The sequence below is a fragment of the Paenibacillus sp. cl130 genome (assembly GCF_900116035.1).
Lineage (GTDB): Bacteria > Bacillota > Bacilli > Paenibacillales > Paenibacillaceae > Paenibacillus > Paenibacillus polymyxa_B.
Genome location: NZ_FOYG01000002.1, coordinates 230686 through 288356 on the forward strand (window position 1 = coordinate 230686; position 57671 = coordinate 288356).

Annotated in this window: 62 protein-coding genes (2 of these 62 only partly in view); 9 read left to right on the forward strand and 53 right to left on the reverse strand. The window is 46.1% G+C overall.

Annotated elements, in window-relative coordinates; genetic code table 11:
• Positions 1 to 1402, reverse strand: partial view of a glycosyl hydrolase family 28-related protein gene (locus BM358_RS07450; RefSeq protein WP_028540614.1) — the 5' portion only. The gene continues 242 nt to the left of window position 1, outside the view; only the first 1402 of its 1644 coding nucleotides appear in the window; the start codon lies at positions 1400 to 1402; its stop codon lies beyond the left edge, outside the window.
• 205 nt (positions 1403 to 1607) lie between these two features.
• On the opposite strand from BM358_RS07450, the gene BM358_RS07455 reads away from it, so the two are divergent.
• Positions 1608 to 2819: an O-antigen ligase family protein gene (locus BM358_RS07455; protein ID WP_028540613.1), complete on the forward strand. Its 1212-nt coding sequence runs from the start codon at positions 1608 to 1610 to the stop codon at positions 2817 to 2819.
• 123 nt (positions 2820 to 2942) lie between these two features.
• Here the strand turns inward: BM358_RS07455 and BM358_RS07460 are convergent, their stop codons facing one another.
• The 7 genes from BM358_RS07460 to BM358_RS07490 form a co-directional block, all read right to left on the reverse strand.
• Positions 2943 to 3767, reverse strand: a complete 825-nt coding sequence (locus BM358_RS07460; protein ID WP_028540612.1) for a purine-nucleoside phosphorylase — start codon at positions 3765 to 3767, stop codon at positions 2943 to 2945.
• A 72-nt stretch (positions 3768 to 3839) separates the two neighbouring features.
• Positions 3840 to 4784: a site-specific tyrosine recombinase XerD gene (gene xerD / locus BM358_RS07465; RefSeq protein ID WP_023989219.1), complete on the reverse strand. Its 945-nt coding sequence runs from the start codon at positions 4782 to 4784 to the stop codon at positions 3840 to 3842.
• 105 nt (positions 4785 to 4889) lie between these two features.
• Positions 4890 to 5132: a YqzK family protein gene (locus tag BM358_RS07470; protein WP_023989220.1), complete on the reverse strand. Its 243-nt coding sequence runs from the start codon at positions 5130 to 5132 to the stop codon at positions 4890 to 4892.
• A gap of 166 nt (positions 5133 to 5298) precedes the next feature.
• On the reverse strand, positions 5299 to 5796 hold the full coding sequence (locus tag BM358_RS07475; protein ID WP_023989221.1) for a ferric iron uptake transcriptional regulator: 498 nt from the start codon (positions 5794 to 5796) through the stop codon (positions 5299 to 5301).
• Positions 5797 to 5895: 99 nt separating this feature from the next.
• On the reverse strand, positions 5896 to 6549 hold the full coding sequence (spoIIM, locus tag BM358_RS07480; protein WP_023989222.1) for a stage II sporulation protein M: 654 nt from the start codon (positions 6547 to 6549) through the stop codon (positions 5896 to 5898).
• A 188-nt stretch (positions 6550 to 6737) separates the two neighbouring features.
• Positions 6738 to 7934: an endonuclease Q family protein gene (locus BM358_RS07485; protein WP_028540611.1), complete on the reverse strand. Its 1197-nt coding sequence runs from the start codon at positions 7932 to 7934 to the stop codon at positions 6738 to 6740.
• A 4-nt stretch (positions 7935 to 7938) separates the two neighbouring features.
• Positions 7939 to 8550, reverse strand: a complete 612-nt coding sequence (locus tag BM358_RS07490) for an NUDIX domain-containing protein (RefSeq protein WP_028540610.1) — start codon at positions 8548 to 8550, stop codon at positions 7939 to 7941.
• A gap of 125 nt (positions 8551 to 8675) precedes the next feature.
• On the opposite strand from BM358_RS07490, the gene mciZ reads away from it, so the two are divergent.
• The gene (mciZ, locus tag BM358_RS07495) at positions 8676 to 8819 is read left to right on the forward strand and encodes a Z-ring formation inhibitor MciZ (RefSeq protein ID WP_076159536.1); all 144 of its coding nucleotides are present in this window, start codon (positions 8676 to 8678) and stop codon (positions 8817 to 8819) included.
• Between the two features lie 71 nt (positions 8820 to 8890).
• Here the strand turns inward: mciZ and BM358_RS07500 are convergent, their stop codons facing one another.
• Positions 8891 to 10024 (reverse strand): tripeptidase T, encoded by a 1134-nt coding sequence (locus BM358_RS07500; RefSeq protein WP_023989225.1) that lies wholly within the window; start codon positions 10022 to 10024, stop codon positions 8891 to 8893.
• 85 nt (positions 10025 to 10109) lie between these two features.
• On the opposite strand from BM358_RS07500, the gene prli42 reads away from it, so the two are divergent.
• A complete protein-coding gene (gene prli42, locus BM358_RS07505) occupies positions 10110 to 10214 on the forward strand; it encodes a stressosome-associated protein Prli42 (protein ID WP_023989226.1) in 105 nt (34 codons plus the stop codon).
• A gap of 121 nt (positions 10215 to 10335) precedes the next feature.
• On the opposite strand, the gene lipB is transcribed toward prli42, so the two are convergent.
• The 6 genes from lipB to BM358_RS07535 all read right to left on the reverse strand — a co-directional run bounded on the left by lipB (position 10336) and on the right by BM358_RS07535 (position 16499).
• A complete protein-coding gene (gene lipB / locus BM358_RS07510) occupies positions 10336 to 11034 on the reverse strand; it encodes a lipoyl(octanoyl) transferase LipB (RefSeq protein WP_028540609.1) in 699 nt (232 codons plus the stop codon).
• A gap of 45 nt (positions 11035 to 11079) precedes the next feature.
• Entirely contained in the window at positions 11080 to 12471 is a 1392-nt protein-coding gene (locus tag BM358_RS07515) for a dihydrolipoamide acetyltransferase family protein (protein WP_028540608.1), read from the reverse strand.
• Between the two features lie 88 nt (positions 12472 to 12559).
• Positions 12560 to 13546 (reverse strand): alpha-ketoacid dehydrogenase subunit beta, encoded by a 987-nt coding sequence (locus tag BM358_RS07520; protein WP_028540607.1) that lies wholly within the window; start codon positions 13544 to 13546, stop codon positions 12560 to 12562.
• Positions 13547 to 13548: 2 nt separating this feature from the next.
• Positions 13549 to 14577, reverse strand: coding sequence for a thiamine pyrophosphate-dependent dehydrogenase E1 component subunit alpha (locus BM358_RS07525; protein WP_028540606.1), 1029 nt, complete (start codon positions 14575 to 14577; stop codon positions 13549 to 13551).
• Between the two features lie 140 nt (positions 14578 to 14717).
• Positions 14718 to 16139, reverse strand: coding sequence for a dihydrolipoyl dehydrogenase (gene lpdA / locus BM358_RS07530; protein WP_028540605.1), 1422 nt, complete (start codon positions 16137 to 16139; stop codon positions 14718 to 14720).
• A 126-nt stretch (positions 16140 to 16265) separates the two neighbouring features.
• Entirely contained in the window at positions 16266 to 16499 is a 234-nt protein-coding gene (locus BM358_RS07535) for a hypothetical protein (RefSeq protein ID WP_013310799.1), read from the reverse strand.
• Between the two features lie 208 nt (positions 16500 to 16707).
• Between BM358_RS07535 and BM358_RS07540 the strand changes: the two genes are divergently transcribed.
• On the forward strand, positions 16708 to 17304 hold the full coding sequence (locus tag BM358_RS07540) for a thymidine kinase (RefSeq protein WP_023989232.1): 597 nt from the start codon (positions 16708 to 16710) through the stop codon (positions 17302 to 17304).
• 171 nt (positions 17305 to 17475) lie between these two features.
• Entirely contained in the window at positions 17476 to 18252 is a 777-nt protein-coding gene (locus BM358_RS07545) for a sporulation protein (protein ID WP_028540604.1), read from the forward strand.
• A gap of 108 nt (positions 18253 to 18360) precedes the next feature.
• Here the strand turns inward: BM358_RS07545 and BM358_RS07550 are convergent, their stop codons facing one another.
• The 33 genes from BM358_RS07550 to BM358_RS07710 form a co-directional block, all read right to left on the reverse strand.
• Positions 18361 to 18765 (reverse strand): hypothetical protein, encoded by a 405-nt coding sequence (locus BM358_RS07550; RefSeq protein WP_028540603.1) that lies wholly within the window; start codon positions 18763 to 18765, stop codon positions 18361 to 18363.
• A gap of 363 nt (positions 18766 to 19128) precedes the next feature.
• Positions 19129 to 19683 carry a hypothetical protein gene (locus BM358_RS07555; RefSeq protein WP_231517121.1) on the reverse strand — a complete coding sequence of 185 codons (555 nt, stop codon included), beginning with the start codon at positions 19681 to 19683 and terminating at the stop codon, positions 19129 to 19131.
• A 113-nt stretch (positions 19684 to 19796) separates the two neighbouring features.
• A complete protein-coding gene (locus BM358_RS07560; protein ID WP_028540601.1) occupies positions 19797 to 21497 on the reverse strand; it encodes a methyl-accepting chemotaxis protein in 1701 nt (566 codons plus the stop codon).
• A 299-nt stretch (positions 21498 to 21796) separates the two neighbouring features.
• Positions 21797 to 22546, reverse strand: a complete 750-nt coding sequence (locus BM358_RS07565; protein WP_028540600.1) for a class I SAM-dependent methyltransferase — start codon at positions 22544 to 22546, stop codon at positions 21797 to 21799.
• 526 nt (positions 22547 to 23072) lie between these two features.
• The gene (spo0A, locus tag BM358_RS07570) at positions 23073 to 23876 is read right to left on the reverse strand and encodes a sporulation transcription factor Spo0A (RefSeq protein ID WP_091002009.1); all 804 of its coding nucleotides are present in this window, start codon (positions 23874 to 23876) and stop codon (positions 23073 to 23075) included.
• Between the two features lie 216 nt (positions 23877 to 24092).
• Entirely contained in the window at positions 24093 to 25253 is a 1161-nt protein-coding gene (gene spoIVB / locus BM358_RS07575; protein WP_023989240.1) for a SpoIVB peptidase, read from the reverse strand.
• Between the two features lie 123 nt (positions 25254 to 25376).
• Positions 25377 to 27095: a DNA repair protein RecN gene (gene recN / locus BM358_RS07580; RefSeq protein WP_028540598.1), complete on the reverse strand. Its 1719-nt coding sequence runs from the start codon at positions 27093 to 27095 to the stop codon at positions 25377 to 25379.
• Positions 27096 to 27153: 58 nt separating this feature from the next.
• A complete protein-coding gene (gene ahrC / locus BM358_RS07585; RefSeq protein WP_013310809.1) occupies positions 27154 to 27603 on the reverse strand; it encodes a transcriptional regulator AhrC/ArgR in 450 nt (149 codons plus the stop codon).
• A 16-nt stretch (positions 27604 to 27619) separates the two neighbouring features.
• Positions 27620 to 28096 carry a hypothetical protein gene (locus tag BM358_RS07590; RefSeq protein WP_028540597.1) on the reverse strand — a complete coding sequence of 159 codons (477 nt, stop codon included), beginning with the start codon at positions 28094 to 28096 and terminating at the stop codon, positions 27620 to 27622.
• Between the two features lie 155 nt (positions 28097 to 28251).
• The gene (locus BM358_RS07595; RefSeq protein WP_028540596.1) at positions 28252 to 29103 is read right to left on the reverse strand and encodes a TlyA family RNA methyltransferase; all 852 of its coding nucleotides are present in this window, start codon (positions 29101 to 29103) and stop codon (positions 28252 to 28254) included.
• Positions 29104 to 29179: 76 nt separating this feature from the next.
• Positions 29180 to 31078, reverse strand: coding sequence for a 1-deoxy-D-xylulose-5-phosphate synthase (dxs, locus tag BM358_RS07600; protein ID WP_023989244.1), 1899 nt, complete (start codon positions 31076 to 31078; stop codon positions 29180 to 29182).
• 107 nt (positions 31079 to 31185) lie between these two features.
• Positions 31186 to 32109, reverse strand: coding sequence for a polyprenyl synthetase family protein (locus BM358_RS07605; protein ID WP_023989245.1), 924 nt, complete (start codon positions 32107 to 32109; stop codon positions 31186 to 31188).
• Entirely contained in the window at positions 32081 to 32341 is a 261-nt protein-coding gene (gene xseB, locus BM358_RS07610) for an exodeoxyribonuclease VII small subunit (protein ID WP_013310814.1), read from the reverse strand. Before xseB ends, BM358_RS07605 begins: the two co-directional genes overlap by 29 nt.
• Entirely contained in the window at positions 32331 to 33695 is a 1365-nt protein-coding gene (gene xseA, locus BM358_RS07615; RefSeq protein ID WP_023989246.1) for an exodeoxyribonuclease VII large subunit, read from the reverse strand. The genes xseB and xseA overlap by 11 nt, the downstream gene beginning before the upstream one ends.
• A gap of 12 nt (positions 33696 to 33707) precedes the next feature.
• A complete protein-coding gene (folD, locus tag BM358_RS07620; protein WP_023989247.1) occupies positions 33708 to 34565 on the reverse strand; it encodes a bifunctional methylenetetrahydrofolate dehydrogenase/methenyltetrahydrofolate cyclohydrolase FolD in 858 nt (285 codons plus the stop codon).
• Positions 34566 to 34602: 37 nt separating this feature from the next.
• Positions 34603 to 35052 carry a transcription antitermination factor NusB gene (gene nusB, locus BM358_RS07625; RefSeq protein WP_013310817.1) on the reverse strand — a complete coding sequence of 150 codons (450 nt, stop codon included), beginning with the start codon at positions 35050 to 35052 and terminating at the stop codon, positions 34603 to 34605.
• Between the two features lie 135 nt (positions 35053 to 35187).
• Positions 35188 to 35421, reverse strand: a complete 234-nt coding sequence (locus BM358_RS07630; RefSeq protein WP_023989248.1) for a DUF2273 domain-containing protein — start codon at positions 35419 to 35421, stop codon at positions 35188 to 35190.
• A gap of 15 nt (positions 35422 to 35436) precedes the next feature.
• Positions 35437 to 35976: an alkaline shock response membrane anchor protein AmaP gene (amaP, locus tag BM358_RS07635; protein WP_013310819.1), complete on the reverse strand. Its 540-nt coding sequence runs from the start codon at positions 35974 to 35976 to the stop codon at positions 35437 to 35439.
• 73 nt (positions 35977 to 36049) lie between these two features.
• Entirely contained in the window at positions 36050 to 36463 is a 414-nt protein-coding gene (locus BM358_RS07640; RefSeq protein ID WP_028540595.1) for an Asp23/Gls24 family envelope stress response protein, read from the reverse strand.
• Positions 36464 to 36588: 125 nt separating this feature from the next.
• Positions 36589 to 37932, reverse strand: coding sequence for an acetyl-CoA carboxylase biotin carboxylase subunit (gene accC / locus BM358_RS07645; RefSeq protein WP_023989250.1), 1344 nt, complete (start codon positions 37930 to 37932; stop codon positions 36589 to 36591).
• A 61-nt stretch (positions 37933 to 37993) separates the two neighbouring features.
• Positions 37994 to 38485 carry an acetyl-CoA carboxylase biotin carboxyl carrier protein gene (accB, locus tag BM358_RS07650; protein WP_023989251.1) on the reverse strand — a complete coding sequence of 164 codons (492 nt, stop codon included), beginning with the start codon at positions 38483 to 38485 and terminating at the stop codon, positions 37994 to 37996.
• A gap of 138 nt (positions 38486 to 38623) precedes the next feature.
• A complete protein-coding gene (locus BM358_RS07655; RefSeq protein ID WP_028540594.1) occupies positions 38624 to 39448 on the reverse strand; it encodes a SpoIIIAH-like family protein in 825 nt (274 codons plus the stop codon).
• Between the two features lie 62 nt (positions 39449 to 39510).
• The gene (gene spoIIIAG, locus BM358_RS07660) at positions 39511 to 40152 is read right to left on the reverse strand and encodes a stage III sporulation protein AG (protein ID WP_023989253.1); all 642 of its coding nucleotides are present in this window, start codon (positions 40150 to 40152) and stop codon (positions 39511 to 39513) included.
• 16 nt (positions 40153 to 40168) lie between these two features.
• A complete protein-coding gene (spoIIIAF, locus tag BM358_RS07665; RefSeq protein WP_023989254.1) occupies positions 40169 to 40939 on the reverse strand; it encodes a stage III sporulation protein AF in 771 nt (256 codons plus the stop codon).
• Positions 40940 to 40978: 39 nt separating this feature from the next.
• Positions 40979 to 42169, reverse strand: coding sequence for a stage III sporulation protein AE (spoIIIAE, locus tag BM358_RS07670; RefSeq protein ID WP_023989255.1), 1191 nt, complete (start codon positions 42167 to 42169; stop codon positions 40979 to 40981).
• A gap of 12 nt (positions 42170 to 42181) precedes the next feature.
• Complete coding sequence (gene spoIIIAD / locus BM358_RS07675) at positions 42182 to 42571, reverse strand: stage III sporulation protein AD (RefSeq protein ID WP_013310826.1); 390 nt, start codon at positions 42569 to 42571, stop codon at positions 42182 to 42184.
• Positions 42572 to 42579: 8 nt separating this feature from the next.
• Positions 42580 to 42783 (reverse strand): stage III sporulation protein AC, encoded by a 204-nt coding sequence (gene spoIIIAC, locus BM358_RS07680; protein ID WP_010345636.1) that lies wholly within the window; start codon positions 42781 to 42783, stop codon positions 42580 to 42582.
• A 12-nt stretch (positions 42784 to 42795) separates the two neighbouring features.
• Positions 42796 to 43314 (reverse strand): stage III sporulation protein SpoIIIAB, encoded by a 519-nt coding sequence (spoIIIAB, locus tag BM358_RS07685; RefSeq protein WP_023989256.1) that lies wholly within the window; start codon positions 43312 to 43314, stop codon positions 42796 to 42798.
• On the reverse strand, positions 43307 to 44302 hold the full coding sequence (gene spoIIIAA / locus BM358_RS07690; RefSeq protein ID WP_023989257.1) for a stage III sporulation protein AA: 996 nt from the start codon (positions 44300 to 44302) through the stop codon (positions 43307 to 43309). Before spoIIIAA ends, spoIIIAB begins: the two co-directional genes overlap by 8 nt.
• 411 nt (positions 44303 to 44713) lie before the next feature.
• Positions 44714 to 45967: an aspartate kinase gene (locus BM358_RS07695; protein ID WP_028540593.1), complete on the reverse strand. Its 1254-nt coding sequence runs from the start codon at positions 45965 to 45967 to the stop codon at positions 44714 to 44716.
• Between the two features lie 196 nt (positions 45968 to 46163).
• Positions 46164 to 46721 carry an elongation factor P gene (gene efp, locus BM358_RS07700; RefSeq protein WP_023989259.1) on the reverse strand — a complete coding sequence of 186 codons (558 nt, stop codon included), beginning with the start codon at positions 46719 to 46721 and terminating at the stop codon, positions 46164 to 46166.
• Between the two features lie 33 nt (positions 46722 to 46754).
• A complete protein-coding gene (locus BM358_RS07705; protein ID WP_028540592.1) occupies positions 46755 to 47828 on the reverse strand; it encodes a M24 family metallopeptidase in 1074 nt (357 codons plus the stop codon).
• Positions 47829 to 47909: 81 nt separating this feature from the next.
• Entirely contained in the window at positions 47910 to 48491 is a 582-nt protein-coding gene (locus tag BM358_RS07710) for a YqhR family membrane protein (protein ID WP_023989261.1), read from the reverse strand.
• A gap of 285 nt (positions 48492 to 48776) precedes the next feature.
• On the opposite strand from BM358_RS07710, the gene BM358_RS07715 reads away from it, so the two are divergent.
• From BM358_RS07715 to BM358_RS07725, 3 genes are all read left to right on the forward strand, one after another.
• Positions 48777 to 49778 carry an ABC transporter substrate-binding protein gene (locus tag BM358_RS07715; RefSeq protein ID WP_023989262.1) on the forward strand — a complete coding sequence of 334 codons (1002 nt, stop codon included), beginning with the start codon at positions 48777 to 48779 and terminating at the stop codon, positions 49776 to 49778.
• Between the two features lie 250 nt (positions 49779 to 50028).
• Positions 50029 to 51021 carry a DUF1385 domain-containing protein gene (locus BM358_RS07720; RefSeq protein ID WP_028540591.1) on the forward strand — a complete coding sequence of 331 codons (993 nt, stop codon included), beginning with the start codon at positions 50029 to 50031 and terminating at the stop codon, positions 51019 to 51021.
• Between the two features lie 7 nt (positions 51022 to 51028).
• Positions 51029 to 51349: a hypothetical protein gene (locus BM358_RS07725; protein ID WP_023989265.1), complete on the forward strand. Its 321-nt coding sequence runs from the start codon at positions 51029 to 51031 to the stop codon at positions 51347 to 51349.
• Between the two features lie 117 nt (positions 51350 to 51466).
• Here the strand turns inward: BM358_RS07725 and BM358_RS07730 are convergent, their stop codons facing one another.
• The 3 genes from BM358_RS07730 to mntR all read right to left on the reverse strand — a co-directional run bounded on the left by BM358_RS07730 (position 51467) and on the right by mntR (position 54856).
• A complete protein-coding gene (locus BM358_RS07730; RefSeq protein ID WP_023989266.1) occupies positions 51467 to 52456 on the reverse strand; it encodes a patatin-like phospholipase family protein in 990 nt (329 codons plus the stop codon).
• A gap of 95 nt (positions 52457 to 52551) precedes the next feature.
• Entirely contained in the window at positions 52552 to 54294 is a 1743-nt protein-coding gene (locus BM358_RS07735; RefSeq protein ID WP_028540590.1) for a family 10 glycosylhydrolase, read from the reverse strand.
• A 136-nt stretch (positions 54295 to 54430) separates the two neighbouring features.
• Positions 54431 to 54856: a transcriptional regulator MntR gene (gene mntR, locus BM358_RS07740; RefSeq protein ID WP_007430946.1), complete on the reverse strand. Its 426-nt coding sequence runs from the start codon at positions 54854 to 54856 to the stop codon at positions 54431 to 54433.
• 252 nt (positions 54857 to 55108) lie between these two features.
• On the opposite strand from mntR, the gene splB reads away from it, so the two are divergent.
• The gene (gene splB, locus BM358_RS07745; RefSeq protein WP_028540589.1) at positions 55109 to 56173 is read left to right on the forward strand and encodes a spore photoproduct lyase; all 1065 of its coding nucleotides are present in this window, start codon (positions 55109 to 55111) and stop codon (positions 56171 to 56173) included.
• Here splB and BM358_RS07750 read toward each other — a convergent pair.
• Entirely contained in the window at positions 56166 to 56882 is a 717-nt protein-coding gene (locus BM358_RS07750) for a cytochrome c biogenesis CcdA family protein (RefSeq protein ID WP_028540588.1), read from the reverse strand. The two genes, splB and BM358_RS07750, sit on opposite strands and share 8 nt — an antisense overlap.
• 166 nt (positions 56883 to 57048) lie before the next feature.
• Positions 57049 to 57671, reverse strand: the 3' end of a protein-coding gene (gene metG, locus BM358_RS07755; RefSeq protein WP_023989270.1) for a methionine--tRNA ligase. 1396 nt of this gene lie beyond the right edge of the window; 623 of the gene's 2019 nt are visible here — the last part of the coding sequence; its start codon lies beyond the right edge, outside the window — the gene reads right to left on this strand; it ends in the stop codon at positions 57049 to 57051.

The window sequence follows — 57671 nt, forward strand, 5'->3', positions numbered from 1 at the left end:
GAGGATCGGTCGAAATGTAGACTTGTATTCTGTATTTCCCAGCTCGCTTGGCTCGCCATCGGCTATTCACCGCATCGAATTCGATCAGCTCATCATGGTTGATTTGATTAAACTTCACCTTCTGCCAGCTACCTGCGGGAAGATTTTGCCTTGCTCCCAGGTAGGCTTTAACAAAGGTTTCGTCCAAATGCTCAATCCCGTTGTTTGAGTATTTCTCGACAAGCAGCAAAGCCTGCCCTGTCCCATTATTCTCGTCATAACGATTATTGCTATAGCTAAAATCCAAATGTGAGCGAAGTGTCACCTGCTGTGTGGAAGAGCTACCAGAGAAAGAAATAAGCTGCTTTAGATTACGGGGATACCCTCCCACCTCGTCCACCAAAACTTTTTTGCCAATGACCACATCCACAAAATAGTTACATACGGATTGGGTGTCATCGAATTTGTCCGCTATCGCTAAAATGGAGTCACGCAAGGCCACATTTTTTGTTTCTTTGGTAGCACCAATTTGAATAAAAGAAGGCACTGTCATCTTATGCTCTCTGCTTAGTCCCTCAAACCAGCAACCTATAAATTCAGCGTTCATAAAATCATTAATTAGAATGGGAATATCATTGGAGCTTCCATCCTTAATGTGCTGGCTAGCCAAAAATCTGGCCCCATTGGAGCTATTCAGATCCAATGCCGTATCGTTCCCCAATGTAAAAAGCGCTATGCTAGTAAACTGTGAACTTCTGTTCTGCAAGTGAATCCCTGTTTTATTGTAATTAATCTCCGTGCATTTAAATAAATTCACATCACTTTCATAGCCCCAAAAAGCCGTTTCAAAATGCTCAATTAGGACGTTATCCAGGACAACTCCGCCACCCTTCCAATCCTGAATACCCAAAGTACCTTTGCCATAATATCCACGCTTCACTGACTGCGAAAACGGATTATTTAATGTGCCTATGTCAGCCCCCTCGTACCGGATCGATAAGTCATGAAACTGCACATTTTGATATCCGCTAAACGATGGTAGACTTTCATCTCCAATTTGAAAACAAGGACCCGTACCATAATATTCAATCGACGTAACACCTTTGCCTTGTCGGTATCTGCCCTTATGAATGCCAAAAATGCGCACACCCTGCTTGCGAATCTGTAAGGTAGAGGTTATTTTGTATCGTCCACTGGGGATGTGAAGAATGGAATAATCGGGGGTCTTATTAATCAATTCCTGTAAAGCTGCCGTGTCATCCTGAATACCATCACCAGCAGCTCCAAACCAGCTTACGTTTACACTTCGTTCAATGAATTCTTTTTCAATGGTTTTAAAATTTTCATTTAATTGCTGCGGCGTTAACTCTTTGCCCGTACCACTCAAATTCAACTTCAAACGGTCTGTAAAATGATCCGCCACCCGAACACCCCCATGTTTAAAAACGTAAAAAGTTCCTTTTTTGACCAAGCCGAAGAATTCTTCATTTTCTTAGCATGGACTGAGTATATGCACAAGAGGGCTTGCTCTAGGCTTGAGAAAAATGAAAATAAATATTTTATTATTATTGTACAAGAAGATACGTTTTGTATATTATAGATACATAATGTATCCAGGTGGTGAAATCGTGAAACATGTACTTACAGTAGCTGGTTTACTGGCTTTTTCGATTCCTTATGCTTGTCAGGGTTTGTCCCCCAGAGTTATCACGATTTCCGTGCTTATCCTGTTGTTCAGCTATACCATGCTACTACCTTCACTCAAGTCATTGATCGCAACCTTAGCCGACAATCCGTTACTGACTCTACTCACGCTGTACATCGCTGCCTCCTGCTTATGGGCTGAACAAGAACAGACCTCTTCCTTGCTGATGGTTCTCAAATTCCTTGCCTTCTCTACCTTTGGGCTCTATTTGGTCACCCATTATACAACTCAGGGCTGCATTCGCCTCTTAGTCGTTACGTTAAGTATTTTGAGCATACTCAATCTACTCGCCGTTTTGCTCGTTCCCTCCTTTGCCATTCATGGTGGAGTAGAACATACTGGGCTATGGAAGGGCATCTCTGGTCATAAAAATACACTTGGAACTCTCTCTCTGTTAAGTTTTGTTTCACATGTCATTTATTTTTTCAGGGGTAAACGTAAAGTTTTGCATATTGGCTTTATCTTACTCAATGCCCTATTGCTCATCGAGTGTCAATCTACCACCTCTTTGGTACTGACATCTTCGCTCTTCGTATTTATATTGTTTATACTGCTATTCAAGAGAATCCGAAGCATTGCGTTGCGCGGTTTCTTCATTAGCTGTTCCTGCTTGCTCGTTCTTTTGGGTTTGGTACTCACCTTTACTTATGGAGATGCGATTGCGTCGGAATTCGGAAAAACAACGACCTTAACTGGAAGAACGGAAATCTGGCAGGGGATTGGTGGTGCTATTCAGAGCCATTACTGGTTCGGACATGGTTACGGCTCCTACTGGGCAGCCCGACCCAGTATCTATGCGAACGGCATCCGATTTGATCTGACAAGCAGCCATAGCGGTTTCCGTGATCTGTGGATCGATGTGGGCCTTACAGGACTACTGGCAACAATTACACTCGCCATAACAACTTTATTTAAATTCAGAATTGGCAAAGCAGATATGTATACATGGCTGACGGCAGTGGTTTTTTTCCTATTTATCGTATTGAACAATATAACGGACAGCCGTTTCCTGAACTCGCTAGCCATTTACTGGATCATTTTTATGGTTATTGTGATCAAGGTGCAAGAACGACATAAACTGGCTGTAGCAGAAAAAGCGAATTCAACTGCATTGAGCACACCCCCTCTTCATTAGGAGATCATACTCAGCTCAACCGTTGATGTAAAAAAGAACCCCATATCCACGCCATCAAAAGGCGATCGGTTATGGGGTTCTTGGGATATATGTCCACCGCTTCGGTTGAACATGATCCCCAATCTACATTTGTGGAATAATCGCTAGCACAAGTTTTAAAAATTGCTCACGTACTTTCTCTGCCGTCTCCATCACTTCACCATGGGACAAAGGCTGATCCAGAATGCCTGCGGCCATATTCGTGATACAGGAGAAGCCCAGTACCTCAATACTTGCATGACGGGCTACAATAACCTCAGATACGGTCGACATACCCACCGCATCTGCACCCAGTGTACGCAGCATAACGATTTCAGCAGGCGTTTCATAGTTAGGCCCCAGCAATCCAGCATATACACCTTCTTGCAGACTGAAGCCCTGTTGGTTAGCCGTTTGCTTGGCAATTTCACGCAAGCGGCGGCTGTACGCCTCCGACATGTCTGGAAAACGAACGCCTAGACCAGCATCGTTCGGTCCGATCAATGGATTTTGTCCTGTCAGATTAAGATGATCCGAGATGACCATCAGATCGCCTGCTTCGTAGGAAGTGTTTACACCACCTGCTGCATTCGTCACCAGCAGACTTTGAATCCCCAATTGCTTCATCACCCGAACTGGGAAAGCCGTCAGCTGCGGGCCATATCCCTCATACATATGAAAGCGCCCTTTCATCATGACGACAGCGCGACCTTCAATCGTGCCTAACAGTAATTCTCCCTCGTGACCTTCTACCGTCGATACAGGAAAATGGGGAATATCCTGATAAGGAATACTAATTCCATCCTGAATTAAATCGGCCAGAATACCGAGACCTGATCCCAGAATAAGACCAATCTCTGGACGTATTCCGCTCTTGGCACGGATATAATCTGCTGCTTCCTGAATTGTAGATTGGTTGGCTGTTGACATTAATATCTCTCCTGACTTGTACAATCGTAAAGTTATAGTCATTATCACATTTTCTATGAAAGCAAAGTATCGTTACGTTCGATCTTTGCTTTCATGAGAAGTGCGGTTGCCGCCGTGCGGGTGATGCTTTTCATATACTTCCTTCATATTCCGTCTGGCCGTCTGCGCATATACCTGCGTCGTTGACAGATCAGCATGACCCAGCATTTCCTGTACAGAGCGTAAGTCCGCTCCGCCCTCCAGCATATGTACCGCAAAGGAATGCCGCAACGTGTGGGGCGTGATATCCTCGCTTATGCCTGCTTCCTGGCCGTACTTCTTAATCATTTTCCAGAAGCCCTGTCTACTGAGACGCTGACCAGATACGTTCAGGAACATGGCTTCCTGCTCTACCTGAGCTTCTTCACCCTGCCCGGATCTCAGCAATAGTAGACGCTGCTCGTCCATGTAGACTTGTGCCCACTGTGATGCCTCACGGCTGATCGGTACAACACGCTCCTTGCCTGCCTCGCCGCCACAGTGCACAAAGCGCAGATCGGTGCGGACATCACCCACGTTTAGGGCAATCAGCTCCGATACACGAATGCCCGTCGCATATAGCAACTCCAGCATCGCCTTGTCTCGCACCCCTTGCGGGGCAGTCACATCCGGCGCGTCCAGCAAACGCTCTATCTCATCCTGCGTTAGCACCGAGGGCTTCTTTTTAGTCGCTTTGGGCAGCTCCAGCAGAACGGACGGATCATGGATCGTAATTCCCTCCCGAATAAGAAAATGAAAAAAGGAGCGAATGGAGGCGACGCTACGTGATATCGTCGCCGCAGCTTTTCCCTGTTCCTTCAAACGGCCCAAATACAGTACCAGATGTGACCGTTGAACGTTATCCGGCTGCTCAATACCACAGCTTTCTGCAAACTCGGCAAACTGCTGTACGTCCCGTTGATACGCTTCCAATGTGCTGCGCGACAAGCCCTTTTCCTCTTCCATATATTGAACGAAAGGTTGAATGTACATTTTCATGAGTTCCAAAAGTCTCCTTGTTCTGCATACAGCGGTTCAGTCTCAGCCTCTGCTTCTTCGTGTGCTGCGTTCATATCATAAGCTCATCAAGACCGATTACTTAGACTATTCACCATACCAGTAAAAGAAACGTAAACGTTCCAACACTGCTATTCGATGCTCGGACCCTTCATTTACTTTTTGCCCGCCAAATACCTTAACTGCATGTCCTTCCGGTATTCGGTAATGATCTACAGGTGTTATCCAATCTGTAAACAGCCTGAGGCTATAAAAGAACATACATGCCAGCACCCCGAACAATATTACCAAACGCAGCCATTTTAGTCCTCTCCGCAACGATAGTACCATGTGAATCAGCCGCCTTTTCCCCAGAATATAGTCCCTATTAGGACTCTCTATGGAAGGGTATGACAAGCTATTCCTTTTTATACCACTTAATCTCGAACAACAGATTCCTAACCAAAAAAGCTCTCCCGAACGCATCTTCGTCGGTGAGAGCTTGGGTAGTCAGCTTTTAGTCCTGAGATTTGTGTTTTCTGGATTTGCCCAAAGATTTCTGAGCCGTCGTATCGTTCTTCGCCTTACAACGATAACAGATACCGTGGAAGTCCAAACGATGATCCACTACGGTAAAATTATATTCCCGTTCCAGACGCTCCTCCAATGGTCCAAGCCAATCTTCCAGTATTTCATCTACACTGCCACACTGCACACATATCAAATGGTGATGGTGATGTTTGGTTGTATCGCCGCGCAAATCATAACGCGCAACGCCATCACCAAAATTAATTTTCTCCACGACATGCAGTTCACTTAGCAGTTCTAGGGTACGGTATACGGTTGCCAGACCGATTTCGGGAGCTTTCTCTTTGACGAGCATAAATACATCTTCCGCACTCAGATGATCATCTTCGTTCTCAAGTAAAACTCTGACGGTGGCTTCCCGCTGAGGCGTTAGTTTGTAGCCCTGGGATTGCAGCTGCTGCTTAATTTTTTCGATCCGTGCTTCCATGTGTCTCCCTCCCCCTGCAAAGCTACTGCCTACTGCACTTTTTTCACTCCTATTATTATAGGGGGTCTATACAAATAAAGTCAAACATTTTGAAACGGATCAAGATGATACGGAAGCTGTCAGCATAGGAGTGACCCATTGCATCATAACCGGGGTGATCCAAGTTTCAAAGGACGCGCTACCGATAAGAAGCACCATCATCACAGCAGTCAATCCTGCATAAGACAGCAACGGACGCAGCATCCCGTCTGACGGCCGGGTAGCGAGTATTTTGGTTTTGATCATATGGATGGAAAAAGTCATCGCAGCCACGCTGCAGACGAGCAGTACCGGAATGACGAGCAGGTTATGGGGAGCAACTGAAACCAAAGAAAATAGCAGTCCTTTCCACGAATATTGCCCCACCATATAACCTACTGAAAATCCGATTAGCACACCCTTGAGGAAATTCAATACAAGAATGCCCGGTAGACCAATAACCGAAAGGCCACACACCCAAATTAGGCCGACCCATTTCAGATGTAAAGATACGCTATCCCAAAAGGTCGAAGCCGCCTGCGAATCAGCGAAGCCCTGTTCGTTTTGATTGACTGTTACAAAAAAATCCTTCAGGTAACGGGACAAATCCTGTAACTGCTCCAGCGAGAGTGCGTTTACCATAAGTGCGCCAAAGACGACTCCCACCAGAAACAGCACAGCCAAGAAAACATAATACGGCGTCTGATCTTTTAACGTATGACGAAACCATTGCATCGGCGTCCTGCCCCTTTCATCTGCTTGTTTGTCCAAAAAACAACCGTAATCCGACGGCTGATGGCTAGAAATGGGGCAGCTTTCACTGCAGATCAAGCATCACGAATGATGTGCCAAGCCAGCGGCATAGATAATTTATGGTTATGAACAAGCAGACGCTGATATGCCTTTAGAGGGACAAGACTTTACTAGGACTTAGCTATTTTGCCGTATGTTCCACCACCACCGGATACAAGCGACAGTCTCCCCTCACGTGAAAGCACAATTTGCTCTGCCAGCACTTTTCCGACGACTGCTGCTAACTCCTCCTGTGTAACCTCATGTAAAATATTCATTTCTGTTCCAAATGCAGCCAATAGCTGGTTCAGCTTGGCTTTACCCAGACCTGGAATAAACTCCAGGGGAATCTGGTAAATGTACGGCGGACGATGGGAAGGAATCATGGGCTGTTCACGGTCAGCAATGCTCCATATTCGATCCAGCACACCTCTCACCAGCTTGGTATGACCACAGTCAGGACAACGTTCATCCGCCATCTGTTGCTCGTCAATAATCGTACCGCAGCTTTGACAGTAAGAACGATGGTATTTGCCCAGTTTCGGATTTAATCCGTAGTTGGCACGCACCCGTCGTCCTTCCCGCCGCTCCAAAGCCATTCTGAATTCATCAAAACACGGCTTTGCCAGTGATAATTTGTTGTATTCTCGTCCGATTTTCCCAAGTGAATGGGCATCTGAATTCGTGAGAAAGCTGAAGCGATCCAGTTCCGAAATCAAACCGGCCATAGATGAATCTGCGCTCAGCCCCAGCTCCACCCCGCTAACGAGCTCCATATCCAGCAGTTCCTCCATACGGGCCGCTGAGCTGCCGTATATGCCCTTATGAGGAGTAAACACGTGCGCAGGCACCATAATGCCTCCACGTCCGTAAATTTGCTGCTGCAACTCGCGTGGCGGCGCATAGATTCGTTGTGAGCTAAGATTAACATTTTTCATATGCCGGGCCAGCCATTGGGTAAAATCCTCCATCGCCGCCAGATCTGGAAAATAGGCCAGTACGTGCGCCTCAGGACGACCTTCAGCACGTATTTCCAGCTCCGTGCCAAGGAGAATAACCGTATCCCGGTATGCGATACCGCCGCCGCTGATTTCCTTCATTTCACCCGTATGTAAATAGGTACGAATATCCTCCTGTACATTAGGTGCATGGCAGTCAATGATACCGATCAGCCCAATTCCTTTACGACCGGAGGCTTCCTTAGCTATGTTGGCAAAGGTCAGATCGCGGCTGCCACTAATTTTGACCGGATTTCCCTTCTCTGTTCTGCCAATATGAATATGCAAGTCTGCAAAGTAGTCGTTAAGTTCTACTCTATTTTCATCCATCCGCTTAGAAGCTCCCTGTATGTTGGCGGAGTTGCCATGCATAGACGGCCAGAATCGTTTTAGCATCACTAATCCGTCCTTCACGAATGAGCGTCTGTGCTTCTTCCAGCGTCACCTCAAACAACTCCAGAAATTCATCCTCATCCGGTTCCATCTCACCTAACTCCAGTTCTTCGGCCACATACAGATGAATGATTTCATCCGCAAAGCCAGGAGAGGTATAAAAGGAGTGCAGCAGCTTCAACGACTTGGCAGTATAACCTGTCTCTTCTCTCAGCTCACGCCCCGCTGCTTCCATCGGATCTTCACCCCGCTCTAGCTTACCTGCAGGAATTTCTACCTCACAGCGCCCCATCGCCTGTCTGTACTGGTCCACGACCAGCATTTTCCCTTCATGTAGAGCCAAAACAGCCACCGCCCCTGGATGCTTTACGATCTCACGCTTTCCAGTGGAGCCGTCGGGAAGTTCTACCGTGTCTACCTGTAATGTAATGACCTTTCCCTCAAAGATAGGCTGTGTGGACACGGTCTTTTCCTCCAGCGCAGGATTGGAATAAGGCTTGCGATGTGCATCGTTTGTTGGATTGTTCAATTGTCCGTTCGTTTGCTCGTTCATCGGTAAGTTTCCTCCTTCATATCTATCTTTCTTTATTAATTATCACCAAAGTTAGTCTAACTTGTCCACTTTGTACATATGCTGGTGGTAGAATAACAAACTTCCTGTCATGAGGAGATGCAGAAATGAAAAGCTACCGTACTGAAAGCACCCTCCATATCGTTGGTAAAGCCTGGCAGATTCAAGCACTCTTGCGTCAGTGGCAAAAGGAACACGGACCTACCGCCACCATCGCTTCGCTAGCTGTTCCAAAAAAGGTTCAGGTCTAAAGACGAAGGAACGCTGTTCCTGTCTTTAACCTGAACCTTTTTTCAGTATGTTGCAAGTGTATGATACAAGTTTATTTTGTGGTTTCTTGAATCAGAGCTATGACAACTTCAGCAACCTTCACCAGGTCATCGGCCTTGATTTTTTCCTCTGTTGTATGGATGTTCTGGTAGCCCACAGCCAAATTCACCGTTGGAATTCCAAGCCCGTTGAATACATTAGCATCTGAGCCACCACCGGAATGGAAGGTCGGCGTTGCCAGTCCCAGTCCTTGAATTGCACGCTGTGCAACCTGTACAACTTCGTCATGCTCCGTAAAGCTGAATGCCGGATAGATGACTTCACTGCGGAACTCTCCCTGTGCACCAAATTCGCGTGTGGTGGTTTCCAGCGCTTCACGCATATGCTGGATTTGATGATTAACCTTTTCCTGCACAATACTACGTGCCTCTGCACGGATCAATACAAAATCGCATACCACATTCGTCGCGCCGCCGCCCTCGAAACTGCCGATGTTAGCGGTCGTTTCCTTATCAATCCGTCCTAGTTTCATTTTAGAAATGGCTTTAGAAGCGACCTGAATGGCACTAATGCCATCTTCTGGATTTACCCCCGCATGAGCGGACTTCCCAGTTATCTTCATTTCAATACGTGCCTGCGTTGGGGCAGCTATACAAATAGAGCCAACTTCACCATTCGAATCCAAAGCATATCCGAAATCAGAATCTAGCACTTCTGGCTTCATCGCCCGTGCACCCATCAAACCAGATTCCTCGCCAGCCGTAATCACGAACTGGATTTGACCATGGGGAATATTCTGCTCGCGCACGACACGAATCGCCTCGAACAAAGCAGCAATTCCCGCCTTGTCGTCAGAACCCAGAATCGTTGAACCGTCACTACGAATCCAGCCATCCTCACCCAACTGTGGCTTAATGCCTTTACCCGGAGTAACGGTATCCATATGGCAGGTAAAAAATAATTTGGGTGCTTGCTCCACACCTTCCGCTTTCCAGGTGACGATCAGATTGCCTGAACCATGTCCAGTTCTTTCACGAGAATCGTCTTCCATTACTTCCAGCCCGAGTGCATTAAACTTTTCTTTTAGAACACGTGATATTTCCTGCTCATTTTTCGTTTCACTATCCACCTGTACGAGTTCCATAAATTCCTGTACAATTCGGTCTTTTACTACTTTTACTGTCATTAAACTTTCCTCTCTTTCCCGATTACGCTACAATACGGATAGATGTTCTTATCTATGACTTAAACCTATCCTAAAGGAGTTACACATGTCGAACAAAAAATGGGTTCGTTTTTTCGTCTACATTATGCTCGCAGCTATGATTGGTTCTACGCTGTTCATGGTAATTGAGCCGTTTATTATGCCACTATAATAACTATACCGCTCAAGGTATCCGGCTGCTCTAAGGCACTATTGAAGCCTTGAGTGGACGAGCTGTTACGTAAAGCAAACAGGCGGGCTTTCGTGTACATACACAATAGCCCGCCTTACCTTTATTGGAAAGAATGCGTTTGCCATTGCGCAGCAAATGAAAATTGCTGTTCAAAGAACGGTACAATTTCCTTCGCAATCTGCTCCACCGACATAGGCTTCTGTATGCAGTCCTCCAATGATGTCACACCGTATTCCTGAATTCCGCACGGGACAATGCCCTCAAAGCCCTCATGCTGTATCCCTGATTTGATGTTAAAGGCAAAGCCATGGCTGGTTACGAAGCCCCGACGGTGCTTACACTTGTTGAATTTGACGCCAATGGCCGCAATTTTTAGATTCCCGATCCATACCCCCGTATATTCAGGCTTACGGCTTCCCTCAACCCCATAAGATGCCAACAACTGGATGATCACTTCTTCCAGACTTCGAAGGTATCCGTGCAGATTCAGCGCCTCCCGGTTGCCGAGCATAAGTAGAGGATATCCGACAAGCTGCCCCGGCCCATGATATGTAATGTCTCCCCCACGGTCAATCTGAAAGACGCTGATTCCCTGCTCCTTCAGTTGCTCTGGTGTGAGGAGCAAATGTTCAGGATGCCGCTGAGATCCAATCGTATAGGTCGGCGGATGCTGGAGAAGCATAAGCGTTTCTCTTGCCTCTCCCTCATCCAGCTTTCCCACAATCTCCTTCTGGACATCCCATGCATGGGCATATTCCATCCTATTCGTATAGGTTACATCAAGCGGTCGTCTGTTCACGGCCTGTCACTTCCTCTCCGTACATTTCCCCCACTGTTCGGATGATTAGTACAGCTTCGTATCCAAAGTGTAGCCTTCTAGATTTTCTTTAACCCGTTGCAGGAATCGTCCGCAAATCACTCCGTCCAAAATGCGATGATCCAGCGACAAGCACAGATTAGCCATCGAGCGAACCGCAATCATATCATCAATAACCACTGGTCTTTTGACAATGGATTCAAAGGTAAGAATTGCAGCCTGCGGATAGTTAATCACCGGATAAGATAAAATCGAACCAAAGGAGCCTGTGTTGTTTACAGTGAACGTTCCGCCTTGCATGTCGTCCAGTTTGAGCGTGCCTTCCCGGGTTTTACGTGCCAAATCGTCAATTTCACGAGCTAATCCAGCAATATTTTTCTGGTCCGCTTTTTTAATAACAGGAGTAAGAACGGAGTCCTCTGTACCCACGGCTAGCGAAATATTGATATCTCTTTTGACGATAATTTTGTCCACAGCCCACACCGAATTCATGATCGGATATTCCTTGATTGCATTCACGACTGCTTTCATGAGGAAAGCCAGATACGTAATATTGATGCCTTCTTTTTGCTTGAACTCGTTTTTGATCTTGTTGCGGAGCATTACCAGGTTGGTCACATCCACCTCAATCGTCGTCCATGCATGTGGAATTTCGGAAACGCTTTGTCGCATATTGCGAGCAATTGCACTGCGAATGGGTGTAACATCAATAAAATACTCGGATCTGTTATTGTTGCCACCCTCAACTTCGATCACAGGAGCCTTTGGAGCCTCCGTCAAATGAATCCCACTGTTACGAACCGGAATAGCAGGGTCCATATTTTGAATCGGTGTGCTGTGCTGAGTGGCAGACTGCTGTCTTCCTGCAAAAGGAGAGCCTTGTCCTGATGTTGTCGCAGTCGGCTGTCCAGATACTCCAGTGTGAGCAGAGCCGCCCTGCTGCACATAATTCAGCACGTCTTTGCGGGTAATTCTTCCCCCCATGCCCGTGCCTGGTACTTGGCTTAAGTCGACATTATGCTCAGCAGCCAGGGTTTGCACCGCTGGGGAAAAACGTCCTCTCATGGACTGGTCCGATCCAGCACTCTGCTGAGATTGTGTTTGTACGGTACTTTGAGATGCTGGTGCAACAGGTGTCGCTCCTGATGCCGCCGCAGGTGCAGCCGACTTCGTCTGGATACGGCAAATTAACTCGCCTACCGCTACTGTCTGACCTTCCTCTGCCAACAGATCACCCATAATGCCGTCCAATGTGGATGGGATTTCTGCATTCACTTTATCTGTAATAACCTCGCAAATCGGCTCGAATTGCTCTACCGTTTCACCAGGTTGTTTGAGCCATTTGGCAATTGTCGCCGATACGAGCGATTCTGCCAATTGTGGCATGGTCACGTCGTTCCATTGTGTTTGGTCTGACATTTTTTCAACTCCTTAACATCATAGGAGGGCGCGTTTTACCGCTGCCCCCGCTATACTTTTGGAATGCTTTCGTCCAATCTGCCTTTTATTAATACATTGCAAGACGGCGCATGGCTTCCTTAACTTTATCCTTGTTTAACATATAAAACTTCTCCATCGGTGGACTGATCGGCATGGCTGGTACATCAGGAGCACATAGACGCTCAATCGGCGCATCCAGCTCAAACAGACACTCCTCATTAATAATTGCCGATACCTCGGCACCGATGCCGCCCGTTTTGTTGTCCTCATGCACGATTAATACCTTACCTGTATTTCGTGCAGCCTCAATAATGGCTTCGCGGTCCAGCGGTTGGAGTGTGCGCAAATCCACAACATGTGCGGTAATGCCCTCTTCCTTCTCCAATTCCTCAGCAGCCTGCATGACAAAATGCAAAGGCTGGCTATATCCGATGACTGTAATATCGTCACCCTCACGTAATAGATTAGCCTTGCCAATCGGAACGATATAATCATCCTCAGGCACTTCACCCTTGATCAGCTTGTAGGATTTTTTATTTTCAAAAAACAGCACTGGATCAGGGTCACGAATGGCTGCTTTCAGCAATCCTTTTGCGTCATAAGGTGTAAATGGAGCAACAATTTTCAAACCCGGCGTACCAAAAAAGATAGATTCTGGACACTGAGAGTGATACAAACCACCAAAGATACCACCACCGATTGGCGCGCGGATTACCACAGGACAGTTCCAATCGTTGTTAGAGCGGTAACGGATTTTAGCTGCTTCACTAATAATCTGATTTGTCGCCGGAAGCATGAAGTCCGAATATTGCATTTCGGCAATCGGCTTCATTCCGTACATGGCTGCACCAATCGCAACCCCCGCAATAGCCGACTCAGCCAATGGCGTATCCATGACACGTTGCTCACCGAATTGGTCCATAAGCCCCTTTGTCGTTGTAAAGACGCCGCCCTTCACCCCGACATCCTCACCTAATACAAAAACCGTTTCATCCTGCTCCATCTCTTCTTTCATGGCAAGACGAATCGCATCAATATATTCCATAATCGCCATTGTTACCAGCCCTCCCCATCGCTATCTGCATACACATGCAGCAGCGTATCTTCGGGCTTTGGAAAAGGCGCTTTATCTGCATATTCAATCGCTTCCTTGACTTCGAGCAGCAGCTCAGCCGACAGATCCGCATCCTTGGCCTCATCCCAAATGCCGCATTCAATCAAGTAGTTTTTCATACGGGCTACGCCATCCTTGGCCCAGTTCTCATCCACTTCCTCCTTGGTCCGGTAAGCCAGATCATTATCCGAGGTGGAGTGAGGAGACAGACGGTACATCATGGCTTCGATCAGCGTAGGACCTTCACCGCGGACAGCACGTTCCCGTGCTTCCTTCACCGCCGCATATACCGCCAACGCATCATTACCATCGACTCGAATCCCTGGAAAACCATATCCCAAAGCACGGTCGCTTACCTTGCCTGCCAACTGTTTATGAATCGGAACCGATATCGCATATTGATTGTTCTCGCACATAATGATGACTGGCAGCTTCTGTACACCAGCAAAGTTACAGCCTTCGTGAAAATCTCCCTGATTGCTGGAGCCTTCCCCAAACGTAACAAACGAAACAAAATCCTTTTTCTGCATTTTGGCAGCCAAAGCTACACCTACTGCATGCGGAACCTGTGTCGTTACTGGGCTGGAGCCAGTCACAATACGCAGCCGTTTACTACCAAAATGTCCTGGCATCTGACGACCACCGCTATTGGGATCATCTGCCTTGGCAAATGCCGACAGCATTAGTTCGCGCGGCGTCATTCCTACCGCAAGCACGAATCCATAATCCCGATAATAGGGAAGAAAATAGTCCTTTTCCCGGTCAAGGCCGAAAGCTGCACCTACTTGTGCCGCCTCCTGTCCAATGCCAGAAACGTGGAAATTAATTTTCCCTGCCCGTTGCAGGAGCATGTTGCGCTCGTCAAATCTTCTTGCGAGCAACATATATCTGTACATATCAATAACTTGTCCGTGAGTAAGTCCCAGCTGTTCATGTCTGAAGCCAGCGTCTACAGCGCCTTTAGAACTCATTGAGGCACCTCCTTAAGTGTCAAACATCCTACTTCCAGTACCTAGTACCATCTTGTCTTAAAACCTGGTACTAAACTCTGGCTAACCCCATTATAATCCTTTTCTCCCCAAAAAGAAAAGCACCGATTTATTTGAAACGTTTATATGCCAATCGCCTGTCCATCAACGGCCAACATCGCTTCTCCCAAAATCTCCGACAACGTCGGATGCGGATGAATAAGTTGTCCGACTTCCCATGGCGTAGCATCCAGCAGTTGCGCAAGAGCGGCCTCGCTGATCAGATCCGTCACATGCGTACCGATCATATGTACACCGAGAATATCATTGGTCTTCTCGTCGGCCACTACTTTGACGAAGCCGTCCCGACTGCCGTATACTAGCGATTTTCCGATAGCTTGAAAAGGGAACTTCCCTGTCTTCACCTGATGTCCACGCTCACGGGCTTCTTGCTCCGTTAAGCCGACGCTCGCGGCTTCAGGACGTGTATAAATACACCGCGGAATCAGATGGTTAGGTACACTGTGAAACTCTTCGCCCGCCATATGATGAACCGCCTGCAAACCTTCATGGCTCGCCGCATGCGCCAGTTGTAAGCCGCCGATGCAATCTCCAATGGCGTAAATATGTGGTTCATTCGTCTGCAAATGCTCATTAACCGAGATAAAGCCACGCTCTACGCGGATATCCGTATTTTCCAGCCCGATATTTTCCACATTTGCCTGACGCCCTACAGAAATGAGCAATTTGGAAGCGCTGAGGGTTTCGGTTTCTTCCCCTTTTTGCACCTCAATCTGTACGCCTTCCTCATCTTTGCCGTATGTTTTAGCCAGCACTTGTGAACCCGTCAGCACCTTGACACCACGCTTGGTTAACAAGCGCTGCATTTCACGCGAAACGTCTTCGTCTTCCGTGGGAATAAGTCGATTCGCGGCTTCAACCACCGTAACCTCCACGCCAAAATCATTTAGCATGGAAGCCCACTCTACGCCAATAACACCACCGCCCACGATAATCAGGGATGCTGGTAGCTCCTCCATAGTTAACGCTTCGTCACTGCTCAGGATAAATTCGCCATCTGGCTCCAGTCCGGACAGCACACGCGGGCGTGATCCCGTTGCGATAATGAGATGTGTAGGAACAATCGTTTCCATCTCACCATCTTCTAGTTCCACAGCAACTGCCCCGCTTTTTGGAGAAAATATAGACGGCCCAATCACGCGTCCCTTACCGCTCAGCACCGTAATTTTATTTTTACGCATCAAAAATTGAACGCCTTGATGCAGTTGCTCCACAACGGCTTCCTTACGCTCCTGAACCTTAGGAAATACAAGCTGTGCTCCCGATGTCTCAATACCGTATTGTGCACTTTCCTTAATCGTCGCATATACTTCCGCACTGCGCAGCAAGGCTTTACTCGGAATGCAACCACGGTGCAGACAGGTTCCGCCAAGCTTGTCCTTTTCGATGATAACCACTTCCTTGCCTAGCTGGGCGGCACGAATGGCTGCTACATACCCCCCGGTTCCTCCACCCAAAATAGCGACATCACAATGTATAGTCATGTTTCTCCTCCATTAACAATTGATTATATATAGCTTATTGTACTCTCTTTATTTCACTGTACAAAATATAGCATTTAGGCATAGGCTACAAAAAAGATAACCCTTTAATCCAGATATCTTTCCATATCATTCATACAGCGCATCTCGTAATTTAGTAGACATCCTTGGACTTTGTGCTGATTTGGCTCGCAGCGCCTTGCGAAATGATTCATTTTGCTTGCGCAGAAAGTTCAGCTCTGTCTCCAGCTCAGTGATGAGTTCTAGAGCTTGCGGGCTGATCAGCCCTTGCTCCAGTAATGCTCCTTTTTTGGCACTATAATCCGTATTTTTTTCGTCCATGCCTTTCACTCTTCCCTTCATTCCACTACGCTTCACCATATCATGCCAGAGGCGGCAGAGCAATGACGACCACATTTACGTTTTAGGAATAGACATACAAAAACATGTCGAAAAACAATATATTTTCTCTAGTCTGTATGCGGCTGGTTATGGTAATCTATAATGGCGTTTTCTTTCGGAGAAGAAGTTTTACAGTGTTATGTACATGTTACAGAGAGGGGAATTCGCTTTGCCTACAGGACGAATTACGATTATTACAGGCCCCATGTTCAGTGAAAAATCCGGCGAATTGATTCGCCGCTGTCAAAAACTAATCCAATACGGGCATCGTAAAGTGGTCGCTTACAAACCCGCTGAAGATAACCGCTATGCCGAGGACGAAATAGTAAGCCGGATCGGATATCGGCTGCCCGCTATCTCTATCCCCAGAAAACTCACAGATGAGCTCGTTCAGCGTATTTTGCAAGAAACAAAAGATGCCGACGTGGTTGCCTTTGACGAAGTCCAGTTTTTCAGTCGTCATATTATGTCGCTTGTACAAGAGCTAGCTTATTGCGGCAAGCATGTAATTGCCGATGGGCTGAATCTGGATTATCGAGGCAAGGAGTTCGGCTATGTCGGTGGTCTACTCGCCATGGCGGATGATATCGAGAAGCTGACTTCCTTTTGCGCTGTATGCGGTAGCTCGGAAGCAGTATTTACGCAACGTATGGTAAATGGTAAACCTTCCACTGTAGGACCTATTGTGATGATCGGTGACTCTGAGGCTTATGAGCCTCGCTGTCGAAATTGCTTTATACCTCCTCATAAAGTGAACTGCGATTAGTAGACAGATAGATCGACAAGCTGCAATATGCCTACGTGAGTACCAGTTACTTTTTTCTTGCATTTTTTTGGAACGATTCGAACCATTGCCCCGTATATCCGGTTAAGCTGTACAAGTTTTTAGTTTTCGTTTGTATATCATGACCATGAGGTTATCTGGGGGGACGGAATAATGAGTTTTTTCAACAAAATCTTAGCAAGCGCAGGAATCGGTTCAGCTAAAGTCGATACACTGGTAGATCAAGCCGTATATGTGCCTGGGGAAGAACTTAGTGGTATCATGCGCATCAAAGGCGGCAAGATTGATCAGGAAATCGGCAAAATTGACATTGAGCTCAAGACTGAATATATCGTAGAGCACGATGATAAAAAAACTACCACCACCTGCTGCATTGCACGGATCAAGGTATCTGATGGCTTTCATCTACAGCAAGGACAGGAGCTTGAAATTCCTTTTTCCTTCAGATTGCCGTTGGAAACTCCTGTTACTCACGTCAAACAGCCCGTCTGGCTGGAAACAGCATTAGATATTGGCATGGCTTTGGACCCGACCGATCGTGATTCACTAAAAATCGAGCCACATCCCTATATGAATACAGTGTTTGAGGCGGTTCACCTGTTGGGCTTCCGATTCCGTTCCTCCACCTGCGAACGTCACCCTAAGCTGGGACGCGGTGTTCCGTACGTACAGGAATTTGAATTTACGCCCGGATCAGAGTATGCACGTGATATCGAGGAGCTGGAGCTGATTATGCAGTTGGAACCCGAGGGTGTGCATGTGCTTGTAGAAGTAGACCGCAGGGGCAGAGGGTTATCTGGTTGGCTGGAGACTGCCTTTGATATGGATGAGCGTCATGCCTGGTTGAGCTTAAGCCGGGAAGAGCTATCCTATGGACCAGATCACATAGCAGATGCGCTTGAGGAATTGATTGACAGGCAAATTAGATAACAATGTAAAGCACAAACAAAAAAACTCCTAACCAATTTACTGCATCGGTTGGGAGTTTTTATTAATTATAAGAATTTTTTAATGATGGTCCTCAATCGTCTGTATAGACTAAAGTGGCAACATATCCTGTCTTTCCGCCTTATGCTTACACTCTTTGCATACCCCATACAGCGATCCATTGTCATCCGCATAGAAGGTTAATTTGTCTTCTTTTTTACAAAAGGAGCATTTTTGCTTGCCTGTGCCCTGGATAGAGTCAGACAGTCCAAATCCAGTTTGGGCCTGAATACCTGCTGCTTTTTCATTCGGGCGTGAACCGGAAGACACTTTAGACTTAGATTCATTTCCGGTGCGGGATTGTCGAGCGGACTTACGAGGACGAAATTCAACGACATTACTGCCCCGCTGTTCATGCACTTGTTTGTTGCTGCTGCGACTACGCCTTGCTTTAACAATCCAACCCAACGCCACCAACAACACGCCGAAGAACACCCAAGTCAGACTATTCCACATGCTCTCATCCCCGCCTTTGCTTTAGAATCAATTGGGTTAATACCACTAGCCCGTTCAATGCGATGACTTAGCCTATAGCTTTATTCATTGAAATTATACCCGCTATACAGCCTCTGTGCTGTTCATCCGATTGTCTACCCATATAAAAAACGTACCCTCCAGTGCAATATCCAACTCGCCTCTAAGCAAGAAATTGAGCATATTAGGTAAATCATCTTTTCCTAAGGAGTACATTGCCCCGTTTTACAAATTGTACATCATCCTATTGAAAAACGATAATATCCCCCCATGGAATTCGTTCTCCTTATCAAAATGCTTACCTACTGCCCAATGGTGAGAACAAAAATGTCCCAGATGGCTACATTACTCCCCTTGATAATAAAAATCAATGAATCTTTTCGTTAAAGGATTAAACTTATCAAAGCGTTTGCGATGCGGTAAAAAGCCTGACTTATGTACTTGTTCTGCTAGTGTTTCTACATGTTCAAATCGCTTGAAAAAGGGCAACGCGAAAGTGTAGATATCTTCAATAATCTCTTGGATCACCCGTTCTCTTTCTGCTTCTGTGGACACAAGGTAATCCCTGTTTCCCGTATATTTCTTGGTGAGAGCAATCAGCTCACTGTGAAAACAAGCCACAGTACTATACTTCTTTTTTATTCTTTTGGATTCCACGATAATATAAACTTTTAATGCACCATATTTCGTCGCACCAAAACAAATTCCAAATATAAATTCCTTGGTTTCTTTTTTCAAAACTTTTCTGCTTTTCAGATATTTAAAATCATTCAAAAACGGTGTAGCTATGATTTTTTCTATCGCTAACTGACGTAGGTCACTTGCTTTAAGTTCAGTCTTATTGTCCATGATGTCACTCCAACCCAAAGAAGTTCCCACCATTATATCATATCTTTCCAATTACAGATTCCTCATATCTCCACCCTTTAATCACAATATATTAATAAAAAAAGAAAAAAGCCGCTCACAATAGAGCAGCTAGTTCCTCTGAAACATAAAAAGCAGTATACGAATTATACTTTGAATTTACCAATTTGCCCTTGCAGATCCTCTGCCATCGTAGACAGGTTTCTTGCAGATGAAGCAATTTCCTCCATGGACGCCAGCTGTTCCTGAGTTGCGGCAGATACGTGTTGTGTCCCTGCTGCGGCTTCCTCAGCAATCGCTGAAATTTGTCTGACAAAACCAACAATCTCATCTGTACTTGCAGACATTTGTTCTGATCCGGCAGAAACCTCTTCAATTTCACTGGCCACTTTATTTACGGTTTCCTGAATGAGTTCAAAGGATGCGCCTGCATTTTGTACAACTTCACGACCTGTCATGACATCCTTCCCGTTAGACGCTACCGCCTCAATAGCATGGGTAGTATCCTTTTGAATCAATCCCACTAGCTCCGTAATTTGTTGAGCTGAATGAGCCGATTGTTCAGCCAACTTGCGAACTTCGCCTGCAACTACAGCAAATCCGCGACCATGTTCTCCTGCACGGGCCGCTTCAATCGCAGCGTTCAAGGCAAGAAGGTTGGTCTGACTAGAAATATTGGTGATAACATCAATGATCTTGCCAATTTCGTCTGAGCGCTCTCCCAATCCAGCCATGAGATCTGCCAATCCATTCATCGAATCATTCACGGCATTCATCTGCGTAACTGCCTGTTGAATCATCTGGTTACCTTCAGCCGATTTATGGGCCGCATCTTGCGCAGATGCGAATACATTTTGCGCGCGGATGGCGATTTGCTCAACACCGATAGACATTTCCTCAATAGCTTGGGACGATTTCGTCACCATATCTACCTGGTCTCCTGTTCCAGTAGCTACTTCTTGCACCGTTTCGGTTATTTGTGCAGAAGCTTGGCTATTTTGCTCTGCGCTGGCCGTCAATTCTTCTGAGGAAGTGGTTACCAACTCAGTCGTCTTACTCACAGATTGAATCAGTTGACGAAGGTTCTCAACCATGACATTGAAGGAATGTGCCAACGTACTGATCTCGTCCTTGCCCTTCACAATGATAGCTTCACTTGTAAGATCACCCGATGCAATACTTTCAGCAGCACGACTGATCCGCAAGATAGGTTTAGAAATAATTTGGGCTATGATGATTGCCATGATCAATGCTAATATAACGGCTGCTATACTCAAAACGATGATCAATTGTCTCCCTGAAATAAAGTTGTCAACAGCTTCTTTCGTAGTCTGTTTAGATCCATCTGCATTCAATTTAATGAGCTGACTGATCATATCGTTTGAACTATACCATAACTTATAGGACTCTTGATGAAGGATGCTTGATTGAGCATAATCATTAGCTTTACCTGCTTCGATCACTTCAGGCAACTTAGCCAAATACTCCGTATAATTTTTGGAGAATTCTTCGTACATTTCGCGTTCTTTAGGGGTAGCAATTAATTTTTCGTATGTTTTGCGGCCGTCCTCGACCTTTTTTAAAACCTTATCATATTCGGCCTGAACCTTCTCCATTTCCTCTGGGTCACGTTCTACAATAATGTTTAATGAAATCCGCTCTACATCAGATACATCACCATTTAGTGTTCCCAGTATGGTCACACTTGGCATCCAATGGCTATCAATTGCCATCGAAGTGTCACCTAGGTTTTTCATTTTTGAGATAGATACTGTACTAATCACGATCAAAAGGATTATTACCGCTAAAAAACCCAATATCAATTTTGTTCGAATGTTAAATTTCATATATTCGCTCCTCAGTTCTCTTTATATTAGATACTATATCGACAAGAAACGACACTTTGTTTATATCAAAATTAAAGAGAATTTCAGAACTGTTTACAAAAGGAAAATTTCCCTTCGTGATGGTTGGTGCAACTGATTCAGGTTTATTTTATAACCTCGTGGAGAGCATTATGTTTTATAATCCCCAACAATTGTACCGCCATATAGGGAGGGAGATGCTGAAAATCTTTATTCACTTATTCCATCAAACTTATAAGTTTTAAAAAAAGGATACCCAGAAACGGGTATCCCTTTATGTTTTACTTCCTAGCAATCACCATAAATCGTTCTGAATTTGTCCTTATTCCTATTTCGGTTTGATTGTCTATAATAAATTGTTGGAGTATTTGAAAATCAATTTCTTTTTCTCCGAAGTTAGAAATAGTCGGAGTGTGTTTCAAGAGGAATATTAAGTCTGCAGGAGTCTGATAATATTCGTTTGCATTGAATTCAAATGACTGTATATCGTTAAAGCCCGCATCACTTAATTCGGTAATATATTTAGCTTTTAACGAGTCTTTCTTAGCACCCCAAGCCTGTCCTCTTCCAAACGCTTCTTTAATATTTAATTTGTCGTTTTCGCTTACTTGCTGTGTCAGGAACATACCACCCTTTACTAACACCTTTGCTATCTCTTTTGCATAAAAACATGAATGTCGAGAAGAGATTACATTAAAGAAGTTCTCAGGAAAATTTAGATTTTCAGCATCCATCTGGAGAAAACGAACATTTGCTATGTCTGATTCAGCAGAATTCTTGGTTGCTGTTTCAATCATTCCGGTGGAATGGTCAATCCCAACTAGAAGTAATGCAGAATCTGCTATTGATAAAATTGCTTCCCCGCCGCCAGTACCGATATCAAGCAATATATCCGACTTCTTGCATGTCTTCGCCACTTCATTGTAGAAGTCCCATTTTACTCCTTTGGAGATACATTTCACATTGCTGAAATCCCATCCGTTGATTTTTCCAACCTTATCATAAAACTCTTTATATTCTATTGAATTCATTTTTCTTCCACCTTCCAATTAAGGATAAAAACTACGAGTTAGCAGACCGATATCATTCAGAATTTTAGTTTTTGTAGCCAAAAGGATAGACTTCTCCCTTGACGGCTGGTACGCGTTTTTTCCAGCCCGGAAACTAAATACCTCGAACAATACGGAATGACATCCGATTCACCTCATTTGAAAGATTGTTTTAATTATATTTCTTATAGAGCTTGTCGATCAAGCAATAGTTCAATAACAATTCCAACTCTCTCCCTTGGTAGAACGACGACTGATAGCAATGAAATGACGATAATTGAAGAAAACTTTAAATTGTCCAGTTGAAATTGAAAATCGTTCATAAAAAATACCGCTCCTTTACTGGTTCTTGGAAGAACCAATAAAAAGGCGGTATTAGTTTTCTACTATTCAGAAGTTTATCGGTAATCTGGGCGGCTGTTTTGGAGATTAGAAGCCATCCCTGCAATTATCATTGATAAACGTCAAACCCCAAAAATCCCTTGCTTCATCAATCATTCTGACTCTTTCAGGACACCTTATTCTCAATCCGCAGCTTATCTGCCACCATCGCTATGAATTCACTATTGGTTGGTTTGGACTTACTGATATTAATGGTGTAACCAAACAGATGTGAAATGCTGTCGATATTTCCTCGGGTCCATGCTACCTCGATAGCATGACGAATGGCGCGTTCTACGCGAGATGCCGTCGTTTTGAACTTTTCGGCGATTGCCGGATATAATGTTTTGGTGATGGCTCCCAAGATTTCGATATTATTGTACACCATCGTAATGGCTTCGCGTAAATATTGATAGCCCTTGATGTGAGCTGGTACACCAATTTCATGTATGATGGCCGTGATACTGGCATCCAGGTTTTTCGTCTTACCCATAGGTACTACGTTGGACCGCATGGATGAAATGGTTACCGGACTGCTGCTAACTAACTGCGGTCCCACCAATTGGCGAACACGGTTAGCCAGCACTTCCATGTCAAACGGCTTCAAAATATAATAAGATGCCCCGAGCTGTACGGCCCTCTGTGTAATATTTTCTTGACCGAATGCAGTCAGCATAATGATTTTCGGCTGTGGAGTCACGTTCATTTCTCTCAAACGCTCCAACACACCGAGACCATCCAGGTGAGGCATAATAATATCTAAAATAAGTACATCAGGTATGTTGCGGGATTCTGCGATGCGTTGGAGCACTTCTTCGCCGTTATAGGCGATTCCTGTAACTTCCATATCCTCCTGATCGGAAATATATTCAGCAAGCAAATTCGTAAATTCCCGGTTGTCATCAGCCAACAATACCTCAATTTTTTGCAATGTACTTCCTCCTCATTGAGTGATATTCCATTGTGATATCTATTTACAGTATATAAATATTTCTTGTCGGAGTATATGATTTCGACATCGAATTATGAATTCCTTCTGTCGAAAATTATTTTTATTTATTTTTTTTAGAGTTTCTATTATAATTGATTCTTTATCTTGCAATTATGAGTTATTCCCCTGCTTTTCGACAAAAAAATCTTAAGGCCACTAGCTCGCCTTAAGATTAGAAGATGATTTCAAGCTTACGTTATTCTGCATGATTCCTGCATCGCGCAGCATCCATTCGATAAAACAACCGTAACCTGATTTAGGATCATTCACAAATACATGTGTCACAGCCCCGATAAGCTTACCATTTTGGATAATCGGACTACCGCTCATTCCTTGCACGATTCCCCCGGTCTTATCCAGCAGCTTTGGATCTACAATGCGAATCACAAGTCCTTTGGTTGCCGGTTTGTCCTGCTGAGAAATGTGTACAATTTCCGCCTGAAACCGCTGAATTTGTTGACCTTCCAGTACAGTCAAAATTTCTGCAGGTCCTTCTTTTACTTCATTCGCAAGGGCCACCGGAATAGGAGTCGAATACAATCCATATTGCGGCTCATCTGACATTTTCCCAAAAATTCCGAAATTCGTATTTCGTTCAATATTTCCTAATACCCGATGATCTTTGAGAAAATGAGCGCGTTTTTCTCCTGGTTCCCCACTTTGGCTTTTCGCAATTGACGTCACATTGGATTGCACAATCTCTCCGCTCCCCACGACAATAGGGGTTTGGGTATTCATATCGGTAATTACGTGACCCAAGGCCCCGTATACACCCTGGTCCGGTGCGTAAAACGTTAATGTACCTACACCTGCAGCCGAGTCCCTAATATACAACCCAAGCCGCCACGCTTTATCATCTTGATCATATGCTGGTGTTAACTTGGTGGAAATGGTCTGCTCCCCTCGACAAAGCGTGATGTCGAGCGGTTTTTTGTTCTTACCTGCTTCGTCTACTGCCTCAGCAACCCTTGCCAGGCTATTGAGTGGCTTGCCGTTCATGTGTGTAATTCGATCCCCTAGGCGAATCCCTGCTGTTTCACCAGGTGACACCTTACGATCATTACTTTCCTGAATGATATGGTGACCGACGACAAGCACTCCTGAAGATTTTACTTTGACCCCAATCGTCTGCCCCCCCGGGTATACTTTTAAATCGGGGACTACACTTTCTTGGGTTGTCCTCATGCTTTTAGAGCCGAACAAATCCAAAGAAGCTTGTGGAGGCAGCGCTGCTTGCACATACTGAGCGTTACCGATAGAACACATAAGAAAAACAAGCAAAAGACCGAGCAATTTGATCCTGGAGTAAAAATTCAATGGCTGTCACGCTCCCTTTGCTTCTTTCGCTTGACGAGTAAAGGTGGTCGCCAATTGCGTACCTATAAGGTAACCTTGCCCCCAGGCTTTTATAACTGTTAAACATTACGCCAGCCGCTCTTTTCAGGCTTTCTTTCCTTCCGCCAAATTCAGCATTTCCTGTGCGTGATGCAATGTTTTTTCGGTAATTTCCACGCCGCCCAGCATCCGTGCCAATTCCTTGACACGCCCGTCCTCCGTAAGTCCCTCAATTTGAGTCATGGTCCGTCCATCATGAACATTTTTCTCAATAAGGTACTGATGATCTGCCATACATGCCACCTGTGGCAAATGAGTAATGGAAAACACCTGACAAACGGAAGATAAACGATATAGCTTCTCGGCAATGGATTGAGCTGCACGACCACTCACCCCGGTATCCACCTCGTCAAAAATGAGTACTGGAATTTGATCATGACGCGCAAAAATACTTTTCATCGCCAACATGATACGTGATAGCTCACCGCCTGAAGCGATCTTACCAAGTGGACGTAGTGGCTCACCTGGATTGGGGGAAATAAGAAATTCCGCATTATCTATGCCTTGCTTGGTAGGCCTTACCTTCAGACCTTTATACTCATATCCGCGTGGATCTTCAATTGGATCAATGCGCACCTTGAGTGACGTTCTTTCCATCTGCAGGTCTTTTAACTCCTGCTCCACTTGCTCTGCAAGCTCTTCAGCACAAATTTCACGTGCTTCTGTAAGCTCTTCTGAAATCTCCAGCAAATCGGAAAGCAACTCATCCCGTTTTGCAATGAGCTGCTCCAGCCGCTCATCTTTATTTTCCAGCAGATCGGTTTCCTGCTCAATACGGCTATAGTATTCCAAAATCTGCTCTATACTATCACCATATTTTCGCTGTAATCCGGTAATTTGATTCAAACGTTGCTCCACTTCATGCAGCTTGCCTGGATTAAATTCAATATCCTCACGATAAGAACGTAATTGGAATGCTGCGTCCTCTAACTGGTAAAAAGCAGACTGAATCTGCTCCGCAATGGGCTGAAGGCTTTTGCTGTCATAGCTTTGGACATCGTTCAATCTGGACAATACGTTATTGATCGTATCCAGCCCACCTCTGCCGCTTAGCAGTTCGTATGCCCCTGATATCCCATCCATCATTTTCTCACTATGGGATAGCTTGACCCGTTCCTCTGCCAATAATTCATCTTCTCCCAATTTCAACTCCGCCGCAGCGATCTCTTCTAATTGAAATCGGTACATATCCAAAAGCTGATAAGCCTTTTGACTGGAGCTTTGCAGTTCTCTTACTTCTTTTTCCGCTTTGACAAAAGCATTGTAACGCTCACGGTAAAGCGTTTTGACTGGACCGATCACCGAATCACCGAACGTATCCAGCAGTGCCAGATGGCGATCTGCACGTAGCAGGCTTTGATGCTCATGTTGCCCGTGGATATTGACGAGTTGCTCACCTACCTCACGCAGCATCGTTAAATTAACCATCTGACCGTTAATTCGAGAAGAGCTTTTCCCCTGAACCGTAAGTTCGCGACGAATCAGCAAATGCTCCTCCGCATTAGCCTTAATCCCTTGTTCCTCAAGTGTATTCCAAACTGGATGTTTTACCGGCAGCTCAAACAAGGCTTCCATCTCTGCTTTATCACAACCGTAACGTACTAGATCAGCAGAGCCCCTACCGCCTGCAATCAGCCCAAGCGCATCGATAATAATGGATTTACCAGCACCTGTTTCCCCGCTCAAGACATGAAACCCTTTATAAAAATGAACATCGACGGCCTCTACGACCGCCAAATTCCGTATAGACAAAGTGACCAGCATCGTTCTTTCACCTCTATGATGTACAAATTAAAACGCCTAATATGCGTAGCCATTATAATTAGGAAATATAGCCCATAAGACGATTCACGATAGCTTCGCTGTTTTCTTCCGATCGGCAAATAATCAAAATGGTGTCATCTCCGCTAATCGTACCCATAATCTCGGACCATTCAATATTGTCCAATAAAGCAGCAATCGAGTTGGCTGTTCCCGGCAGACACTTCATCACAATCAGATTGGTTGTGTAGTCAATATGCAAAAAGTTATCGACCAACGTACGTTTCAGTTTCTGGGCCGGATTGTAGCGCTGATCTGAAGGCATTGAATATTTATATCTGCCATCGTCCATTGGAACCTTGATCAGCAGCAGCTCCTTGATATCACGCGATACGGTCGCCTGTGTGACCTGAAAACCAGCCTTACGCAATGCTTCAACCAGATCATCCTGCGTCTCAATCTCATGTTGTGAAATAATTTCCCTAATTTTAATATGTCGTTGACCCTTCATATAATCCTCCTATGGATTAACCTTCATATTCCTCTTCTTCGAGGTCTTCCACTAATGTAATAAGGCGAATACTTCGCTCGTCCGTATCAACGTACAATACACCCGCGCAACCCGGATAGAGCAACAAATACGGCATGAGCCTGTCCCGTAAATCAGGACCACTCCACTCCATTGGTTTCTTGCGGCGTGACGTTTTGACCATATATGTCGAACCGTTTCGTACAGCCACGTAGTCTATAAACAAACGGCTATACACGGTATGTCCATTCACTTTAAAAGCAAGCGGTATTTTCATTTTCCCACCGACTACTTCATAACCTGCTTCTTCGAGTATATCTATAGCAGGCCCTTCATCCAAATCCTCGTTAATCGGTATTGTCTTTAGCACAAGCGGCCCTGGCTCCTTCAACCAGGCACGCAGGCTATATAAAGCCCATATCCCTAATATCACCCCGATTACAGCGATGATAATCGTATCATATCTTGTGTCCATGGACCGATCACCTCATGGACATATTCTAGGACAAGATGTAAAATTCCTTTTCCTTTGTACATCTCATTATAGGCGAACGTGAGTTCTACAATCAATCCCTCACACCAAAAAGAGGTTCCCTTAAGTTCACAGAACTCATGGAGAACCCCTGAATGTTACTTACGCGATGGACCATTATTAAAAGTCTGACCTGCTTCCTGAACGGTACGTTCAATTAGTGGTCTGAAATCCATATTCTCCAGCTGCGATTCTGCAGCAGGAAGCCCATCCAAACGCCAATGCGCTAAAAATTCAATATTGCCTTCTCCACCTGTAATAGGCGAATAAGCCAAACCTTGCAGCGTAAGTCCAAGCTCATGCGCAAACATCAGAATGGTCTGCAACACTTCTTTATGCGTAGCAGGATCACGGACCACACCGGATTTTCCGACCTTTTCGCGTCCAGCTTCGAATTGCGGCTTGATTAGAGCTACAATATCAGCAGGTTGATGCAACAAGGCAAGCAACGGGGGCAAAATAATACGTAATGAAATAAACGAAACGTCAATACTTGCGAAATTCGGGACAGAACCATTCAAATCCGCAGGTGTCATATATCTGAAATTCGTTTTCTCCATTACGCATACGCGTTCATCATTACGAAGCGACCAATCCAGCTGATTATAACCCACATCAATGGCGTATACGTATTCCGCTCCATGCTGAAGTGCACAATCCGTAAAACCTCCAGTGGACGAACCAATATCCAGCATTGTCCTGCCCTTCATATCCAGCTCAAATTGACGAATGGCCTTCTCTAGCTTTAATCCTCCACGGCTTACATACGGATGCACCGAACCCTTAACTTTAAGCTCGCTGGCGCGTGGTACCTTCATACCCGCTTTCTCTATCCGTTCGCTGTCCGCCAGCACTAGACCAGCCATAATCGCAGCTTTAGCTTTTTCACGGCTTTCAAAAAAGCCTTGTTCTACAAGTAATACATCAATGCGTTCCTTCGGAACAGACATGTTAATCTCCCTTTAGGCAGCCAGGCTGCTCTTGTCATACTTTTTAAAAATGTCATGGTCTTCGCTTCAAATTACCCTATACGGATTGTCCCATGCCATATGCTGGTTCAGCAGCCCATTTACGCAGCTTTAAGCATACATCTTCAATGGTAAGCCCTACTTCAGCACGCTGCTCTTTGATGGAGCCATGCTCCACGAACAGATCGGGAATCCCCATTAGGCGCACCTGCGCCTCTTGTATTTCGGCTTTGGCGTAAAATTCCAGTACAGCGCTACCCAAGCTTCCTGCTTCAGAAGCTTCTTCCAATACGATTAGCTTCGTATGCTGACGAGCCAGCTCACGCAACATATCCTCGTCCAAAGGCTTCAGGAAACGGGCATTCACTACGCCCACTTGCAACCCTTCACGTTTCATCGCCTCCGCAGCCTCTGTCGCCACCTGGAGCATCGGTCCTGATGCAATTACAGCAAAGCCCTCACCCTTACGCAGGAGCTCCCAACTGCCGATGGAAATAGCCTGTAATTCTTTATCCAACGGCACGCCAACCACATTAACACGCGGGTAACGATAAGCAATTGGACCGTCTTCATAGTCGAGCGCTGTTTTCATCATATGGCGTAGCTCGTTCTCATCCTTTGGCATCATAAGCACAAGATTCGGGATATGACGTAGGAATGCCACATCAAACACGCCATGATGAGTTTCCCCGTCAGCCCCAACAAAACCTGCACGGTCAATCGCGAACATTACGTTCGCATTATGACGACAGATATCATGCACAATCTGGTCATAAGCACGCTGCATAAAAGTCGAATACACCGCAAACACCGGCTTCAGCCCTTCCATTGCCAACGCAGCACACATGGTAGCTGCATGCTGTTCAGCAATGCCGACGTCAATCATACGGCTAGGAAACTCTTTACTAAACGGTACCAGTCCTGATCCACCAGGCATAGCAGGCGTGACCGCAACGATGCGCTCATCCTGCTCAGCCAGCTCAATCAGCGTTCGGCCGAAAATTTCCGTATACATCGGATTACCTACAGCTTTGAGTACCTGACCCGATTCAATTTTGTAAGGGCTGATTCCGTGCCATTTGTGTGAATCTGCCTCTGCAGGTTTATAGCCCTTGCCCTTGGTGGTTACGACATGCACCAATACAGGGCCAGTGACATTATCAGCCTGCTGGAAGGTTTCGATTAGCTTCGGCAAATCATGCCCGTCCACTGGACCGAGATACGTAAGTCCCAGTTCCTCAAACAGTACACCAGGCACCATCATATATTTAAGACTGTCCTTGACACGGCCAGCCGATTTGGCAAGTTTACCGCCGATCGCGGGTATTTTTTTCAGCAAGACTTCCAGCTCATCTTTTGCTCGCAAATAATGACGGTCCGAGCGGATTTTACTCAAATAATTATGCATGGCCCCCACATTAGGTGCTATGGACATTTCGTTGTCATTCAGAATGACCATTAAATTTTTGCGCTCATGTCCGATATGATTCAACGCTTCGAAGGCCATCCCCCCAGTCAACGCGCCGTCTCCGATCATTGCAATGACTTTATTGTCCTCGCCCTTCAAATCTCGAGCCAAAGCCATTCCCATTGCGGCCGACAGAGAAGTGCTGCTATGACCGGCTTCCCAAACATCATGCTCACTCTCGCTTCTTTTTACAAAACCACAAAGTCCATCACGCTGACGAAGTGTATCAAAACGATCCATTCGCCCTGTCAATATTTTGTGTACGTAGGCTTGGTGCCCAACGTCATAAATCATCTTGTCCTTCGGACTGTTATAGCAATAATGCAGGGCGATCGTGAGCTCAACCACTCCCAGATTCGATGCCAGATGCCCCCCAGTCACGGACAGCTTCTCAATCAAAAAGCTCCTGATTTCCTCGGCCAGAGAAGCCAACTCCTCAACCGACAGTGATTTCAGATCGCCTGGTTGCTTTATGTGTGGAAGCAGCACGCATATCTCCCCGCTTTCCTTCAAGTTTGTGTGTAAAGTTAACAAGTATTATATCACACTTTTTGACTGTGCTTAAACGCAGACAAGTCAAAACAGCTCTAAGGCAACTAATGATCACGCTTCATCAGGTAATCGGCTATCTCCAGCAAACGAGAAGAATCGGGAATACCGCTCTCTGTTATCACTTTTTTAGCAGATGCGGTGAGTTCCTCCACCTGCTGCAAAGATGCGTCCATACCAATGAAATACGGATAGGTAACCTTCTCCTGTTCAACATCACTTTGCGTTTTCTTACCCATTTTGCTCTCATCGCCTATGAGGTCCAGTATATCGTCCTGTATCTGAAAAGCCAGCCCCAAGTCTCGTCCAAAACGGCGAAGCGCCTCTAATTGACTCTTGTCCGCCCCACCAATCCGTCCACCTGCCAAGAGCGAGAAAATAATCAAATCAGCAGTTTTATGAAGATGGATATATTCCAGTTCCTCGATCCCCGTCATTCCTTGCTCGCCTGACATATCGGCAACCTGTCCGCCTACCATGCCCCGCGCGCCACTCATTTCGGACAAATCCTCGACAATGGACAATAGCGCATCGGATGAAACACCGTGACGCCGTCCTGCTTGCACAATGCTGTAAAAGGCATGGGTCAACAAAGCATCACCCGCAAGGACAGCAACCGCCTCGCCGTATACCTTATGATTCGTCAGCTTACCTCGCCGATAATCATCATCATCCATGGCTGGCAAGTCGTCATGAATGAGGGAGTACGTATGTACCATTTCTACCGCACATGCCACTGGCAGCGCAGCTTCCCTACTTCCACCGAATGCTTCAGCAGCAGCGATCACAAGCAGAGGCCGCAGCCGTTTTCCGCCTGCGGTAAGTGAGTAATTCATGGATTCTCGAAGAACAGCGGGAATGTTCCAATCGACCGGGAACTGCTCGATCAGTGCGGATGAAACTACATCCGTCGTCCCGGTCAAATATTCCTTGAACGACGGTCTATTCAAGCCCTTCACCGCCGTTTTCATCCAATCCACCGCCAAAAGGCTTCTTGCGCAAATCTCCATCCTCTTCCACGATCATTTCAATTTTACGTTCAACCTGCTCCAGCTTCTGACTGCAAAGCTGAGACAGCTTCATCCCCCGCTGGAACAAATCAATGGCTTGCTCCAGAGGAACGTCTCCATGCTCCAGTTGTCCGACAATTTCTTCAAGAGCGGCCATAGCCGCTTCAAAATTCAATTCCGTTTCATTCGCCACCGTGCTTCGCGTCCTCCTTCATTCCCCATACTTGGCAGTCCAACTGCCCATCACTTACTTTAATCTTGATGGAATCTCCCGGCTGTACGTCTTTGAGCGACTTAATCAGCCGTTTCTCCTGCTCATCGTATACCAAGCTATAGCCTCGGGCCATGACTTTGAGTGGGCTCAGCGCATCCAGCTGACGAATTCCCGTGTGCAACTGCTGCCGTCCCGTTTTCGTAATAGCACGCATCGCAGACTCCAGCTGACGTTGCGCCATATCCGTCTGCTTGCGTGCCGAACGAATTTGTTCACGCGGATTAAACCGCTCTAGTACCTGACGCATACGTGCGTTCTTTTCTGCGTTCAAACGCGAACGGTTACCCGCTGCGCGAATCAGCCGCTGATGCAGCATGTCCATTCGCTCTGCATGCTGTAGCATATAACGGCGTGGGTGCAGCAGAACTGGCGAACGCTGAAGCCTCGCCAAGCGTTCACGGCTGGTTTCCAGCCGCTGCCGGAGGGCGTTGCGCAACCGTTGCTCACGTTGGAGCAGCTGATCCCGTAGCTCTGCCTGATTAGGCACAGCCAACTCGGCTGCTGCGGTTGGCGTTGCCGCACGCAAGTCAGCCACAAAATCGGCAATAGTAAAATCCGTTTCGTGTCCAACTGCCGAAATAACCGGAATGACCGATGCGTAAATGGCGCGCGCAACCGCTTCCTCATTAAAAGCCCACAGTTCTTCCAACGAGCCACCTCCCCGTCCGACGATCATCACCTGAACCTCTTGCATACGATTCATAGCTTCAATTGCCTTGATTATCGAGGGTGCGGCACCTTTTCCTTGTACGAGCACAGGATACAACACAATTCCAGCCTGCGGGTATCGCCGTTGAAGTGTCGTAATAATATCACGCACAGCCGCTCCGGTCGGTGACGTAATCACGCCAATGGTTGCCGGATGGGCAGGGAGATTACGCTTACGAGCAGTATCAAACAGTCCCTCTGCATCCAGCTTTTGCTTGAGCTGTTCGTAAGCCAGATAAAGGCTCCCTATGCCGTCAGGCTGCATTTGAGTTGCATAAAACTGATATTGTCCATCTCGTTCGTACACGGATACGTTTCCCCGGGCAATAACACGCGTACCTTCTTTCGGTACGAAAGGGAGCCGCTGATTATGGGTTGCAAACATAATCGAACGTATGCGACTCCCCTCATCCTTGAGCGTAAAGTACATGTGACCACTCGAATGATGCGTAAAATTAGAAATTTCCCCGCGTATCCATACATCAGACAGCACCTGATCCGATTCCAGTTTCATCCGGATATAACGATTCAGGTCCTTTATAGAGTAAATACGTTGTTCAGCCACAGGCAGCTGCCCTTATGCCAAACCGTGCGACCGCTTGGCCGCTACAAGCGTATTTTGCATCAGCATCGTAATTGTCATCGGGCCTACTCCGCCGGGAACAGGCGTAATCGGACCAGACACTTGCTTCACGCTCTCAAAATCAACGTCCCCCGCCAACTTTCCGTTCTCCAGACGGTTCATCCCCACATCTATCACTACCGCTCCGGGCTTCACGAACGAAGCATCAATAAAGTTGGCTTTGCCGATCGCAACGACTAAGATATCCGCTTGTCGACTTAGATCCGCGATATTCGCTGTACGGGAGTGGCACATCGTAACCGTAGCATTTTCACGCTGCAACAATAAAGACACTGGCTTGCCTACGATATTACTGCGACCAATAACTACCGCATGTTTACCAGCTATCTCCACTCCAGCACGCTTGATTAACTCAATGACTCCAGCAGGAGTACAAGGCAATAGACTATCGTCACCGATGACCAAATTTCCTACGTTCACCGGATGAAATCCATCCACATCCTTCTCCACTGCAATCGCGTTAATGACAGCTTTTTCATGAATATGCTTTGGCAACGGCAGTTGTACCAAAATTCCATGGATAGTACTTTGATGGTTCAGCTTGTCCACCAGTTCCAGCAATGCTTCCTGCGAAGTATCTGCTGTTAACCGGTGAACCTCTGAGTAATAGCCGAGATCATGGCATGCCTTTTCCTTGTTTTTAACATATACCTGCGAAGCGGGATCTTCGCCTACCAATACAACAGCCAGTCCCGGCTGAAACCGGTGCTCTTTCAGACGAATGACCTCTTGCTGAATGCTTGCGCGAATATCCTGAGAGATTTGTTTACCATCAATGATCGGTGCTGACATGTTTATCCACTCTCCAACCTGATTCAGTAGTCTCTACTTAAAAACGTGCTTTCAATTGCTCCAGTTCTTGAATCACTCGTCCCAGTACACCATTAACAAATTTACCGGATTCCTCGGTACCAAAGTGCTTCGACAATTCAATCGCTTCATTAACAGCTACCTTAGCTGGAACATCCTCACGGAAAATCATCTCATATGCCGCAAGTCTCAAAATTTGACGATCTACACGTGAAAGTCTGCTGATCTGCCAGCCTTTAAGATAATCCACCAACAGCCCATCAATGGCTTCCTTGTGCTCCCACGTACCCCGCACATGCTCCAAAACATACGCTCTTAACACTGCCGCGTTTTTAACGACAACTTCCGCTTCGTTTTCCTCAGCGGCTTCCTGAAGCAACATGTCCACGGCTGCTGCCGCATCCACTTCATTCATTTCCATATGGTACATACTCTGTACCGCTAATTCCCTCGCCAGACGTCTTTTCATGCCCTGCCTCCTACGCTTGCCTATATCTATTTTTCATTCTAACCAATTTCCACAAAAAAACCTGTGAACGCATCCTCCAAAACGTTGGGCGCAAAGAAGCTACAGCTCTATTTTGGAGAACACGTATCACAGGGTTCATTTAAAAGGACGCCAACGCTGCGACAACCAATCGCCCCATTCCTTCCAAGGGAGGAATGAACCAAGCGCTGAATCGCTACGTCTTCCTAGCGTATATCCGATGAACACCATCAATGCAAAGAACAACATATTCCAAAAGCCTGCCCACAAATAAATAAAACCGAAAAAAATACCAGCCGTGATCCCCATGATCCGGCCCTTGTAACTTCCCCATATTTCTTTCCAGGGCATCAGGGAAAATCACCTCTATTCCACACGACTCTTAAAGCTGGGTGACTGAGAAACATTAGCGATGTACACCGACACATTGGACACAGGAATTCCTGTAATTTCTTCCACATGATCGTGTACCCCCTTTTGTACCTCGGAGGTTAACACCGGAATGGAGCTTTCCCCGTCTACAACCGCCCGAATCGTAATATCAAGTCCCGATTCCAACACGCGAACGCGTGCTTTCAAATCCTGCATCCCGCGAAATCGGGAAGCTGCTTTGAGGCACAAATTTTCAATGGTGTCCACTGAAATCTGAATGTCACCATATTCCGTTCGTTGATCAATAGAATGCTGTACGGTTTGGTTCCGTCGAATAGAGATATAAAAAAAACGAAGACTCAATAACAACAGAACCCCTGCAATAATCAGGCTGGTAAACCACACCACTCGCTCATCCTCAATACTTAAAACATACGGAATGGCCCCGCTCAGGAGGAGGATGGCGAGAATGGAAATAATTCCGATACTTAAGCTGTACAAGAACAGCAGAAGTCTGTCCATAACTTTAGCCACGAAACGCACAGCCTCCTTAAATTAGAGTAAACCCTCGACCCATAAGGGTCGGGGGTTTGTACAAAGTATCGCTCTATTTAACCCGTCCGGCGCCCAGCACTTCCGGCTCTTCTACTTTTTCGGCACTTTTGAATTGAACATCATGAATTTGCACGTTCACTTCAACAACGTTAAGACCTGTCATGTTCTCAATCGAACGCTTAACATTATGCTGAATAGCAGCAGCCACCTCAGGCAGACGGTTACCGTACTCAATAATGACGGAGACGTCTACAGCAGCTTCACGCTGTCCGACTTCCACTTTTACACCTTTAGATAAATTTTTGCGGCCTAGCAATTCGGCAAACCCACCAGCAAATCCGCCACTCATTCCCGCAACGCCCGGTACCTCAACGGTAGCCAGTCCGGCAATGACTTCAATAACTTCTGGGGCAATTTGAATCTCCCCAATTTCTGTACGTTCGAATTCGGTTGGCACTGTGCTCATACCTTCAACACCTTTCGGTCAAAATAAGTTTCATTCCAGCTTTGGATTTCAAAGCAGACATGCTCACTTATTATCCATACTATATCATTTGGCGTTCATTATGACAAACTGAGGAAATATACCGATTAAACTTCGTTTTCCTCCAAAAATTTAATATCAAAATCGCCTTTAATAAAGGTAGGATGCTCTAGCAAGCGCTGATGAAAAGAAATCGTTGTGGGTATGCCCTCAATAGCAAACTCAGACAAAGCCCGCTTCATTTTGGCAATTGCATCTTGCCGTGTAGGTGCCCACACAATCAGCTTGGCGATCATAGAGTCATAATAAGGAGGAATGCTATAACCTGGATATGCTGCGCTGTCTACCCGTACTCCAGGACCGCCTGGAGGCAGATAAAATCCGATTTTACCCGGTGCAGGCATAAAATTACGATCCGGATCCTCAGCATTAATACGACACTCTATCGCCCAGCCATTGATGGTGACTTCTTCCTGCGTAAAGGAAAGCGGATGTCCTTCAGCGACAGAAATCATTTCCTTAATCAGGTCTACACCAGTAATCATTTCTGTTACTGGATGTTCTACCTGAATACGTGTATTCATTTCCATGAAATAGAAATTATTGTCCGGGCCAAGCAAAAATTCGAGAGTACCTGCACCAGAGTATTGAACGGCCAAAGCTGCACGAACAGCTGCCTGACCCATTTCTTCACGAACATCCTGCGATAGTACAGGACATGGTGCTTCCTCCAATAACTTCTGACGACGACGCTGCACAGAGCAGTCCCGTTCGCCCAAATGGGCAACATTACCATGCTTGTCCGCTATGATCTGTATTTCCACGTGTTTCATACCGGTCAAGTATTTTTCTAGGTAGACACCCGCATTGCCAAATGCTTTTTGCGCCTCCTGCTGAGCGGTAGTGATTTGCTGAATGAGGTTATCCTCATCTTCGGCGATACGAATACCTTTACCTCCGCCACCTGCTGTGGCCTTGATAATTACCGGATATCCGATATCACGTGCGATGCTGATCGCATCCTGCAAATCCTCAACCAGCCCGTCTGAACCCGGAATAACCGGAACTCCGGCATCCTTCATGGTCTGCTTGGCTACGGCCTTATCTCCCATTTTGTTAATGGCTTCAGGAGAAGGACCAATAAACGTAATATTACACGATTCGCAAATTTCAGCGAAGTCTGCGTTTTCCGCCAAAAATCCGTAACCTGGATGAATGGCATCACATTCAGTCAATGTAGCAACGCTCATCAGATTCGTAAAATTAAGGTAGCTGTCCTTAGATAGTGTCGGTCCGATACAGTAAGCCTCATCTGCGAGACGCACATGTAACGAATCCTTGTCAGCTTCCGAATATACGGCAACTGTCGAAATATTCATTTCGCGGCAAGCGCGAATGATACGAACCGCAATTTCTCCACGATTCGCAATCAATACTTTTTGAAATGTCATGACTTTATCCTCCCTGGGAGTAGTCTTGCCGAACCCTCAAAAGAGGGTTCAAACAAGCTTTTTACTCCGGTTTCACAAGGAACAATGGCTGGCCATACTCGACCAACTGTCCGTTTTCGGCCAAAATTTCCACAATTTCGCCCTTCACTTCAGCTTCCAGCTCGTTCATCAGCTTCATCGCTTCAATGATACATACCGTTGTTTTTTCGCCCACTTTGCTGCCGATACTCACATACGGAGCCGTATCCGGAGATGAAGAACTATAGAAAGTGCCTACCATCGGAGATACGATTTTATGTAGATTGCTTGCATATTCCCTCGATTCCCCAGCAGTTGCAAGTCCAACATCGGACTGTACTTGTGGATTTGGAATAACAGCTTGTGGTGCCACTGCATAAGCAGGTGTTGCCACAGGAGCCTGTACCGTAACGATCTCGCTTTTGCCCGGTTTCCGGATCAACAGGCGAGTTCCTTCATTTTCAATTTCAAGCTCATGCACAGACGTTTCATCCACCAGCTTGATCAATTCCTTAATCTCGCTTAATTTAAACATCTCTATTAATCACTCCTTCAGCATTTTGCCGGTTGCTGATAACATTGTTGAAACAGCTTTATGTATTATATCACAATCATTAAAAATAGAAAGAGCCCGGAATAATGCAGAAATCCGGGCTTTTTCGCGTTTTTTGTCTTATTGTGTAACATACTGGACACTGATCTTATCCTGCGTTACATTCAGTTCCTTCATGACTTTATCGACAATTGTTACCGCTTGCTTAGCATCCAATTTTTCACTCAGAACCACTACTTTGTATTTATCAGCATCTTCCTCACGGACGACCGCATTGGCGAACTGCTGCTGAAGCTCTTCTTCAATTCCAGTAATTTTAGCCTGCTTATCTTCAAGTACATGTAGTTCCTTTTGAGCCTCAGCAGCTTTCTTTGGTGTGCTGTCGTTCATTGCGGTAGTCAGTTCATCATTTTTCTTCTGATTTTCCACATCCCGTTCCAGCAAATAGTTGTCAATCACTGCTGCTGCTGTAGGTTGGGCAGCTTGATCGGTTGCCACTTGATCCAGTACCTGCTGGTCGGTTTTGGCTGTAGAGGTTGCTTTGTCGTCACTTTGTGCTGTCGCGTCCGTTTTAGTCGCAGTTGTGTTTTGATCGGATGTCGCCGGTTCAGTAGTAGGGGCAGCTGCCGTATCTTTATCGCCTTTTGAGTTTTCCGTTGTTGGATCAGTTGTGGAAGCCGTATCCGACTTTGTAGAAGTTGCCGATGCTCCATCAGTTACTTCTCCATTCGTCACTACTTCATTTACCTTCAGTTCGTTCAATTGTTCCTCTGCCTTCGTCGTTGCTTCCTGTGCGGCATCCTGCTTAACCATGCTCACTTGCTCACTATCGGCTACTGGTGGATTTGCAGGGCTCGAGTCCTCCGTAAACAAATAATACGCAGACAGCACGACCATTAAACTCAGCATGGACACCAGCCAAACGGTTTGTCTTTTATTATTCATGTTCCGTCCTCCATATTCATTAATGGTTTAAAATATAAACTTCTTTGTTCCTCAATTCCATATTATCCCTGCTTGCGCGGTACGACTGAAATTTTGTAGGAAGGTACATTTAGTCCCTTCTGTACAGCATCGACAATTAGCTGCTTCACTGTAGGGTTTTCTGCCCCCATAGCCACAACAAGCACTCCCCTCACCTGCGGTTTTACTTTTTTTGTCACAATCGGGGTGTGCTGACCACCTGATGACTCATAGGTGACAATCTCGCCATCACGTGTATATTGAGTAGTGTGCCGTTGTCCACCATTGGCGTCCGTCTCGTTGTTCTCTTCCTGCATATCTTTTACATTGCGTTGAACGATAACTTCTTCGGTGGAATCTACCGTAACCATGACATCGACGGTTCCTACGCCAACAATCTGCTCCAGCATCTGTTTCATATTGTCCTCAAAAACCTTCTCGATCCCGGCAAAGGAACTTTCTTCACCTGTTGTTGTCTCTAATGTAGGCTCATTTTTCATCACGCCAGGCGGCTCACGCCCTACGTTTTCTGGATCGACCTTTTTCACATTAACGAATGAATTAAAAAGCATGATCGCTACACCGATAAGGCCAAGTATAAGCAGCCAACGAAATGAGTTGAATCTTTTCGCCCCATCCGCCCCTCCACCCAGCCATCGCTCCAGCTTTTTCAGCCATTTGCTCATTTCTGCTCACCTCCTGTTACCATTCATGTGTTCCATCCTGCGAAGAAACCACCTGAACATTTTTGCTGTCTATCCCCCATTTTTCACGTAGAAGTCCTGTAATTAAGTCAAAAGCTTTCGTATCCGTTGGTTTTCCGTCCTCAGCAGTTTTATCAGGATTACGATCATCTTCTCGCGTTCCTTCATTAAAATCTGAAGTTTTTGTATGTGTCGGCTCCACACGAATATTCACTGTCTTTTCGGCCACAGGCTCCACCATAATCGGCTTAGCATCTGCACCAGGCGAGACGTCTGTGTTTTTCTTTTCTTTTTCTGGCTGCTGCTCCGCCAATTTGACCACTACCGACTGGACACCCGTTCCTGCCTCCAGCCCCGATTCCTTCTGTTGAATCTTTGCAAGGGTAACCTGGACCGACTGAATTGCTAACCCAGTATACTGTTCCAATTGTCCTTTCATTTCCTTAGCTACCTCTTTGCCAGCCCATTGCATGGAGCTTTGTTCTTGCTGTTGCTTTAACTGGCTGCCTTTTGCCAAAATCTCCTCCAATGTCGGTTCCCTCTTGCCTGTCTCAGCCTGACGTTGAAGATCCAATGCTCGCCCTAAAACCTCGGAGGGGCTGCTGCTCAGTAAGCGCACGACCGGAGACAGCAACGTCAGCAGAATAAGCAGGCTGAGAACGAGTTTGACATACCTTTCCATAGATCGGCTCGGTAAGATCATATCGACAAAAGAAGCCAGCAACACGATTAGCACCAGTTCCTTAAGCCAACCTCCCAGCCAGGTCACGTCACTCCCCTCCCCCCTTGTTGGTTTACGTGCATTGGTTCACCTCATCATGACCGTCATATTTCCTGCTGCGAGCATGATTGTAATCGCAAGGAAGGACATTAAACCCACTGCCGCCAGTGCCGCGAAAACATAAATCATGCTCTTGCCGATCGCATCGAGACATTCCACAATAGGCGTATCACCCAAAGGCTGCATGATCGCTGCTGTCACTTTATAAATGAGAGCCAGTGTCAGAATCTTGAGAGCAGGAAATGCGCACAGGAACAAAATAATAATGACTCCTACCAGACCAATGGCATTTTTAACGAGCAGCGAAGCCGAAATGACTGTATCTGTCGCATCTGCCAACGCCTTGCCGACCACCGGAACAAAGCTACCTGTAATATATTTGGCTGTGCGGATCGTTAATCCGTCAGTAACTGACGATGTCAAGCCTTGTACCGAAATGACTCCTAGAAATATGGTCAGCAACACTCCCAGCACTGCTACTCCAGCGTTCCGCAACAGATCGGCTAGCTGGGTCAGTTTGTATTTGCCTGTCAGCGAGTTGACCAAGTAGAGCACAGCCGAGAAAAACAGTAGCGGGAAAACCAGCGTATGAATGACTGTTCCGACTGTGTTGATCATAAATACAATCAGCGGGTGGGTCACCGAAACTGTTACGACGTTACCCATCGAGGCTAACATGGTAAACAACAAAGGCAACATTGCCATCATGAAGTGAATCATGCTATCAATCGCTTCTTTGGCATAACCAATCGCTACACTAAAGCTATTAATCGCCAGAATGATAATGACCATGTATACGATAGCGTAGGCCACTTTGCTGACCTGTTTGCTTTCAAAAGCACTTTGCAGCGTTTCCAGCACCATACTCATAATGCTGAGCATGACGATGGTGACGAGCAACTTGGCATTTACCCGGATTTCATGGATGAAAAAATCAGCTATAGCGCTCAATACACCCTTTATGCTGAACCCTTCACCGCCTGGAAGCAGCATGTCCATGAAGGAAGGCGTTTTCTGATCAGGGAAAAATCCGCCGTATTGCTGCATGAGCCCGTCCCAATAATGTTCTACTTCATCTTTGGGCATTTGCTCCGCCTGCTGTCTGATCCATTCGTTTGTCGGTGTATCTGCAAAGAGGACCGCAGCTGAGGCACACCAGAGACATAGCAGCAACATTGCAATTACTTTGAGATTCGGCATGCCCCCTAGCCTTTTCATGGCATCACCCCCTCAGGCGGGCATCAGCTTCAGAATGGTATCAATAATAATGCTGATAATCGGGATTGCGAGCACCATAATGAGTACCTTTCCGGTAAGCTCAATTTTGGAAGCAATCCCGTCTTGTCCTGCATCCCGAACGATTTGCGCTCCAAATTCAGCAATATAAGCGATACCGATTATTTTCAATACGGTTTTAAAATAGATCATATCCATGCCTGAAGACCGGGCCAGTCGCTCCAGTACAGCAACCACAGATCCGATCTTGCCAATCAGCAGCAAAAAAATGACGATTCCCGCAGCTGTTGCAATCAAAAAGGCAAACATCGGCTTCTGTTCCTTAATGACTAAAATGAGGACTGTGGCAATGAGGGCGAAGCCCACCACCTGAATGATTTCCATGTGTCCACCTACTGAAAAAGAAAGATAGATTTGATCTCTTGCAGAAGGTTATCCAGCATTCGCACCACCATGAACAGGACCACGACGAAACCAATGACCGTTACCCAGTGGGCCATGTCTTCTTTGCCCATTTGCTTTAATACGGTATGAATCATAGCGATAATAATGCCAATTCCGGCAATCTGGAAAATTGCGTTCACTTCTAAATTCATTCGAGCACCCCGCTAATAGATCAAAATGACGATCAATGCTCCGATCAGCAGTCCCAGGCTCCTGCTCATACGCTCGTACCTCACCTGATCTGCCTGCGCCTGCGCTTCCTCATGGGATAACTGTTGGATGGTCAGCGCAATGTGCTTGATCTGGTCTTCACGGTCGCTGGTTCCAAGACTGTAAGCAAGCTGCCGCATCGCTTCCTTCTCGGCTTGCTTCATAGAGGAACGGTTCCACGAGTCCTCAATAGCTTTATGCAAGCTTTCTCTGGCAGTCAGGCCAAAAGAGGGGTGCATCCAGCGTGAGGCTTGCTGAAACAGAGTGCGCAGCGGCTCTCGCAAGGGCTCTCCTGTCTTGGCGAAAGCATCTGGTAGCGGAGACACCCCGTAGGAAACCTCGGTGGTCAATCTTTGCAGCGCAAGAATCAACTCCCTGATTTGCCGCGGCCTCATCGCAAACTGCCTTGCCCGCTGCCAGCCTGCCAGCGTAGCGGCCAGTATAACCAAGGCTGCACCCAGCAGCTTAAGCATAGGAGATGCCCCCATTCTGCCCTTCTCCAGGCAGTGTAAGCCTGCGCTGCTTGGCATCTGCCAGCCGAAATGAGACGCCCCGGCTCGTCCGCTCCAGCATGACGTAGAGTTGAAACAGCTCTTGTCCTGTAGTTAATCCAGCAAACGCAGACCGGGTCGCCATTTCAGCCACATCGCGACCATGTGCGGAAGCAATGACTGCAATGCCTGCATGAAGCGCTTCGCGCACCGCCTCCGCATCTTCCGGTCGTCCGATTTCATCAACAATGAGGACATCCGGTGACATCGAGCGGATCATCATCATCATGCCTTCTGCTTTCGGACATCCGTCCAATACATCGGTGCGAGGCCCGACATCAAAACCGGGGATACCTTTGTGACTACCAGCGATCTCAGAGCGTTCGTCTATAATGCCTACCTTGAGTCCATTCCGTCGCCCTCCGTTGCTTTCCATCCCTCCGTAACTGAGTTGCCGAGCCAAGTCCCTAAGCAGTGTCGTTTTGCCATGCTGAGGAGGGGACAAAATGAGGGTGTGCCGGATTTTCCCGGACATTCGATCTGCTACATAAGGCAATATCCGATCAGCTATGCCGGGAATTGCACGAGCAATTCTTACATTAAAGCTGCTTATATCCCTCAAATGCTCCACTCGTCCTCGGTTGAGCACGGTTCTCCCTGCCAAGCCAATACGATGACCGCCAGGGATCGTAATAAACCCTTTACGAAGCTCCTCTTCCATGGTATACAGGGAATGATTGCTGATAAAATCCAGCAGTCGGTGGGCATCCTCACGGTCAGGCTTATAGGCTTCCACATGGTTCAAAGTCAGCCGACCAGCAGACGTTACAAAATGATGATCACCATTTGCATTAATTTCCAACGGCCTTCCTTCCCTGACCCGGATTTCTTCCAGTTGCTTAAATACCGTTTCTGGAAGCCTTCCGAGTATACCGTGCAACGGTTCGGGAAATAACTCCAGCCATTCCATACCGATGCCGCCCCCTCACAGTTGTCCTTTTTCTTTAAGACAAGTCTATGGTTGACTCTCGCTTTTTATGCCGAAAATATATTGAAAACCTAGGCAAACTTTTGCTAACTCCTATCAACACTCAACAGACCTTTCTCCCGCTTGTTTAAGCACCATTCTCTAATTCGCACAAATAAAAAAGGGCCTCTCAAAGCCTTGTCGGCTAAGGGATACCCTTGGGTAGAAAAGATAGATTCAGCAAAAAAAGAGGCTGCCCCTCAGTCTAACTCTCACTGATGGAACAACCTCTTAACCTACTGCTGTATTCTATGATTTATCAAACTATAAATAGAGGGCCTGTATCAACCTTTACCTATCATAAGCATCGTTCCCATTAGACATATTCAGTGTCTAGATCTCACGTTGCAGTTATTAACGACGGTCCTGCGGTCCACCCACAAACGCTTGCTCCTCGGTGTCCAGGTTATAAGCTGTATGCAACGCCTGAATAACCTCATGAAGTTTACCCGCTTCAATTACACACGATACTTTGATCTCAGATGTGCTTACCATTTTAATGCTAACGCCTTGCTCTGCCAGTACGGCAAACATTTGCGCAGCAACACCCGGATGACTAACCATTCCTGCACCTACAATGGACACCTTCACCAGGTTTTCCTCAGACGTTACTTCACGGTACGGAAGCTCTCCACGAATACCTTCCAGCGTCTTCAGTGCTGCTTCACGATCCGTCAGAGCTACTGTAAAGGAGAAATCCGCTTTACCAGCTTCAACCCCGCTTTGTACAATAATGTCTACATCAATTTTGGCTGCCGCCAGTGTTCCAAATACTTTCGCCAGTACACCGGGGATATCGGCGACGCCCAAAATACTGATTCTTGCTACATTTTTATCATATGCAATCCCACTGACTACAACGCCTTGTTCCATTACTGCATCCTCCTTTACGACCGTTCCTTCATTATGGTTAAAACTGGACCGCACAATCAGCGGTACCCGGTTATGTTTGGCATATTCTACCGCACGAGGATGCAGTACAGCTGCACCCAAATTAGCTAATTCCAGCATTTCATCATAAGAAATTTCTTTTAACTTACGAGCAACCTTCACGATCCGTGGATCTGTTGAATATATGCCGTCCACATCCGTGTAAATTTCACAGGCGTCCGCTTGAATCGCCGCCGCCAGCGCAACCGCCGTCGTATCAGATCCACCACGTCCCAGCGTCGTAATGTCTCCCTCTGCAGACATCCCTTGGAAACCAGCTACAACAACGATCTTGTTGCTGCTCAGTGCATCCAGCACACGCTGAGGTTGAATATCCGTAATCCGTGCTCGACCAAAGTCAGATTCAGTACGGAAACCAGCCTGCCATCCCGTAAACGATACCGCTTCATGACCCAACTGCTGAATAGCCATCGACAACAAGGCGATTGAAATTTGCTCACCTGTCGTCATCAACATATCCAGCTCACGTGCAGGCAACTGCTCATTCAATAATTTGGCCTGGTCAATCAGTTCGTCTGTCGTGTCTCCCATTGCGGAAACGACCACTACACATTGATGCCCTTCACTCTGTTTCTCCACAACGCGTTTTGCCACGCGTTTCATGCGCTCCGTGTCACCGACGGAACTGCCTCCGAATTTCATGACATACAAAGACAACGATATTCACTCCCTCAGACTCAACAGTATGTAACCTTGAGATGGCACCAACGACTTGAACGTGACATCCTGCGGCATAACTTTAGTACAGTATAATACGAAAGTGCTGTACGGAGCCATTGTTTTTTAATATTAGTGCTTATAAAAATATCCCCTGCCCTTAACAAGGACAGAGGAAATCTAAAAGCTGCAAAATTTATGCGCGGGAAATGTATTTACCATCGCGTGTATCAATCAGCAATACATCGTCCTGGTTGATAAACAATGGAACCTGAACGTTCAGTCCTGTTTCAACTTTTGCATTTTTAGTAGCACCCGTAGCGGTGTTACCTTTAATACCCGGCTCAGTGTCAATAACCTTCAGCTCTACGCTGTTAGGCAGGTTAATCCCGAGAATTTCACCATTATAGCTAATGATGTTTACATTCATGTTTTCTTGCAGGAAGTTAAGTTCCCATTTCAGTTGGTCACTTGAAAGTGTGAATTGATCATATGTTTCATTATCCATGAATGTATGCTCGTCTGCGCTCGCATAGAGGTAAGACACACCACGGTTTTCAATTTGCGCGCGGCCGATCGTTTCACCCGCACGGAATGTACGTTCAACAGTGTTGCCGTTACGCAGGTTTTTAAGCTTGGAGCGCACGAATGCCGCACCTTTACCCGGTTTTACGTGTTGGAAATCCAGCACCGTAAAAATATCTCCGTCTACCTCGACGGTCAATCCTGTTTTAAAATCATTAACGTTAATCACTAAAATACCCCTCCTACAGGACTGTTATCGTTATTAAACGACTGTAAATTCTTTGCTCGAATGTGTTAATACCTTGATGCCGCTATCTGTAATAACGATATCATCCTCGATCCGTACACCGCCCAATCCAGGCACATAAATACCTGGCTCGACCGTTACCACCATGCCCGGCTCCAGAATATCATCGCTTGCCTTAGACAGGCGTGTAGATTCATGTACTTCCAGACCCAGACCATGACCTGTACTGTGCCCGAAATTGTCTCCATAGCCATGGCCAGCAATAATATCCCGGGTCAGTGCATCCGCTTCACGGCCTGTCATGCCCGGCTTAATATGTTCGAGTGCGTGAAGCTGCGCCTTAAGCACAATATCGTAGATTTCACGCAACTGGGGCGCCAAATCCCCTTGTGTAGCCACTGTACGTGTCAAATCGGAGCAGTAGCCATCCAGCAACGCACCAAAATCAAACGTAATTAGCTCGCCTGCTTGTACTAACTTAGCACTGGCTACGCCATGTGGCAATGCCGAACGAACCCCGGAAGCCACAATTGTGTCAAATGAAGAGGATGTAGCTCCCTGCTTGCGCATGAAGAATTCCATTTCCAGATCCAGCTCACGCTCGCTGACACCCGGCTTGATGTAAGGTAAAATGTGTGCAAATGTAGCATCTGCCAAATCCGCTGCCCGCTGCATCACTTCCAGCTCTTCTGCATCCTTGTACACTCGTAGCTTCTCCACAATGCCCGACACCGGAACCAGTGAAATAGGTGACAAATCTTCGCTATAAGCTTTATGCGTCGCAACAGTTACAGCGTCTTGCTCGAAGCCTGTTTCGCTGATCTGATGGGAAGACAGCAATTCTTTCACCGTTTCCATGACCTGTGCAGCGTGCTGCACCACCGTGAAGCCTTCGGCTTGTTCGGTCGCTTGCGTCATATAGCGAAAGTCAGTCAGCAAATAGCTATGGGATTCCGTAATCAGCACATAACCCGCCGAACCTGTGAAGCCTGTCAAATATCGACGATTGACAGGGCTAGTAATCAGCATAGCCCGCAGATTATGCTCGCTCAGCGCCTGCCGCAGCTTTAACACCCGGTCATTCTTCATCTTTCATTCCGCTCCCCTCTGTCAAATAACCAAATGCTATTTTAACACAGGGGATAGGCGCTTGAGAAGTTTTTGTTACGTTCAGCCCTCAGCTTTCTCAGGCTCGCGCTTTCTTTCATCCGTATACTCGACAGCAACGGTATATCCGATAAATAGTCCCCACAGTATAAACACACAAATTTCCGTATATAAGGAATTCCATGTTAACCGATCAGGAGCATTCATCATTCCTAGCTTAGGACCTGTTAATACAAATAAAACAACCCACCAAATCAGACCATACACAATTCCGGGTATAGGACCCTTAAATCTGCGCAGCAACAGAGTGTACACCAGTGAAGCTACGACGGATAATCCAATAAAAAAAAGTAGCCCTACCAGATGTCCCGCCATGGTGTTCATAAACGAATGCTTGAAAAAAGGCTCCGCGAGAAAGCCAGGCGCTACTACCGTAAAATGCAACTTATAAAACAGCCAGCGCAGCAATCCCCAGAGTAAACCCGCAAAAAAACCCAACTCAAGTGCAAAAGGAATGAGAGGCGTATGTATTTTGCCTGACTGCTGCCTGCCTCTACCACTGTCGTTATGATGACGTTGATCCTGAGATCCGCGAGACTGCTCCTGTTCATGTCCTATCTTGGGTATAGAGTAGGTTTCACTCATGTTGTTTAATCCCCTTTCAATATGCAAACTTTTCCCATCGTAAAGACAATTGCAATCGGAAATGCATGTACGTCCATCGGATTCTGCATTCCATTTTGCTAGGTAGTATGCTCCAAGGGGGAATAGTTTAACAATGAACAGGAATGCTGAATAATGGCAGCTTTCCAATTGAGGGTACGGACCCGTTTTTTACATTGACAAAATTTCAATCCTCTATCATAATATAATGATGAAAATGATAATCATTATCATTTCCTAAAAACATATATACGGGAGAACGCTTCTATGAAAAAGGGATTAATCGGGATTTTATTGTTAATGGTTTTTACGCTCACTCTGGCAGGTTGCGGAGCAGCCGACAAAGCATCGGATAAAGATCAGACAGCCACGTCGGGTAGCAAACCGACTGACACAGCGACTGGTCCTGTGACGGTAAAGCATAATCGTGGTGAGGTCACGCTCAACAAGCCCGCACAGCGTGTCGTAGTGCTGGAATGGACATTTACAGAGGATTTGATTGCGCTGGGCGTTCAGCCGGTTGGTAATGCAGACAATGCCAACTACAAGGTGTACGTGACACCGGAGGCGGCTCTCGATAGTAGCGTGGTCGATGTCGGCACGCGTAACGAGCCGAATCTGGAAGCGATTGCTGCATTGAAGCCGGATCTGATCATTTCAAATGTTGATGGAAATGAGGCTATCTATGAGCAACTCAAGGCCATCGCTCCAACGATCGAATATAATCTGAACGATGGTAACGGCTACGATCATGATAAAATGGTAGAAATTTTTAATAGCATCGCAGGTGCTCTTGGAAAAGAAGACAAAGCTAAGCAGGTGCTTGCCGAACTGGATCAGCATTATGCTGAAGCCAAAGAAAAGCTCACCGCTGCTGGCAAGTCGGATTATCATTATATACTGACACAGGCTTTCACTTCGCAAAATGCGGCCAGCCTTCGTATGTTTTCAGATAACTCAGTCGTCGTGGCAACACTGGCGAAGATCGGCATGATTAACGATTGGAAACCGAGCAAAGTTGAACAGTATGGCTTTTCAACCGTAGGCATTGAAGCTCTGTCTGCCGTTCAGGACAGCAACTTTATCTATATTGTTCAGCCGGACGATAATGTTTTCGGCGCACCCATGAAAAATAATTCGGTCTGGAATGGTCTAAATTTCGTTAAAGAAAAACGTACCTATTCACTGAGCGGTACGACATGGACATTTGGCGGCCCCCTCTCTTCAAAAGGGCTGGTTGACCAGGTTGTCGGGGCAATTACGCAATAAGTTGTCTCCAAATATTCATTCGGTTTTATAATGAGTAGCATTTATGTGAGCAGTCTGAGCTCCATAAATGCTTTTTTTATAAGCCTGTGGCATGAGCTTTCTCCACGATAAGAATTTCTACCTTCTCCTTTAAAAGCAGAATCTTAGCTTGGAGTGGCCTAATTACTACACTCAGTTTCATCTAACTAGATATTCCCTTCCAAATTCGATACAATATACAAAAAAGCATGTATTAAGAGAGGTGAGACGGTTGTCACAAGCATCCAAGCCTGTGAGCTACGGCGGTCAGGCAGTCATTGAAGGTGTCATGTTCGGCGGCAAGCGTGTCAATGTCACGGCAGTTCGCCGCAAAACTGGCGAAATCACATATTTGGAAGTACCACGCAAGGAGCAATCCTGGGTATCCAAATTCCGCAGAATTCCTTTATTGCGGGGGATTGTAAGCATCATCGACTCCAGCGCCAAGGGTACCAAGCATTTAAACTATTCAGCCGATGCGTATGCTGATGATGAAGTAGATCCGGAAGAACGCGCTGAGCAAAAGAAAAAAGAAGAATCTCGCTGGAGTCTGAGTATGATGATCGGTGTGGCGGCAGTCGGTATTTTGTCATTCCTGTTTGGCAAAATTGTATTGACTCTCGTTCCGGTTATTGTAGAGGATTTCCTATTCGGTAGCTTGTTTCACAGCCAAATTTTGCATAACCTCGCAGAAGGAGCTATTAAGCTGATTCTGCTACTGGCTTATTTGTGGGGTATTTCCCAAACTCCGTTAATTAAGCGACTGTTTCAATATCACGGCGCAGAGCATAAAGTAATTACAGCATTCGAAGCAGGGGAAGAACTAACCCCGGCCAATGTACAAAAATACAGCCGTCTGCATTACCGCTGCGGTAGTAGCTTTATTATGCTGACCGTGATCATCGGAGTACTTGTCTATTCCCTATTTACCTACGATAATCTGTGGGAGCGCATGGGGCAACGGCTTCTACTGCTTCCGATCGTACTGGGGCTTTCTTTTGAATTTCTCAAGCTGACCAATGCTCTTCGTGAAATTCCGGTACTTCGTTATTTAGGTTACCCCGGTCTGTGGCTGCAACTACTTACCACCAAAGAACCGACTGATGATCAAGTGGAGGTATCCATTGCCTCATTTAAGCGTATGCTTGAATTGGATGCTGAGTTGGAAAACGTACCTGTAAAGGAGACCTTCAACAGTCCGGTCCTTGATCCTGTGAAAGGATGAGTGAATAATGAACAGACATGCCGTTATTTTCTGGCTTACCCTTGCTTTGGGTGCATATGGGATTGTGGATATGCTATGGAGAGGAAGCTGGGGCTTTCTCATGAGTTTACTAATTCCCGTCCTTGTTTTTGCAGTTATATTTCTGCTATACAAATACCTGCCAGGGCAACGCAATCGTACTCCCAAAATCAAACCCTCTGTGCGCACCATGGCCAAAACAGCCAACGCACGTAAGCAGCAGACTACAGGCAAGCGCAAAGCGTATCCTTTTCATGTGATTGAAGGTTCCAAGGGCAAAAATGAAGAAGAACAACCTAAATATCATTAATGATAATCATCCTTTAAAATGTAGCACAAAGGAGCCATCACCCGCGTATTCAAATATGACCGGGAAGAGGCTCCTTTTTTACACCCTTTTAAATTAACTTTAACTGCGAGTTAGTGTTTATTTCATAGCGTACATGGTATCCTTCATCAATTGGTACTTGCTATACTGCTGCTGGTAAGAAGTGATGCTCCATTTGTGGAAAAAAGCATCCCCTGCCTGCACACCGGAAGCATACAACAAATCACTTTGCTCTGTAGAAATGTTAAATTGTGCAGTGCGGATACCCAATGTTGGAATTTTAATCGTCCGATACCGATTCTCCTGCTCAATATATCGTTCATCGTGTGCTGATAGCATGGTATCAAAAATAGCCTGCAGCATGGTCAATGGACCCCGTATATAAGAAACTTTGGTCTCCGTCCCCGTTTTGCCCACCATTTGAAACCCTACCGTTGGAATCGTTTTGGCCTCACGTTCATTTACAGGCTCATCAAAAAGCCACAACGGCAAATTGCTTAGTAAAGCCCCATCAACTACAAATACAAATTGCTGAGAAAAAGTCTTTCCCTTGGCAAGTGCAGAATCAAGCCTTAACATAACAGGATCAAAAAAATAAGGGATACTTGTGCTCATCCGAATGGCTTTAGCTACCTCCAGTGAAGAGGGATTGATACCAAAACGTTTGATATCCTCAGGAAGCACCAGAATGCGTCCATTCGTGATATCTGATGCAATAATGCGCAGTTTGCCAGGAGGTAAATCCGCGAACGTACGCACTCCCTTAGCTCGTAACAGCTCACGTACCCAGTGCTCCAGTGCCTCCCCTGAGTAGAGCCCTTTTTTAAGAAAGATACGAGCTGCTGGTCCAACCCACTTAATATTGAACACTGGAGAACGTCGTAACAACTTGACCAAGGGGGTTTTCTCAATTACGGCTTTCATTTCATCCGCAGAGTATCCCGCAGCCAATAAAGCAGCTACAATAGCACCTGATGATGTTCCTGCCAAACGATTGAATACAATTCCATGCTCCTCCGCAGCCTTAACTGCACCCGCCAGCGAAATTCCCTTAACCCCTCCACCCTGGAACACAGCATTGATCAGCATAGATCAAAAAACCTCCGTTCTCTTGGGAGTAAGCAGTTCTACTGCTTATGTATGAGAACGGAGGCCCAAATAGAACCTATATGATCCAATTTATATCACATTTGATAATAATTTTGAAGAAGCTGAATGAGTCCGTATGGATTTTTACGCAGATGCTGTGCACTAAAGTAAATATCCCCTTTGACCTGTTTATAATCTTCGTTCAGTTCAAGCTGCTTAACTAGCTCTTGAGCCGTTTGCCAGCCCTTTTCAGGGGTGCCGATCTTATAAGGAGAATGACCGATATACAGCTTAACATCTGAGTTTTTGACCTCATTGGACCACCATGCGACAAGCTTGTCATATCCCGCCGCTGGGAAACCGATACTCCAGTAAATTTGTGGAGCTACATAATCAATCCATTCTTTGTTAATCCAGGTTCTTACATCCGCAAACGTCGTATCATACGCTGTAACGCCTGCCTTCGTGTCTGAACCCGTTAAGTCCTGAGATTTGTTACGCCATACCCCAAAAGGACTAATTCCGAATTGAACTTTAGACTTGCTGGCATGAATGCTTTTGCCCAAATCGCGAACAAAACTGTTCACATTATCTCTCCGCCAGTCGCCCTTGTTAGAGATTTTGTTGGCATTATATGCTTTAAAGGTCGCATCATCATCAAAAGTCCCGCTGTAAGGATAAAAATAATCGTCCAAATGGATGCCGTCAATATCATATCCGCTCACGACCTCCATAATCGCCGCAATGACATGCTGACGTGCAGCCGGAATTCCTGGATTGATGTACAATTGGCTACCATTCTTAACAATCCAGTCCGGATGTTGATTAGCCACATGGTTTGCAGCCAAACCGCTGGTTGTTCCTGTAGAATTCGCACGGAACGGATTAAACCAGGCATGGAATTCCATCCCTCGCTTATGCGATTCGCTAATCATAAATTTCAAGGGATCGTAGCCTGGATTTTTACCTTGGGTGTTGGTCAAATACTTGCTCCATGGTACAAGACTCGATGGATAGAGCGCATCACCGCTGGCACGAACCTGAACAAATACCGCATTGATGCCCATCCCCTGCAAATCATCGAGCATTTTAGTAAACTCCTGCTTTTGCTTCTCTGAGCTGCTTCGGGCAGCGGAAGAAGGCCAATCTCCGTTAATGGTAGAAATCCATGCTCCACGCATGGAAGTTGAAGCCTTTACCTGAACAACATTTGCCTGTGAAGAACTTGAACCGTCCTCACTAGTAGACGTTGACGGTGAAGTGACAACCGCCTGCTCATCATCGATGGCTCCCTGATCTGTACTTACACTCTCCTGATTGCCAGATGCAGGCGTATCTGATATAGAGCCGCTGCTTCCTGCAGAAGTGTTCCCGCCAGTAGAGACACCTTCCTTACCACTGCTTAACGTAATAACTCGCTCTGAAGCTTGCCAATCCACTTTTAATCCCAACTCTTCCCCAACAAAACGCAGAGGCACCATGACTCTCCCGCTTGTCATACGGGCAGATGCATCCAGTCGAACTGACTTGCCATTCACCGTAGCGCTTTGTGCACCGTTCTCCATAGATATATTTTTGTTCTGTGCTGTAATCGTTACCGTACCGGACGATTCCGACCAGTTGACCTGAGCGCCCAATCCCTCACTAATCACTCGCAAAGGAACCATCGTAACATTGGCTCCCTGTACAATATACGGTGACGCGTCACTTTGCAGGGACTGTCCGTCCAATATAATTTCAATATTACCAGTTGGAGCTGCTTGAACTCCAGGAACGATGGCAGTCTGCACTGCTAAGAGTAGGCCAGCAGCCAATGCCACTATTTTCTTTCGATTCATATTATTACAATCCTCCGCTAACCCTGTTAATTTTAACCCCTATATTGTCCTGCTATATAATGGATAGACGCTAATAACCGGATATTTGTTGCGGTCGGGACAAATAAAAAAGCATCGTCCGTAAGGACAGATGCTTTTAGGAATCTCCACTCAATTCCTTGTGTATGTCATGAAGCTGGCGCAAGCGATCTTCATCCCGACGAAAATACTCAACCAATGTTTCGATACGGGTGATGGAATCCCAGCTCAAATGATGCTCAATACCTTCCACATCTTTATATATCAGGTCCTTGTCAACCCCAATCATATCCAGAAATTGCTCTAATAACTGATGGCGATCAACCAACCGTTTGCCGACCTTTTTCCCTTTCGGTGTCAAAATCAGTCCCCGATATTTCTCATATACAAGATAATCGTCCTTATCCAACTTCTGAATCATTTTGGTGACGGACGAAGGATGCACCTCTAACCCCTCTGCGATATCCGAGACACGAGCATAACCCTTCTCATCAATCAGTTGGTAAATGCGTTCCAAATAATCTTCCATGCTTGGCGTTGGCACTTGTTTCCCTCTTTTCTGTTATTGAACGGGCGCTTACCGCCTTCATTTCCTGCGTTAAACCTACTATGTAATGATACATGTTATCATTGCCCATTGGCAAGTCTCATCCCTTCACTCACAGCTATTGCCACGATTTGTTCAATTTAAGCGGGGCACACTAATATCGTCGTCCCTGTATCGTTTATTTCTGCGGCAATATGTTAAAGTTGGACACCAGAGCACTGTGGATTTATTTCGAAAGGAGCGTTAGTCATGTCTACGCTTGAGCGTACTCCTGTCCAAACCAGAGGAACCAAGCCATTTTTGCCTGATCTGGTGTTTTTTGAGCCAGACGCACTGAATTATCCTAAGGGCCAGCGTATTATGGATTGGGTTAAAGCCAAGGATATTCCGTATCGGATGACTACCTCTCACAACCGAATTACCAATTTACCAGGTGAAACTGAAGTTGAAAAGTACCGAATGGCAAAAAAAACTTTGGTTGTCGGTATCCGTAAAACGTTAACTTTTGACCAATCCAAGCCCTCTGCCGAATACGCCATCCCCATTTCGACTGGTTGTATGGGGCACTGTCACTACTGTTATTTACAAACAACCTTGGGAGCAAAGCCGTATATTCGTGTATATGTCAACACTGACGATATCTTATCAGCAGCTAAAGCTTATATCGAGGAGCGTGCGCCTGAAATTACCCGTTTTGAAGCAGCTTGCACCTCCGATCCAGTTGGTTTGGAGCATATCACCGGAACGCTTGGAGACTTGATTCGTTTCATGGCAGATGAAGAATTTGGTCGTCTGCGTTTTGTTACTAAATATCATCATGTTGATCCATTACTGGATATTAAACATAATGGTCATACTCGCATCCGCTTTAGCATTAATTCCGATTATGTTATTAAACAGTTTGAACCTGCAACTTCACGCTTCGAGGAACGTATTGAAGCCGCTGGCAAAATCGCACGAGCCGGTTATCCACTGGGGTTCATCATCGCACCCATCATCTGGTATGACGGCTGGGAAGAAGGTTACGGCGAGTTGCTGCGAAAATTGGGAGAAACCTTGCCACAGCATGCTACAAAAGATTTGACGTTCGAATTAATTCAGCATCGCTTCACCAAAACATCCAAAGCTGTCATCGAGAAACGTTATCCGAAAACCAAACTGGAGATGGACATAGAGAAACGCAAGAAAAAATGGGGCCGCTGGGGACAAAACAAATATGTTTATCCCGATGATCAGCAAAATGCACTGCGAGAGTTTATCACAGAGCGCATTTTTGAACATTTCCCTTTAAGTCGTATTGAATATTTCACATAACTAGCATCCAATCTGGGGTAATCTGTTGTAAAAATAACGTTACATCGGTCATATGATCCGTTACCAGTAAAATGCCAGTGATAACAAGTAGTATGCCACCTGTTTTGATGAGGATCGAGATATAGCGAGAGGATAGTCGAACAGAGCCTACCAGCAAAGCTAATACAAAAAATGGAATCGCAAAGCCAAGCGCATAGCCTGTAATTAGTTTGAACCAAATGTGATGCTCTACTGCCGCCAAAGCGATAATAGCTGTTAGCATGGGACCGATACAGGGCGACCAACCTGCCGCAAATCCTATTCCGATTACAAAGGAACCGGCATACCCGGCAGGCTTCCATGTCCAGCGAAGCTTATGCTCCCTCATTAGAATCAAAGGACGCACCACACCAAGAGATACCAGCCCCATTAGTAAAATAAGTGATCCCGCTACCATTCTTAGCGTGTCCCCATAATTGGCAAACCATTCTCCAAGCAACCCGACACTTGCACCCAGTGAATAGAAAACGACCGAAAAGCCCAATACAAAAGCAAGCGTATGTCCCATCGTACGATAACGAACCTCAGCCTTGTGCCGTCCTTCAGCCAGTTCACGCGCAGACATCCCTGTCATATACGATAAATAAGATGGATACAGCGGTAAACAACACGGTGAAAAAAAAGAAACCAGTCCGGCTATGATCGCCAACCCAGCGTTGATATTTGTCATCATCATTTCCTCCCACCTGTCTTAAGTGAACACAAGCAAACAAGCCCTGCCTACTAAAACATACGTATAACGGGAGCAAAATATGATGCAAGCCAAAAAGCGCATGCCCAGGAAGAATAATTCCTGGACATACGCTCATTACGCTCTTTTATTTTTACATAGCGTTCTACTTTACAACCGCACCATTCGGCATACCTTCCGGTACGGTGGCCAGCGTAAGCTGATCTCCATGTGATGCTGCCAAAATCATACCTTGCGACAGCTCTCCCCGAAGTTTTACTGGCTTCAGATTGGTCACACAGATCACCTTGCGCCCAATGATATCTTCAGGTGTATAAAACTTCGCAATCCCTGATACTACTTGCCGCTGCTCATAACCAAGGTCAAGCTGGAGCTTCAATAGTTTATCGGCCTTCTTCACAGGCTCGCAGGCGACGACCTGAGCAACGCGCAGTTCCACCTTGGCAAAATCCTCAATGCCAATCTCTTCCTTTGCCTCCGGTGCTTCCTGACTCGTCTCAGATGCATTCTGCGGTTGAGCTTGTGTCGTAGCTTCCTCCGGCTTCTTACCTCCAGTCATCGCTTCCACGATAAAAGCAACCTCTTGCTCTGAATCCAGACGCGGGAAGATCGGATTACCTTTGACCAGCTGCGTTCCTTCCGGAATACGACCGAACTGTTTGCCGCTATCCCATGTAGTCAACTCACCTTGGCTAATACCGAGCTGCTCCCAAATTTTATGAGGAGCACGGGTTAAGAATGGCTGGAGTAAGATAGAAGCGATGCGCA

Bases quoted from the DNA above. Each gene is read 5' to 3' on its own strand.
- BM358_RS07460 (WP_028540612.1), bottom strand. From the start codon at position 3,767: ATGTCAACAGCCAACCAATCTACAATTCAGGAAGCAGCAGATTATATC.
- xerD (WP_023989219.1), bottom strand. From the start codon at position 4,784: ATGAAAATGTACATTCAACCTTTCGTTCAATATATGGAAGAGGAAAAG.
- BM358_RS07470 (WP_023989220.1), bottom strand. From the start codon at position 5,132: ATGGTACTATCGTTGCGGAGAGGACTAAAATGGCTGCGTTTGGTAATA.
- BM358_RS07475 (WP_023989221.1), bottom strand. From the start codon at position 5,796: ATGGAAGCACGGATCGAAAAAATTAAGCAGCAGCTGCAATCCCAGGGC.
- spoIIM (WP_023989222.1), bottom strand. From the start codon at position 6,549: ATGCAATGGTTTCGTCATACGTTAAAAGATCAGACGCCGTATTATGTT.
- BM358_RS07485 (WP_028540611.1), bottom strand. From the start codon at position 7,934: ATGGATGAAAATAGAGTAGAACTTAACGACTACTTTGCAGACTTGCAT.
- BM358_RS07490 (WP_028540610.1), bottom strand. From the start codon at position 8,550: ATGAACGAGCAAACGAACGGACAATTGAACAATCCAACAAACGATGCA.
- mciZ (WP_076159536.1), top strand. From the start codon at position 8,676: ATGAAAAGCTACCGTACTGAAAGCACCCTCCATATCGTTGGTAAAGCC.
- BM358_RS07500 (WP_023989225.1), bottom strand. From the start codon at position 10,024: ATGACAGTAAAAGTAGTAAAAGACCGAATTGTACAGGAATTTATGGAA.
- prli42 (WP_023989226.1), top strand. From the start codon at position 10,110: ATGTCGAACAAAAAATGGGTTCGTTTTTTCGTCTACATTATGCTCGCA.
- BM358_RS07515 (WP_028540608.1), bottom strand. From the start codon at position 12,471: ATGTCAGACCAAACACAATGGAACGACGTGACCATGCCACAATTGGCA.
- BM358_RS07520 (WP_028540607.1), bottom strand. From the start codon at position 13,546: ATGGCGATTATGGAATATATTGATGCGATTCGTCTTGCCATGAAAGAA.
- BM358_RS07525 (WP_028540606.1), bottom strand. From the start codon at position 14,577: ATGAGTTCTAAAGGCGCTGTAGACGCTGGCTTCAGACATGAACAGCTG.
- lpdA (WP_028540605.1), bottom strand. From the start codon at position 16,139: ATGACTATACATTGTGATGTCGCTATTTTGGGTGGAGGAACCGGGGGG.
- BM358_RS07535 (WP_013310799.1), bottom strand. From the start codon at position 16,499: ATGAAGGGAAGAGTGAAAGGCATGGACGAAAAAAATACGGATTATAGT.
- BM358_RS07545 (WP_028540604.1), top strand. From the start codon at position 17,476: ATGAGTTTTTTCAACAAAATCTTAGCAAGCGCAGGAATCGGTTCAGCT.
- BM358_RS07550 (WP_028540603.1), bottom strand. From the start codon at position 18,765: ATGTGGAATAGTCTGACTTGGGTGTTCTTCGGCGTGTTGTTGGTGGCG.
- BM358_RS07560 (WP_028540601.1), bottom strand. From the start codon at position 21,497: ATGAAATTTAACATTCGAACAAAATTGATATTGGGTTTTTTAGCGGTA.
- BM358_RS07565 (WP_028540600.1), bottom strand. From the start codon at position 22,546: ATGAATTCAATAGAATATAAAGAGTTTTATGATAAGGTTGGAAAAATC.
- recN (WP_028540598.1), bottom strand. From the start codon at position 27,095: ATGCTGGTCACTTTGTCTATACGGAATTTGGCGGTCGTAGAGGCCGTC.
- ahrC (WP_013310809.1), bottom strand. From the start codon at position 27,603: ATGAAGGGTCAACGACATATTAAAATTAGGGAAATTATTTCACAACAT.
- BM358_RS07590 (WP_028540597.1), bottom strand. From the start codon at position 28,096: ATGGACACAAGATATGATACGATTATCATCGCTGTAATCGGGGTGATA.
- BM358_RS07595 (WP_028540596.1), bottom strand. From the start codon at position 29,103: ATGTCTGTTCCGAAGGAACGCATTGATGTATTACTTGTAGAACAAGGC.
- BM358_RS07605 (WP_023989245.1), bottom strand. From the start codon at position 32,109: ATGAAAACGGCGGTGAAGGGCTTGAATAGACCGTCGTTCAAGGAATAT.
- folD (WP_023989247.1), bottom strand. From the start codon at position 34,565: ATGTCAGCACCGATCATTGATGGTAAACAAATCTCTCAGGATATTCGC.
- nusB (WP_013310817.1), bottom strand. From the start codon at position 35,052: ATGAAAAGACGTCTGGCGAGGGAATTAGCGGTACAGAGTATGTACCAT.
- BM358_RS07630 (WP_023989248.1), bottom strand. From the start codon at position 35,421: ATGCCCTGGAAAGAAATATGGGGAAGTTACAAGGGCCGGATCATGGGG.
- BM358_RS07640 (WP_028540595.1), bottom strand. From the start codon at position 36,463: ATGAGCACAGTGCCAACCGAATTCGAACGTACAGAAATTGGGGAGATT.
- accC (WP_023989250.1), bottom strand. From the start codon at position 37,932: ATGACATTTCAAAAAGTATTGATTGCGAATCGTGGAGAAATTGCGGTT.
- accB (WP_023989251.1), bottom strand. From the start codon at position 38,485: ATGTTTAAATTAAGCGAGATTAAGGAATTGATCAAGCTGGTGGATGAA.
- BM358_RS07655 (WP_028540594.1), bottom strand. From the start codon at position 39,448: ATGAATAATAAAAGACAAACCGTTTGGCTGGTGTCCATGCTGAGTTTA.
- spoIIIAG (WP_023989253.1), bottom strand. From the start codon at position 40,152: ATGAGCAAATGGCTGAAAAAGCTGGAGCGATGGCTGGGTGGAGGGGCG.
- spoIIIAE (WP_023989255.1), bottom strand. From the start codon at position 42,169: ATGAAAAGGCTAGGGGGCATGCCGAATCTCAAAGTAATTGCAATGTTG.
- spoIIIAD (WP_013310826.1), bottom strand. From the start codon at position 42,571: ATGGAAATCATTCAGGTGGTGGGCTTCGCCCTCATTGCCACAGTCCTC.
- spoIIIAC (WP_010345636.1), bottom strand. From the start codon at position 42,783: ATGAATTTAGAAGTGAACGCAATTTTCCAGATTGCCGGAATTGGCATT.
- spoIIIAB (WP_023989256.1), bottom strand. From the start codon at position 43,314: ATGCTTAAGCTGCTGGGTGCAGCCTTGGTTATACTGGCCGCTACGCTG.
- spoIIIAA (WP_023989257.1), bottom strand. From the start codon at position 44,302: ATGGAATGGCTGGAGTTATTTCCCGAACCGTTGCACGGTATACTCGGA.
- BM358_RS07705 (WP_028540592.1), bottom strand. From the start codon at position 47,828: ATGAAGAATGACCGGGTGTTAAAGCTGCGGCAGGCGCTGAGCGAGCAT.
- BM358_RS07710 (WP_023989261.1), bottom strand. From the start codon at position 48,491: ATGAGTGAAACCTACTCTATACCCAAGATAGGACATGAACAGGAGCAG.
- BM358_RS07715 (WP_023989262.1), top strand. From the start codon at position 48,777: ATGAAAAAGGGATTAATCGGGATTTTATTGTTAATGGTTTTTACGCTC.
- BM358_RS07725 (WP_023989265.1), top strand. From the start codon at position 51,029: ATGAACAGACATGCCGTTATTTTCTGGCTTACCCTTGCTTTGGGTGCA.
- BM358_RS07730 (WP_023989266.1), bottom strand. From the start codon at position 52,456: ATGCTGATCAATGCTGTGTTCCAGGGTGGAGGGGTTAAGGGAATTTCG.
- BM358_RS07735 (WP_028540590.1), bottom strand. From the start codon at position 54,294: ATGAATCGAAAGAAAATAGTGGCATTGGCTGCTGGCCTACTCTTAGCA.
- splB (WP_028540589.1), top strand. From the start codon at position 55,109: ATGTCTACGCTTGAGCGTACTCCTGTCCAAACCAGAGGAACCAAGCCA.
- BM358_RS07750 (WP_028540588.1), bottom strand. From the start codon at position 56,882: ATGACAAATATCAACGCTGGGTTGGCGATCATAGCCGGACTGGTTTCT.